This is a genomic window from Flavobacterium xinjiangense (genome assembly GCF_900142885.1).
GTDB classification, from domain to species: Bacteria; Bacteroidota; Bacteroidia; order Flavobacteriales; family Flavobacteriaceae; genus Flavobacterium; species Flavobacterium xinjiangense.
Map to the genome: position 1 here is coordinate 115,343 of NZ_FRCL01000006.1, position 57,671 is coordinate 173,013.

General features: G+C 33.1%; 62 protein-coding genes (2 of these 62 running past the window's edge). 24 read left to right on the forward strand and 38 right to left on the reverse strand.

Annotation, left to right across the window (positions count from 1 at the left end; genetic code table 11):
- The 16 genes from BUC23_RS09015 to BUC23_RS09090 all read left to right on the forward strand — a co-directional run.
- On the forward strand, positions 1-2,760 hold the 3' portion of the coding sequence (locus BUC23_RS09015) for a CusA/CzcA family heavy metal efflux RND transporter (protein ID WP_073208663.1). It extends 1,584 nt beyond the left edge of the window; 2,760 of the gene's 4,344 nt are visible here — the last part of the coding sequence; the start codon falls outside the window, past its left edge; its stop codon occupies positions 2,758-2,760.
- Complete coding sequence (locus BUC23_RS09020) at positions 2,761-3,888, forward strand: efflux RND transporter periplasmic adaptor subunit (RefSeq protein ID WP_073208665.1); 1,128 nt, start codon at positions 2,761-2,763, stop codon at positions 3,886-3,888.
- Positions 3,889-4,011: 123 nt separating this feature from the next.
- Entirely contained in the window at positions 4,012-5,130 is a 1,119-nt protein-coding gene (locus BUC23_RS09025) for a VIT1/CCC1 transporter family protein (RefSeq protein WP_073208667.1), read from the forward strand.
- A 75-nt stretch (positions 5,131-5,205) separates the two neighbouring features.
- Entirely contained in the window at positions 5,206-5,715 is a 510-nt protein-coding gene (locus BUC23_RS09030) for a DUF2231 domain-containing protein (RefSeq protein WP_073208669.1), read from the forward strand.
- A 280-nt stretch (positions 5,716-5,995) separates the two neighbouring features.
- The gene (hisG, locus tag BUC23_RS09035; protein ID WP_073208672.1) at positions 5,996-6,853 is read left to right on the forward strand and encodes an ATP phosphoribosyltransferase; all 858 of its coding nucleotides are present in this window, start codon (positions 5,996-5,998) and stop codon (positions 6,851-6,853) included.
- Between the two features lie 58 nt (positions 6,854-6,911).
- Complete coding sequence (gene hisD, locus BUC23_RS09040) at positions 6,912-8,204, forward strand: histidinol dehydrogenase (protein WP_073208674.1); 1,293 nt, start codon at positions 6,912-6,914, stop codon at positions 8,202-8,204.
- On the forward strand, positions 8,194-9,243 hold the full coding sequence (gene hisC, locus BUC23_RS09045) for a histidinol-phosphate transaminase (RefSeq protein WP_073208677.1): 1,050 nt from the start codon (positions 8,194-8,196) through the stop codon (positions 9,241-9,243). Before hisD ends, hisC begins: the two co-directional genes overlap by 11 nt.
- A 24-nt stretch (positions 9,244-9,267) precedes the next feature.
- On the forward strand, positions 9,268-10,404 hold the full coding sequence (gene hisB, locus BUC23_RS09050) for a bifunctional histidinol-phosphatase/imidazoleglycerol-phosphate dehydratase HisB (protein WP_073208679.1): 1,137 nt from the start codon (positions 9,268-9,270) through the stop codon (positions 10,402-10,404).
- A gap of 78 nt (positions 10,405-10,482) precedes the next feature.
- Positions 10,483-11,064, forward strand: a complete 582-nt coding sequence (gene hisH / locus BUC23_RS09055; RefSeq protein WP_073208681.1) for an imidazole glycerol phosphate synthase subunit HisH — start codon at positions 10,483-10,485, stop codon at positions 11,062-11,064.
- 47 nt (positions 11,065-11,111) lie between these two features.
- Positions 11,112-11,840 carry a 1-(5-phosphoribosyl)-5-[(5-phosphoribosylamino)methylideneamino]imidazole-4-carboxamide isomerase gene (hisA, locus tag BUC23_RS09060; RefSeq protein WP_073208683.1) on the forward strand — a complete coding sequence of 243 codons (729 nt, stop codon included), beginning with the start codon at positions 11,112-11,114 and terminating at the stop codon, positions 11,838-11,840.
- On the forward strand, positions 11,834-12,589 hold the full coding sequence (gene hisF, locus BUC23_RS09065; protein ID WP_073208685.1) for an imidazole glycerol phosphate synthase subunit HisF: 756 nt from the start codon (positions 11,834-11,836) through the stop codon (positions 12,587-12,589). Before hisA ends, hisF begins: the two co-directional genes overlap by 7 nt.
- 32 nt (positions 12,590-12,621) lie before the next feature.
- Positions 12,622-13,221: a bifunctional phosphoribosyl-AMP cyclohydrolase/phosphoribosyl-ATP diphosphatase HisIE gene (gene hisIE, locus BUC23_RS09070; protein ID WP_073208686.1), complete on the forward strand. Its 600-nt coding sequence runs from the start codon at positions 12,622-12,624 to the stop codon at positions 13,219-13,221.
- A gap of 140 nt (positions 13,222-13,361) precedes the next feature.
- A complete protein-coding gene (locus tag BUC23_RS09075) occupies positions 13,362-14,492 on the forward strand; it encodes an alpha/beta hydrolase (protein WP_073208901.1) in 1,131 nt (376 codons plus the stop codon).
- 86 nt (positions 14,493-14,578) lie between these two features.
- Positions 14,579-16,012, forward strand: coding sequence for a leucyl aminopeptidase family protein (locus BUC23_RS09080; RefSeq protein WP_073208688.1), 1,434 nt, complete (start codon positions 14,579-14,581; stop codon positions 16,010-16,012).
- A 3-nt stretch (positions 16,013-16,015) separates the two neighbouring features.
- A complete protein-coding gene (locus BUC23_RS09085; RefSeq protein WP_073208690.1) occupies positions 16,016-17,230 on the forward strand; it encodes an ATP-grasp domain-containing protein in 1,215 nt (404 codons plus the stop codon).
- Between the two features lie 44 nt (positions 17,231-17,274).
- Positions 17,275-18,930: a M1 family metallopeptidase gene (locus BUC23_RS09090; protein WP_073208691.1), complete on the forward strand. Its 1,656-nt coding sequence runs from the start codon at positions 17,275-17,277 to the stop codon at positions 18,928-18,930.
- A 47-nt stretch (positions 18,931-18,977) separates the two neighbouring features.
- On the opposite strand, the gene BUC23_RS09095 is transcribed toward BUC23_RS09090, so the two are convergent.
- Entirely contained in the window at positions 18,978-19,814 is an 837-nt protein-coding gene (locus BUC23_RS09095; RefSeq protein ID WP_073208693.1) for an AraC family transcriptional regulator, read from the reverse strand.
- Positions 19,815-19,971: 157 nt separating this feature from the next.
- Here BUC23_RS09095 and BUC23_RS09100 point away from each other — a divergent pair, with 157 nt between their 5' ends.
- On the forward strand, positions 19,972-20,955 hold the full coding sequence (locus BUC23_RS09100) for a phytanoyl-CoA dioxygenase family protein (protein WP_073208695.1): 984 nt from the start codon (positions 19,972-19,974) through the stop codon (positions 20,953-20,955).
- Between the two features lie 49 nt (positions 20,956-21,004).
- Here the strand turns inward: BUC23_RS09100 and BUC23_RS09105 are convergent, their stop codons facing one another.
- The 16 genes from BUC23_RS09105 to BUC23_RS09180 form a co-directional block, all read right to left on the reverse strand.
- Complete coding sequence (locus BUC23_RS09105) at positions 21,005-21,880, reverse strand: sugar phosphate isomerase/epimerase family protein (protein WP_073208698.1); 876 nt, start codon at positions 21,878-21,880, stop codon at positions 21,005-21,007.
- Positions 21,881-21,900: 20 nt separating this feature from the next.
- Positions 21,901-22,794 carry a hydroxypyruvate isomerase family protein gene (locus BUC23_RS09110; protein WP_073208700.1) on the reverse strand — a complete coding sequence of 298 codons (894 nt, stop codon included), beginning with the start codon at positions 22,792-22,794 and terminating at the stop codon, positions 21,901-21,903.
- Between the two features lie 8 nt (positions 22,795-22,802).
- Positions 22,803-24,041, reverse strand: a complete 1,239-nt coding sequence (locus BUC23_RS09115) for a nucleoside permease (RefSeq protein WP_073208702.1) — start codon at positions 24,039-24,041, stop codon at positions 22,803-22,805.
- A 57-nt stretch (positions 24,042-24,098) separates the two neighbouring features.
- Positions 24,099-24,830 carry a 3-keto-disaccharide hydrolase gene (locus BUC23_RS09120; RefSeq protein ID WP_073208704.1) on the reverse strand — a complete coding sequence of 244 codons (732 nt, stop codon included), beginning with the start codon at positions 24,828-24,830 and terminating at the stop codon, positions 24,099-24,101.
- Positions 24,831-24,854: 24 nt separating this feature from the next.
- A complete protein-coding gene (locus BUC23_RS09125) occupies positions 24,855-26,312 on the reverse strand; it encodes a Gfo/Idh/MocA family protein (RefSeq protein ID WP_073208706.1) in 1,458 nt (485 codons plus the stop codon).
- Between the two features lie 83 nt (positions 26,313-26,395).
- Complete coding sequence (locus BUC23_RS09130; protein WP_073208707.1) at positions 26,396-26,776, reverse strand: c-type cytochrome; 381 nt, start codon at positions 26,774-26,776, stop codon at positions 26,396-26,398.
- A gap of 17 nt (positions 26,777-26,793) precedes the next feature.
- The gene (locus tag BUC23_RS09135) at positions 26,794-27,846 is read right to left on the reverse strand and encodes a sugar phosphate isomerase/epimerase family protein (protein ID WP_073208709.1); all 1,053 of its coding nucleotides are present in this window, start codon (positions 27,844-27,846) and stop codon (positions 26,794-26,796) included.
- A 38-nt stretch (positions 27,847-27,884) separates the two neighbouring features.
- The gene (locus BUC23_RS09140; protein ID WP_208609314.1) at positions 27,885-29,030 is read right to left on the reverse strand and encodes a Gfo/Idh/MocA family protein; all 1,146 of its coding nucleotides are present in this window, start codon (positions 29,028-29,030) and stop codon (positions 27,885-27,887) included.
- A 28-nt stretch (positions 29,031-29,058) separates the two neighbouring features.
- The gene (locus BUC23_RS09145; RefSeq protein ID WP_073208713.1) at positions 29,059-30,762 is read right to left on the reverse strand and encodes a GMC oxidoreductase; all 1,704 of its coding nucleotides are present in this window, start codon (positions 30,760-30,762) and stop codon (positions 29,059-29,061) included.
- Between the two features lie 57 nt (positions 30,763-30,819).
- Positions 30,820-31,383, reverse strand: coding sequence for a gluconate 2-dehydrogenase subunit 3 family protein (locus BUC23_RS09150; RefSeq protein WP_073208715.1), 564 nt, complete (start codon positions 31,381-31,383; stop codon positions 30,820-30,822).
- A 503-nt stretch (positions 31,384-31,886) separates the two neighbouring features.
- Entirely contained in the window at positions 31,887-33,077 is a 1,191-nt protein-coding gene (locus tag BUC23_RS09155; protein WP_073208717.1) for a hypothetical protein, read from the reverse strand.
- Between the two features lie 13 nt (positions 33,078-33,090).
- Positions 33,091-33,921, reverse strand: a complete 831-nt coding sequence (locus tag BUC23_RS09160) for a type 1 glutamine amidotransferase (protein WP_073208718.1) — start codon at positions 33,919-33,921, stop codon at positions 33,091-33,093.
- Positions 33,922-33,963: 42 nt separating this feature from the next.
- Positions 33,964-35,073 (reverse strand): carboxylate-amine ligase, encoded by a 1,110-nt coding sequence (locus BUC23_RS09165; RefSeq protein WP_073208720.1) that lies wholly within the window; start codon positions 35,071-35,073, stop codon positions 33,964-33,966.
- A gap of 68 nt (positions 35,074-35,141) precedes the next feature.
- Positions 35,142-36,083, reverse strand: coding sequence for an ATP-grasp domain-containing protein (locus tag BUC23_RS09170; protein WP_073208722.1), 942 nt, complete (start codon positions 36,081-36,083; stop codon positions 35,142-35,144).
- A gap of 48 nt (positions 36,084-36,131) precedes the next feature.
- Positions 36,132-36,845: an esterase family protein gene (locus tag BUC23_RS09175; RefSeq protein WP_073208723.1), complete on the reverse strand. Its 714-nt coding sequence runs from the start codon at positions 36,843-36,845 to the stop codon at positions 36,132-36,134.
- Between the two features lie 296 nt (positions 36,846-37,141).
- Positions 37,142-37,546, reverse strand: coding sequence for a glyoxalase (locus BUC23_RS09180; protein ID WP_073208725.1), 405 nt, complete (start codon positions 37,544-37,546; stop codon positions 37,142-37,144).
- Positions 37,547-37,615: 69 nt separating this feature from the next.
- On the opposite strand from BUC23_RS09180, the gene BUC23_RS09185 reads away from it, so the two are divergent.
- On the forward strand, positions 37,616-37,999 hold the full coding sequence (locus BUC23_RS09185) for an acyl-CoA thioesterase (RefSeq protein WP_073208727.1): 384 nt from the start codon (positions 37,616-37,618) through the stop codon (positions 37,997-37,999).
- 120 nt (positions 38,000-38,119) lie between these two features.
- On the opposite strand, the gene BUC23_RS09190 is transcribed toward BUC23_RS09185, so the two are convergent.
- The 3 genes from BUC23_RS09190 to BUC23_RS09200 are packed head-to-tail and all read right to left on the reverse strand — an operon-like array spanning position 38,120 to position 39,965.
- Positions 38,120-38,410: an ACT domain-containing protein gene (locus BUC23_RS09190; protein ID WP_244153792.1), complete on the reverse strand. Its 291-nt coding sequence runs from the start codon at positions 38,408-38,410 to the stop codon at positions 38,120-38,122.
- 15 nt (positions 38,411-38,425) lie between these two features.
- Positions 38,426-39,688 (reverse strand): mechanosensitive ion channel family protein, encoded by a 1,263-nt coding sequence (locus BUC23_RS09195; protein ID WP_073208729.1) that lies wholly within the window; start codon positions 39,686-39,688, stop codon positions 38,426-38,428.
- Positions 39,681-39,965, reverse strand: coding sequence for a DUF3817 domain-containing protein (locus BUC23_RS09200; protein ID WP_073208731.1), 285 nt, complete (start codon positions 39,963-39,965; stop codon positions 39,681-39,683). Before BUC23_RS09200 ends, BUC23_RS09195 begins: the two co-directional genes overlap by 8 nt.
- 104 nt (positions 39,966-40,069) lie before the next feature.
- On the opposite strand from BUC23_RS09200, the gene BUC23_RS09205 reads away from it, so the two are divergent.
- The 4 genes from BUC23_RS09205 to BUC23_RS09220 all read left to right on the forward strand — a co-directional run bounded on the left by BUC23_RS09205 (position 40,070) and on the right by BUC23_RS09220 (position 45,097).
- Positions 40,070-40,597: a DUF6155 family protein gene (locus BUC23_RS09205; RefSeq protein ID WP_073208733.1), complete on the forward strand. Its 528-nt coding sequence runs from the start codon at positions 40,070-40,072 to the stop codon at positions 40,595-40,597.
- 107 nt (positions 40,598-40,704) lie between these two features.
- Entirely contained in the window at positions 40,705-42,249 is a 1,545-nt protein-coding gene (locus BUC23_RS09210; RefSeq protein ID WP_073208735.1) for a DEAD/DEAH box helicase, read from the forward strand.
- A gap of 140 nt (positions 42,250-42,389) precedes the next feature.
- Positions 42,390-43,727 (forward strand): DEAD/DEAH box helicase, encoded by a 1,338-nt coding sequence (locus tag BUC23_RS09215; RefSeq protein ID WP_073208737.1) that lies wholly within the window; start codon positions 42,390-42,392, stop codon positions 43,725-43,727.
- A 95-nt stretch (positions 43,728-43,822) separates the two neighbouring features.
- The gene (locus tag BUC23_RS09220) at positions 43,823-45,097 is read left to right on the forward strand and encodes an NAD(P)/FAD-dependent oxidoreductase (RefSeq protein ID WP_073208739.1); all 1,275 of its coding nucleotides are present in this window, start codon (positions 43,823-43,825) and stop codon (positions 45,095-45,097) included.
- Between the two features lie 19 nt (positions 45,098-45,116).
- Here BUC23_RS09220 and BUC23_RS09225 read toward each other — a convergent pair whose 3' ends face one another.
- From BUC23_RS09225 to BUC23_RS09280, 15 genes are all read right to left on the reverse strand, one after another.
- Positions 45,117-46,346, reverse strand: a complete 1,230-nt coding sequence (locus tag BUC23_RS09225; protein ID WP_073208903.1) for a multidrug effflux MFS transporter — start codon at positions 46,344-46,346, stop codon at positions 45,117-45,119.
- Positions 46,347-46,793: 447 nt separating this feature from the next.
- Positions 46,794-47,054 (reverse strand): hypothetical protein, encoded by a 261-nt coding sequence (locus tag BUC23_RS09230; RefSeq protein ID WP_073208741.1) that lies wholly within the window; start codon positions 47,052-47,054, stop codon positions 46,794-46,796.
- Positions 47,055-47,269: 215 nt separating this feature from the next.
- Positions 47,270-47,941: a hypothetical protein gene (locus BUC23_RS09235; RefSeq protein WP_073208742.1), complete on the reverse strand. Its 672-nt coding sequence runs from the start codon at positions 47,939-47,941 to the stop codon at positions 47,270-47,272.
- 2 nt (positions 47,942-47,943) lie between these two features.
- A complete protein-coding gene (locus BUC23_RS09240; protein ID WP_073208744.1) occupies positions 47,944-48,480 on the reverse strand; it encodes a hypothetical protein in 537 nt (178 codons plus the stop codon).
- Between the two features lie 234 nt (positions 48,481-48,714).
- Positions 48,715-49,269 (reverse strand): structural protein, encoded by a 555-nt coding sequence (locus BUC23_RS09245; protein ID WP_139259809.1) that lies wholly within the window; start codon positions 49,267-49,269, stop codon positions 48,715-48,717.
- The gene (locus BUC23_RS17485) at positions 49,262-49,414 is read right to left on the reverse strand and encodes a hypothetical protein (RefSeq protein ID WP_167365568.1); all 153 of its coding nucleotides are present in this window, start codon (positions 49,412-49,414) and stop codon (positions 49,262-49,264) included. Before BUC23_RS17485 ends, BUC23_RS09245 begins: the two co-directional genes overlap by 8 nt.
- Positions 49,415-49,508: 94 nt before the next feature.
- Positions 49,509-49,727 (reverse strand): hypothetical protein, encoded by a 219-nt coding sequence (locus BUC23_RS09250; RefSeq protein WP_073208747.1) that lies wholly within the window; start codon positions 49,725-49,727, stop codon positions 49,509-49,511.
- 11 nt (positions 49,728-49,738) lie between these two features.
- On the reverse strand, positions 49,739-49,924 hold the full coding sequence (locus tag BUC23_RS09255; RefSeq protein ID WP_073208749.1) for a hypothetical protein: 186 nt from the start codon (positions 49,922-49,924) through the stop codon (positions 49,739-49,741).
- Entirely contained in the window at positions 49,924-50,487 is a 564-nt protein-coding gene (locus BUC23_RS09260; protein ID WP_073208751.1) for a hypothetical protein, read from the reverse strand. The genes BUC23_RS09255 and BUC23_RS09260 overlap by 1 nt, the downstream gene beginning before the upstream one ends.
- Positions 50,488-50,491: 4 nt before the next feature.
- Entirely contained in the window at positions 50,492-51,211 is a 720-nt protein-coding gene (locus BUC23_RS09265) for a hypothetical protein (protein WP_073208753.1), read from the reverse strand.
- A 112-nt stretch (positions 51,212-51,323) separates the two neighbouring features.
- Positions 51,324-51,530, reverse strand: a complete 207-nt coding sequence (locus tag BUC23_RS17330; RefSeq protein WP_139259811.1) for a hypothetical protein — start codon at positions 51,528-51,530, stop codon at positions 51,324-51,326.
- A gap of 51 nt (positions 51,531-51,581) precedes the next feature.
- Positions 51,582-51,755, reverse strand: coding sequence for a hypothetical protein (locus BUC23_RS17490; RefSeq protein ID WP_167365569.1), 174 nt, complete (start codon positions 51,753-51,755; stop codon positions 51,582-51,584).
- A gap of 58 nt (positions 51,756-51,813) precedes the next feature.
- Entirely contained in the window at positions 51,814-52,026 is a 213-nt protein-coding gene (locus BUC23_RS09270) for a hypothetical protein (RefSeq protein WP_073208755.1), read from the reverse strand.
- On the reverse strand, positions 52,023-53,192 hold the full coding sequence (locus BUC23_RS09275) for a hypothetical protein (protein WP_073208768.1): 1,170 nt from the start codon (positions 53,190-53,192) through the stop codon (positions 52,023-52,025). The genes BUC23_RS09270 and BUC23_RS09275 overlap by 4 nt, the downstream gene beginning before the upstream one ends.
- Positions 53,193-53,303: 111 nt before the next feature.
- Positions 53,304-53,807: a DUF2911 domain-containing protein gene (locus tag BUC23_RS09280; RefSeq protein WP_073208770.1), complete on the reverse strand. Its 504-nt coding sequence runs from the start codon at positions 53,805-53,807 to the stop codon at positions 53,304-53,306.
- 185 nt (positions 53,808-53,992) lie between these two features.
- Here BUC23_RS09280 and BUC23_RS09285 point away from each other — a divergent pair, with 185 nt between their 5' ends.
- On the forward strand, positions 53,993-55,909 hold the full coding sequence (locus BUC23_RS09285; protein WP_073208772.1) for a DUF294 nucleotidyltransferase-like domain-containing protein: 1,917 nt from the start codon (positions 53,993-53,995) through the stop codon (positions 55,907-55,909).
- A gap of 3 nt (positions 55,910-55,912) precedes the next feature.
- A complete protein-coding gene (locus BUC23_RS09290) occupies positions 55,913-56,509 on the forward strand; it encodes a 3'-5' exonuclease (RefSeq protein ID WP_073208774.1) in 597 nt (198 codons plus the stop codon).
- Positions 56,510-56,526: 17 nt separating this feature from the next.
- Here the strand turns inward: BUC23_RS09290 and BUC23_RS09295 are convergent, their stop codons facing one another.
- The 3 genes from BUC23_RS09295 to BUC23_RS09305 form a co-directional block, all read right to left on the reverse strand.
- Positions 56,527-57,012: a 4'-phosphopantetheinyl transferase family protein gene (locus BUC23_RS09295; protein ID WP_073208776.1), complete on the reverse strand. Its 486-nt coding sequence runs from the start codon at positions 57,010-57,012 to the stop codon at positions 56,527-56,529.
- 25 nt (positions 57,013-57,037) lie between these two features.
- Positions 57,038-57,295: an acyl carrier protein gene (locus BUC23_RS09300; protein ID WP_073208778.1), complete on the reverse strand. Its 258-nt coding sequence runs from the start codon at positions 57,293-57,295 to the stop codon at positions 57,038-57,040.
- 98 nt (positions 57,296-57,393) lie between these two features.
- Positions 57,394-57,671, reverse strand: the 3' portion of a protein-coding gene (locus tag BUC23_RS09305) for a beta-ketoacyl-[acyl-carrier-protein] synthase family protein (protein WP_073208780.1). The gene runs 997 nt beyond the window's last position; 278 of the gene's 1,275 nt are visible here — the last part of the coding sequence; its start codon lies off the right edge, out of view; the stop codon is at positions 57,394-57,396.

Below are 57,671 nucleotides of genomic sequence, written 5' to 3' on the forward strand. Positions count from 1 at the left end.
TACCAACCACTTCTGAACAAAGCATTAGGAATTCCAAATACAATTATCGCTACAACTTTGGGATTATTTGTTTTAGCTCTAATTACACTTTCGTTTATGGGCGGCGAATTTATGCCCTCATTAGAAGAAGGCGATTTTGCTGTAGAAACAAGGGTTTTGCCGGGAAGTAATTTACAAACTTCAATGACAGCCATTTCACAAGGGGCAAAAATACTAATAGAAAAATTTCCCGAAGTAGAGAAAATTGTAGGTAAAACAGGAAGCAGCGAAGTGCCAACCGATCCAATGCCTATAGATGCCAGCGATATGATGATCATTTTAAAGGACAAAAGCGAATGGACATCTACCAAAACTTTTGACGAATTATCAGAAAAAATGGCAAAAGAATTAGAAGCCGTTCCAGGTGTTTCTTACGGTTTTCAATATCCAGTACAAATGCGTTTTAATGAATTAATGACTGGTGCAAGACAAGATGTAGTATGTAAAATATTTGGAGAAAATTTAGATACACTAGCTTTATATGCCAATAAATTAGGTAAAATTGCAAATACAGTCGAGGGTACTTCTGATCTTTATGTAGAAACAGTTACTGGAATGCCACAAGTAGTAATCGACTACAACCGAGCCTCTATTGCGCAATACGGATTGAATATTCAGGATATTAATCGAATAATAAACACCGCATTTGCAGGACAGAGCACAGGGGTTGTTTACGAAGGTGAAAAACGATTTGATTTAGTTGTTCGTTTAACAGGCGAAAAACGTCAGGATTTGGCAGATGTTCAAAATTTATTAATTCCAACGGCTACTGGTTTGCAAATTCCTTTATCTCAATTGGCGAAAGTTGAAATTACTGAAGGCCCAAATCAAATACAAAGAGAAGATGCCAAACGTAGGATTGTAGTTGGTTTTAATGTTAGAGGTCGTGATGTGCAAAGTATCGTAAAAGAATTGCAAGGTAAAGTCGAAGCCCAAATTAAATTTCCTGCGGGTTACTATCCTACTTATGGTGGTGCTTTTGAAAACTTAAACGAAGCCAAAAACCGATTGATGATTGCGGTTCCGGTTTCATTACTATTAATATTTATTCTACTCTATTTTGCATTCAATTCCGTAAAACAAGGGTTATTGATTTATTCTGCTATTCCACTTTCTGCAATTGGAGGTATTTTCTTTTTAGCGTTGCGGGGCTTGCCTTTTAGCATCAGTGCAGGAGTTGGCTTTATAGCCTTATTTGGTGTCGCGGTTCTGAATGGATTGGTATTAATTGCAGAATTCAATAGCATTCGAAAATCTGGCGAAACCGATTTAAAGACTATTGTTTTACAAGGAACTAAGATACGTTTACGTCCTGTTTTAATGACCGCATTTGTTGCATCTTTAGGATTCTTACCGATGGCATTAAGCAACGGTTCCGGAGCCGAAGTACAGAAACCATTAGCAACTGTTGTGATTGGAGGATTATTGGTTGCCACATTCTTAACATTATTTGTTTTACCAATTCTATACATTATGTTTGAAAAAGGAATTAATTTAAAACCAAAAAAGATGAAATCAATTACAACAATAATTGTATTGGGACTGTTTTTTTCTTTTCAAAATGCAAATGCACAAGAAAAAATTTCACTTGAAAAAGCCATTGAAACCGCATTGCAGAATAATATAAAAATAAAAAACGGAAAACTAAATTCTGAATATTTACAGAAAATGACCAAGACGGGGTATGACATCTCCAACACAGGAATTTTGGGCGAGTACGGTCAGTTTAACAGCAATGTTAATGATATAAAAATTGGTATTTCACAAACTATTAAATTCCCAACAGTTTACAAAATACAGAAGCAATTGTTAATTGAAGAAGCCAAAACTGGCGAATGGAACGAAGCATTACAGAAAAAAGAATTAACCAGACAAGTAACAACTGTGTTTTACGAGATGATTTATCTCAAAGAAAAGGAAAAATTATTGCTAAAAAGTGATAGTATTTATACTGAATTTTTAAGAAAATCAACACTTCGTTTTGACAAAGGAGAAAGCAATATATTAGAAAAAGCAACTGCCGAAAATCAATCAGGACAAATAAAAATACAACTTCGGGAGTTACAAAGTGATTATAAAATAATACAATCGCAATTCAAGTATCTACTTAATTCCGACAAAGATTTCATCCCGGTATCAGATAAATTCAAAATGGATTTGGCCGAAAATTTAGATAAAAATGCTATTGACAATCAACCCAGTATAAAATTACTTGAGCAAGAATTAAATAGTAACAAAGCGCAAATTTCACTTGAAAAATCTAAAAAACTACCGGAATTAATAGGCGGTGTTTATTGGCAAACATTCAAAACAAATACGGCGTTTCAAGATGGCTATAATGGAGTTTTTGGGCAATTTGGAGTGTCGCTGCCACTTTTCAATTCAAACATAAAAAACAGACAAAAAGCATTAGAAATCAATAGTCAAATTGCAGAAAATAATTTGACTAATGAAAAAATAAAGTTGCAAAGTCAGTATAATGAATTAATTCAAGAATCGAAAAAACACCAAGAAACTATTGCTTATTATGAAAGTCAGGCGTTAAAGAATGTGGATTTGGTAACTAAAGCTGCTAATGATAAATTCATCAATGGTGACATCAATTATCTGGAATGGGTAATGTTGATAAATCAAAATACAGAAATTCAAAGTAACTACATTGAAACAGTTAGAAAATTCAATGAAACAATTCTTAAATTAGGAAATTTAATATCAAAATAAATGAAAAATATAGTCATTATAATTGCAGCTTTAATCTTCCTTTCTTCTTGTGGAGACAAGAAAACGGAAAGCGAAACAGAAGCCACTCCAACTATCGAAAACACAACAACACTTACCAATGCACAAATAAAAAATGCAGGTATTGTAACGGGTAAAATCGAGCAAAAAGAGATCTCATCAATATTAAAATTAAATGGAAAAATAGATGTACCACCTCAAAATTTAGTTTCCATAAGTGTGCCGATGGGTGGATATTTAAAACATACCAAACTTTTAGAAGGAATGTATGTTACCAAAGGACAAGTTTTATGCGTTGTTGAAGACCAACAATACATTCAGTTGCAGGAAGATTACCTTTTAGCAAAAGCAAAAATTGGGTATGCAAAATCTGAATACGAGAGACAAAAAGAACTTAACCGAAGCAAAGCTAGCAGCGATAAAGTGTATCAACAGGCACAATCAGAATACAATTCACTATCGGTAATGGTGCAATCGTATGGAGAGAAATTAAAATTCGCAGGAATAAATCCAAGTAATGTATCTGCAAAAAACATTTCAAAGAGCATCAATATTTATTCGCCAATAAGCGGCTATGTGTCTAAAGTGAATGTAAATACAGGAAAATATGTAGCTCCTAGCGACATTTTATTCGAGATTGTAAATCCTTCTGATATTCATTTAGCACTAACCGTATTCGAAAAAGACATTAACAAAATGGCAATTGGTCAGTCAGTTATAGCTTATAATAACACTAATCCAGAAAAAAAATATCACTGCGAAATTATTTTAATAGGAAAAGATTTTTCTGAAGACCGAAGTACAGAAATGCATTGCCATTTTGCTAACTACGATAAAACATTATTACCGGGAATGTATATGAATGCCGAAATAAAATTAAAAAGTCAGCAATCCAATGTTTTGCCATCAGAGGCTATTGTAAATTATGAAAACAAAAATTATATCTTTATAGAAAAGGGAAACAAGCTCTTTGAAATGAAAGAAGTATCAACCGGAACATCAGAAAATGGATATGTAGAAATTATTTCCAATGAAGATTTAAAAGACGTAAATATTGTTATAAAAGGGTCTTATTCGCTTTTGATGAAAATGAAAAATTTAGAGGAATAAAAGGTTAGATTTATAATCTAAACGGAATATTTTTTAAAATTAAAATCTTTAAATTAGTGTAGTGAATAGTGCAAAAAATACTGATACATGAAATTATTAATTTAGAAAAGTAAACAAGAAATTATGGATTTAAATAAACTAAAAGATCAATTACAAACAGAAGTAGATACTGCTTTTTTGTATGATAGTATTGCGGCAATTCAATCTGATGATAATCTCACAAGGGTTTTACGGAGTCTTGGTGAAATAGAAAAAGGTCATGCAAAACACATGTTTGATAAAGTATTGACTTTCGAACCTAATTATAAAATGCCATTGCCTTCAGGAAGAGCAAAATTCCAACTGAAACTGGGTAAGATTTTTGGTTACACTTCTATAATTAGCAGCCTTTCCAATATTGAAAAACAATTTGCAGTTAATTCAATAAAAAATAAACTAGAAAGCGGAGAGAAACCTACAGGTTTTGAACACAATCATCTTAATATTATTGAAGCTGTGAATAATAATGCGGCGCTAAATGTTTCTGGAGGTTTTTTATCTAAATTTGAAAGTCGACATAAATCCGTTGGAGGGAATGCATTAAGAGCTGCGGTTTTAGGATCTAACGATGGTTTGGTTTCTAACATGAGTTTGGTGATGGGAGTTGCCGGTGCCGCAGTTTCTAATAATACTATCTTATTGACCGGAATAGCAGGACTTTTGGCTGGAGCAATTTCAATGGCTTTAGGCGAGTGGCTTTCGGTACAAAGTTCGAGAGAATTAAACCAAAGACAAATTGATTTGGAGACCGAAGAACTGGAAGCTTCTCCCGAAGAAGAAAAAAAAGAATTGGTTTTATTGTATCAAGCCAAAGGAATGAATATCGTTGAAGCTCAAAAACTGGCTGACAAAGCATTTGAAAATCCTGAAACGGCAATTGATGCTATTATTACGGAGGAACTGGGAATTGATAAAGAAGAATTAGGCGGTTCAGCATGGGAAGCGGCCATCGCTTCTTTTGTATTATTTTCAATCGGAGCCATTATTCCTTTATATCCTTTCATGTTTTTAGATGGAAAAAATGCCATTTTATTGAGTGTAGGAAGCAGTGTAATTGGCCTTTTTGGAATAGGTGCAGCAATAACCTTATTAACAGGAAAAAGTATTATGTTCTCCGGACTTAGACAAGTATCTTTTGGTTTAGCAGCTGCAGCAGTAACATATGGAATTGGCTCACTAATTGGAGTTTCTTTAGCTGGATAAAAATAACAACAGTCTCAAATAGGAATCCATTTTATTTTTCAAATTTAAATTTTTAAACCTTAAACAAATTATATTATGAATGATGCTCACTTACACATGGTAGTTAACCATTTTCCAATTATTGGTACAATTTTAGGACTTGGTATTTTAATAACTGGGATGATTTTAAAGAATAATTCGGTTAAAAACACCGCTTATGTTTTATTTATTGTTGCAGCGGTTTTTGCGGCATTTAGCATGGGAACTGGCGAAGGAGCAGAAGAAATGGTTGAAGACATGCCTAACATCGGCAAACAAATAATTCATGAACATGAAGAAATAGCCGAAAAACTAGCTCTTATATTATATTTATTGGCAGCCGTTTCACTGACGGGTTTAATACTTAATCTAAAAAATCATTCTAAAGCTAAACTTATCTCTTTCATAGCTGCTATTGTTGCAATGGGAGCAGTTTTCATAGCAACTTTAGTAGGTACATCAGGAGGTGAAATCAGACATACAGAAATTAGAAATGAGAATACCGTTTCTAATAGTCCCAATGAGAATTCAGCTGTTCAAAAAGAATCTAAAGAGGATAATGAGTAATATTAATTTAACAAAAATATAAGTTTAAGTTAAAATAAATATTGCTTTTTAATTAATTAATCTCTTATATTTGCAAAAGAATTTAAAATAAAGAACACAAAAAATGTTTACAAATCAATTACATCATCATCATTTTCATTATTGCTCTCAAGCGATGTGTTAATGGTATGTGTGTAAATCATCATATTCTAAAAACCCGTTTGAGTACATCAAACGGGTTTTTTATTACCCAATATTTGTACTCAATCAAAATATTTTAAACAAAAACAAAAAAGACAAAATGAGTACATTAAAAATTGCAATTCAAAAATCAGGACGTTTAAACGAAGACAGCATTCAAATTCTAAAAGATGCAGGTATTTCAATAGATAACGGTATCGACCAATTAAAAGCCGAAGCATCAAATTTTCCTCTAGAGGTTTTATATTTAAGAAATTCGGATATTCCTCAATATCTTATTGATGGAGTGGTGGATATTGCTATTGTTGGCGATAACTTATTAGTCGAAAAAGGCGGTGATATTGAGGTAATTCAAAAATTAGGTTTTTCCAAATGTAAAGTATCTGTTGCTGTACCAAAAGCATTTGATTATAAATCCGTTCAGGATTTAGAAGGTATGCGAATTGCAACTTCTTACCCTAAAACAGTTCTTGATTTTTTTAGTTCTAAAGGCGTAACAGTTGATATTCACCAGATTTCAGGTTCGGTAGAAATAGCTCCAAACATTGGTCTAGCAGATGCTATTGTTGATATTGTTTCGAGCGGGAGTACTTTGTTTAAAAACAATCTAAAAGAGGTTGAAGTTATTTTTAAAAGTGAAGCAGTTTTAGCTGTTTCTCCAAAAGTAAGTCCTGAATCTCAAAAAATAATCGACACTTTAAAATTCAGAATCGAATCCGTTTTGAGAGCTAGAAAATCGAAGTATATTTTGATGAATATTCCAAATGACAAAATTGATGCTGTTGGAAAAATTCTTCCTGTACTAAGAAGTTTAACCGTTTTGCCACTGGCACAAGAAGGATGGAGCAGTGTACACTCTGTAATCGATAAAGATACTTTCTGGGATGTGATTGATCAGTTGAAAGAAGTTGGAGCCGAAGGGATTTTGGTTTGTCCAATTGAAAAGATGGTACTTTAAGAATTATGAGTTTAAAAACGGAATAATTCTATTATTTAATCTTTGAATAAAATTAAAAATGAATAAAATATACAATCCAAAAGCAGAATCTTGGCGCTCAATTTTAGAGCGTCCTACCAAAACTATTGACGACATTGAAGCCACTGTAAAAGAAATTTTCAATGAAGTTCAAAAGAAAGGTGATACTGCTGTTGCAAAATATACGTCGCTTTTTGATGGTGCAAAAATCGATACCATTGAAGTTTCAAAAGCTGAAATTGATTTGGCAATTGCTTCCGTTTCTCCAGAGTTAAAAGAAGCTATCGAATTAGCCAAATCTAATATTTCAAAATTTCACATTGCTCAAAAAACAGAAAGAGTTGCTGTTGAAACAATTGAAGGTGTAAATTGTTGGCAGGAAAAAAGACCTATTCAAAAAATTGGTTTGTACATTCCAGGTGGAACTGCACCATTATTTTCGACAGTGTTAATGCTTGCGGTTCCTGCAAAAATTGCAGGTTGTAATGAAATTGTTTTATGTTCCCCTCCGGATAAAAATGGAGCTATAAATCCAGCTATTTTATATGCAGCGAATTTATGTGGTGTGTCTAAAATTTTAAAAGTAGGAGGAATTCAAGCTATCGCAGGAATGACTTTTGGAACGGAAACGATTCCTAAAGTGTATAAAATTTTTGGTCCTGGAAATCAATTTGTGACGGTTGCAAAACAATTGGCTACACAATTTGGCGTTGCTATTGATATGCCAGCCGGGCCATCAGAATTATTGATTGTTGCAGATGATACCGCTGTGCCAGCTTTTGTAGCATCGGATTTATTGTCACAAGCGGAACACGGAGCGGACAGTCAGGTAATTTTAGTTTCAACATCAAAAAAATTAATTGATGCCGTTGAAAAAGAGATCCAATTACAGATGGATGCTCTGCCTAGAAAATCCATTGCTGAGAAAGCCATTGCCAATTCTAAATTAATTTTTGTTGAAAATGATAAAATTGCTTTGGACTTAATCAATGAATATGGACCGGAACACTTTATTATTTGTTCTGCATTTGATGATTTTTATAGCAACGGTATTCAAAATGCGGGTTCTGTATTTATAGGGAATTATACGCCAGAAAGTGCTGGAGATTATGCGTCAGGAACTAATCATACCCTGCCAACTAACGGTTACGCTAAGAATTATAGTGGTGTAAATCTGGATAGTTTTACTAAAGCGATGACTTTTCAAAAAATAACTAAAAAAGGAATACAAAACATCGGAAAAGCCATCGAAATAATGGCAGAAGCCGAAGGATTACAAGCACACAAAAATGCAGTTACATTACGATTAAAAGCGATTGAGGATGGAAAATAATTTCGACATAAATAATTTAGTCAGAGAAAACGTAAAGCAATTAAAACCCTATTCTTCGGCTCGTGATGAATTTGAGGATTTTGACACGGCTGATATGATTTTTTTGGATGCCAATGAAAATCCGTTTGAAAATGGCGTGAACAGGTATCCGGATCCACAACAAATTAGTGTAAAGGAGGTTTTGGCAAAACAAAGAAATGTCAAAACGAATCAAATTTTATTGGGTAATGGAAGTGATGAAGTTTTGGATTTATTATTCAGAGCTTTTTGCGAACCAAAAACGGACAATGTAATCACTTTGCCGCCAACATACGGAATGTATGGCGTTTTGGCCAATATTAATGCATTAGAAAATAAAGAAGTATTGCTTTCAGAAGATTTTGAACCGCAAATTGATAAAATCATGGAAGCTGTTGATGAGAACACAAAAATTATCTTTTTGTGTTCTCCAAATAACCCAACCGGGAATTCATTTTCGGATGAAAGTGTTGCGTATCTTTTGCAAAATTTCAAAGGATTAGTGGTGATTGATGAAGCTTATATAGACTTTTCAAAAAAGGAAAGTTGGATCAATGAATTGGACGAATATCCAAATTTGGTTATTACCCAAACGCTATCAAAAGCATATGGTTTGGCAGGAATTAGATTGGGAATTTGTTATGCATCTGCGGAAGTAATTTCGGTTTTAAACAAAATAAAGCCACCTTATAATGTGAATGAATTGACTCAGAAAAGAGCTTTAGAAAGATTAGATAATCCAGAAAAAATAAAATCTGAAATTGAATCGATAATAATACAAAGAGAGGAATTACTTAAAGTCTTACTAAATGTAAATTTTGTAGAAAAAATATATCCTACTGAAGCCAATTTTATTTTGGTAAAAGTGGATGATGCCAATAAAAGATATGGTGAATTGATTGCAAAAGGAATTGTAATTCGGAACCGAACCACTCAACCGTTATGCGATAATTGTTTGCGTCTAACTGTTGGAACAGAAAAAGAAAACATGAAATTAATTGAGGTTTTAAAGCAACTTTAAACCTTAAACTTTAAACTTTTTTTAATGAAAAAAATACTTTTTATAGACCGTGACGGAACAATGGTTTTGGAACCAAATGATTATCAATTAGACAGTTTCGAAAAACTGGAATTTTATCCAAATGCATTTCAATATCTTGGTAAAATAGCTAAAGAATTAGATTTTGAACTCGTAATGGTCACAAATCAAGATGGTTTAGGAACTGATTCTCATCCTGAAATTAACTTTTGGCCTGTGCATAATTTAATTATGAAAGCGTTTGAAAATGAAGGAGTTATATTCAAAGAAGTGTTTATCGATAAGACTTTTCCTTGCCAAAATGCACCGACTCGCAAACCTGCGACTGGAATGCTGACACAATATATTGACAATCCTGAATATGATTTAGTAAATTCATTCGTAATAGGAGACAGAATAACTGATGTAGAATTGGCAAAAAATTTGGGCTCAAAAGCTATTTTTATCAACACGGATGAACAGTTGGGAGGTGATGAAATATCTTCAAAAAGAGAAGAACTGGATTCTGTTATTGCCCTGCAAACTACCGATTGGAAAACTATTTATGAGTTTTTGAAATTAGAAGAACGTTCTGCTTCAATTGAAAGAAAAACAAACGAAACGGATATTTACATCAACTTGAACCTAGACGGAACCGGAAAAAGTAAAATCGATACCGGAATTGCTTTTTTTGACCACATGCTCGACCAAATTGCGCGTCACGGACAAATGGATTTAGAAATTCTTGTAAAAGGAGATTTAGAAGTGGACGAACACCACACGATTGAAGATACAGCTATTGCACTTGGTGAAGTTTTTGCGAAAGCATTAGGGAATAAATTAGGAATAGAGCGTTACGGTTTTTGCCTGCCAATGGATGATTGTTTAGCGCAAGTAGCAATTGATTTTGGAGGTAGAAACTGGTTGGTTTGGGAAACCGAATTCAAGCGCGAAATGGTAGGAAAAATGCCAACAGAGATGTTCTTTCATTTCTTCAAATCATTCTCTGACGGGGCGAAAGCAAACATCAATATCAAAGCAGAAGGAACGAACGAACATCACAAGATTGAAGCCATTTTTAAAGCTTTCGCCAAAGCAATAAAAGTAGCAGTAAAACGGGATACGGAAAAAATGATTTTGCCTAGTACGAAGGGAATGCTTTAGAAAATTATGAATTATAAATTATGAATTATTAAGTGTTAAATCCTTAATAAAACTTAATTTTTTAATGGTTTAAAAGAAATGAAAATAGTAATCATAAATTACGGCGCAGGAAATATTCAAAGCATCATGTTTGCTATCGAAAGATTGGGATTCAAAGCGATTTTGAGCAACAATCCTGACGAAATTAAAGCAGCTGATAAAGTTATTTTTCCGGGTGTTGGTGAGGCCAGTTCAGCAATGAAAATGCTTTTAGAAAGTGGTTTGGAAACTTTGATTCCAACCTTGAAACAACCCGTTTTAGGAATTTGTTTGGGAATGCAGTTGATGTGCAACAAATCGGAAGAAGGAAATACAAAAGGACTTGGGATTTTTGATGTAGATGTGATTAAGTTCACGCCAAAAGTAAAAGTACCGCAAATGGGGTGGAACCAAATTTATAATTTGAAATCGCCGTTGTTTAATGGTATTAATGAAAACGAATACATGTATTTAGTTCATAGTTTTTACGCTCCTAGTTGTCCTGAAGCTATTGCAACAACAAATTATGAAGTTGAATATGCCTCAGCGTTACAAAAAGGCAATTTCTTCGGCACACAGTTTCATCCAGAAAAAAGCGGTGACATTGGAGAACAAATTTTGGCGAATTTTTTCAAACTTTAAGTTGAGTATTTAAGACTTTCGACTTTCAAATTTTAAGACTAATTACAATGAGAATAATACCTGCAATAGATATCATAGAAGGAAAATGTGTTCGTTTATCAAAAGGCGATTACAGTACCAAAATTATATACAATGAAAATCCACTTGAAGTGGCAAAATCATTTGAAGCACACGGAATTGAATATTTGCATCTGGTTGATTTAGACGGAGCAAAGTCAAGTCAGATTGTGAATTATAAGATCTTGGAGCAAATTGCTACACAAACCAAATTGAAAATTGATTTTGGTGGAGGATTAAAATCAGATTATGATTTACGAATCGCTTTTGAAAGTGGTGCCAATCAAATTACAGGAGGAAGTATTGCGGTTAAGAATAAGGAAGTTTTTGAAAGATGGCTTGAAGAATATGGTCCTGATAAAATCATTCTGGGAGCAGATGCTAATAATGAAAAAGTAGCGGTTTCAGGTTGGTTAGAAGATTCTAATGAAGATTTGATTCCATTTATTCAAGACTACCAAGGAAAAGGAATTCAGTATGTAATTTGTACGGATATCGCCAAAGACGGTATGCTGGAAGGGCCATCTTTTGATTTATATGCAAAAATTTTGGCGGAAGCCAACGGAATAAAATTAATTGCTTCGGGAGGAATTTCTACCTTTGACGAGTTGCCAAGACTTGCTGAATTAGGTTGTGAAGGAACAATAATTGGAAAAGCAATTTACGAAGGACGAATTTCATTGAAACAATTGGAAAATTATATTTTAGAAAAATGTTAACAAAAAGAATTATTCCCTGTCTCGATATAAAAAACGGAAGAACTGTAAAAGGTGTTAATTTTGTGGACTTGCGCGATGCAGGGGATCCTGTAGAATTAGCCAAAATATATTCGGATGAAGGTGCGGACGAATTGGTTTTTTTGGATATTTCGGCAACGGAAGAAAGAAGAAAAACCTTAGTTGATTTGGTTCGTAAAGTAGCTTCGACGATTAATATTCCGTTTACTGTTGGCGGTGGAATTTCATCAGTTAGTGATGTAGAAGTTTTATTGCAAAACGGAGCGGATAAGGTTTCTATTAATTCCTCGGCTGTAAAAAATCCGCAGTTGATTAATGATTTAGCACAAAAGTTCGGGAGTCAATGTGTAGTTGTCGCGATTGATGCCAAACAAATTGATGGCCAATGGATTGTTCATTTAGTGGGTGGAAAAGTGCCTACCGAATTGAATTTATTTGATTGGGCCAAAGAAGTGGAACAAAGAGGTGCAGGCGAAATCTTGTTTACCTCAATGGATAATGACGGAACTAAAAATGGGTTTGCTAATGAAGCTTTAGCTACACTTTCGGACTTAGTTAATATTCCCATTATTGCTTCTGGTGGTGCGGGAAACATACAACATTTTGTAGATACTTTTTTGGAAGGAAAAGCAGATGCAGCATTGGCGGCAAGTGTATTTCATTTTAAAGAAATTGAAATCAAAACATTAAAAAAAGAACTTAAAAACAACAATATCGAAGTACGAATTTAATTTTTCGACTTTAAAACTTTAGACTAAAATAAATGAATATAGATTTCTCAAAAAATACAGACGGATTAATTCCAGCCATAATTCAAGACAGCGAAACCAAAACGGTTTTGATGTTGGGTTTTATGAATGCCGAAGCGTATCAAAAAACGGTTGATACTAAGAAAGTAACATTTTATAGTCGCACAAAACAACGACTTTGGACAAAAGGTGAGGAAAGTGGCAATTTTCTGAATCTAATTGACATCAAAAACGACTGTGATAACGATACCTTGTTGATTCAGGTAAAACCAGAAGGACCAACCTGTCATAAAGGAACTGATACTTGCTGGGCAGACGAAAATAAAGCTGATTATGGCTTTATTTCGAATTTAGAAGATACAATCGAACTTCGAAGAGAAAATGCTGATTCAGAGAAAAGTTACGTGGCTTCTTTATTCAAATTAGGAATCAATAAAATTGCCCAAAAAGTAGGGGAGGAAGCGATTGAAGTGGTAATTGAAGCCAAAGATGATAACGATGATTTGTTTTTGAGTGAAAGTGCTGATTTGCTTTTTCACTACCTTATTTTATTGCAAGCCAAAGGTTTTAAGCTAAATGATGTTGTGGAAGTTTTAAAAAGTAGACAGAAATAAAAAAAAACAAATCGTTTTTCACCAATACAAACCCAATAGGAAATTCATTTGCTATTGGGTTTTCTTTTTTCTTTTATTTCAAATCGCAATCGACTATATTTACTATTTATTTTAAAATATAAGTAAGAATAATGCAAGTGATGAATACAGACAATACCACCTTTACACAAGAATTAGATAATCCAATAATAAATACTGGTTTGTATATAATCCTAACAACCGACGAAGATGATTCACGACCTGTTTATATTTCGGGAAATTTCAATAATTGGCGTACGCAGGATAAAGAGTTTATGATGGAGAAAATTGGCGTTGGTCAATATCATTATAAATTCACACACGATTTTGATTATCCTGTTGAGCTTTTATATAAATTTACAAAAGGGGATTGGAGTGAAGTAGAAATCGACAGCCATGGTAATCGTACCGAAAATCGTACAACGACAAATCATACAGGTGTTCAAAAGGAACATGTAGCAAGATGGAGAAAAAATTGGTTGCCATTTAAACAATCTTTTTTGCCGCAAATTCAGTTGATTTCAGATGAATTTGAAATCCCACAACTCAACAAAACAAGAAAGATTTGGGCTTTGTTACCTCATGATTATGACAATTCAAGTGAAAGTTATCCGGTCATGTATTTGCAGGATGCCCAAAATTTATTCAATGAATCAGCCGAATTTGGTAATTGGGAAATTGATAAAAAACTGGCAGTTATGTCAGAATATAAAATTGGAAAAATTATTATAATTGCTATAGAACATGCGGAAGAAGATCGTGTAAAAGAATACAATGTCGGTAAAACAGTATTAGGAAAAGGACAAGGCAAAAAATACATCCGTTTTGTAACTGATACATTAAAACCATACGTCGACCGTAATTTCAGGACCAAAAAAGAACGGGAATTTACCGGAATTGGAGGAAGTTCGATGGGTGGATTAATCAGTATTTTCAGTGGGTTGCGAAACCCTGAAGTTTATGGAAAATTAATGATTTTTTCGCCATCACTTTGGGTAGTTCCTGAACTAAAAATTAATCCAAAAAAGGCCTTCTCGGCAGATACAAAAGTATATTTGTATGCGGGTGGAGATGAAAGTGAAACCATGATCGAGCACGTGAAAAAGTTTGAAAATGATTTAATTTCAAGCGATTTTATTAAGGACAAATCAAAGATTAATTTAAGCATTAACATACAAGGGAAACATAGCGAAACCTATTGGAGTGATGAATTTCCAAAAGCTATAGAATGGTTGTTTTTTAATTCAAAGTAGAAATACGATTTATCGAGTCTAAAATAAATAAAGCATAATGCACTTATGCGTTTCAATCAAAAATTTTAAAAAAATTACTAGAACAAATGAAAATAAATACAGTAGCAAACTTAGATAATTTTTCAGGAACAATTTTAATTCCAGCTTTTGAAACGTACTCAAAAAGTATTGTTCCTATCAAATTTAATGGACTTGAAATTAGTTCGAAAGTTTTTTTTGGTAAAAAAGACACGCACTATTTAGCAGAGCAAAATGATAATACACATGTTTTTATAGGAGTAGGAAAAACGATAGATTATAAATCTTTGAAAACTGTTTTTCGTCGAATTTCGTACAAACAACAAGATAGTTTTAGTTCTAATGTTGCTTTAGTAATACTGGAACAATTTACTCAGGATCAAGTAGAAGCCATGATTTCAGGTTTGCTTTTAGGAACTTATGATTTAGGTCATTTTAAATCAGAGAAAAAAGAGCATCCTTTTTTAGATCCTGATTTTACTTTGAATTTGGTTTCTGAAAAGGATTATTTGGCTGCAGCCAAAAAAGGAATCAAAATTGCCAAAGCACAATTAGCAGCCTTTAATTTGGTCGATTTACCACCCAACACAATTAATCCAAAATACTTGGCTACTTGGGCGAAGGAAACAGGAGAAAAATATGGATTTGAAGTAGAAGTTCTCGGTTATGAAGCTTCAAAAATAGTTGGTCTTGGTGCATTTTTGGCCGTTGGAAAAGGAAGTGAAAATGAACCTCAATTTATCATTATGAATTACACTCCTACAGCCGAAGTGGAACACATAAAACATGTTGGATTGGTGGGAAAAGGAATAACCTTTGATACTGGAGGATTAAATATAAAAACGGCAGGAATGGTTCATATGAAGTGCGATATGGCTGGGGGTGCTGCTGTATTTGGAGCCATGCAATTGATTGCTGATTTGCAATTGCCAGTTAAAGTAACTGCGATTGTTCCCTGCGCAGAAAATTCAGTTGATGCTAAATCATTTGTACCTAGTGATGTGATTCATAGTTATAGCGGACATTCAATAGAAATAATTGACACTGACGCAGAAGGCCGACTCGTTTTAGCCGATGGATTATCTTATTTGATTAAAAATTTTAAACCAGAATATATTATAGATATTGCAACGCTTACCGGAAGCAGCGTTGGTACTTTTGGTTATGAATGTGGCGCTTTGTTTACTAATAGTGAAGAAATGGCCAAGAAATTGCAAGAAAACGGAGATGCGATTGGAGAGCGTTTGTGGCCTTTACCACTTTGGGATGTTTATAAATCAGACATTGAAAGCGACATAGCCGATGTAAAAAATTATAGCGGAAAACCAGTTGCAGGAGCAATAAGTGCAGCTAAATTTTTAGAATATTTTACCCAAGAACATAAAGCGTGGGCACATCTGGATGTTGCCGGTGTCACATTTAATGATGATGAATTTGCTAAAAGCAAACATGCAACGGCTTATGGAGTTCATTTATTAACTAAATTCATTGAAAATTTATAACGTATGGAAAACTCTAAAACCTTCCTTTGTATTTCAAATTATTTCAAAGGTGCCGATTTTTTAATTAATTTAAAAAAGCTGGGGAATAAAGTCTATTTAGTGACAAGCGAAAAACTGAGAGATAAACCATGGCCACATCCATACATTGATGAGATTTTTTATATGGAAGGTCAGGATGTCGATTGGAATTTAGAGCATTTATTATTGGGTGTTGGGAATTTTATGAAGTCCACAAAAATTGATGCTATTGTCGCTTTGGATGATTATGATGTTGAAAAAGCAACTTATCTCAGAGAAAATCTGCGAATTGATGGAATGGGACAAACCACAGGACGTTATTTTAGAGATAAGCTCGCGATGCGAATGAGAGCTAAGAGCTGTGGTATTCCAATTCCTGCTTTTTGTTCCTTATTTAATGATCATGACATCAATACTTTTGCTGAAACCATTGACGCTCCATGGGTATTAAAGCCTCGTTCTGAAGCTTCGGCCGCGGGGATTATAAAAGTGTATGATAAAGAGAGTTTGTGGATCCATATTAATGAAATGGGTAATAATAGATTTAAATATTTATTAGAACAATTCAAACCTGGCGATGTGTATCACTGTGATAGTTTGATCTCAAATAGTAAAGTTATCTTTAGTTTGGCATCGAAATATTTAGCTACGCCTATGGAAATTTCGCAAGGCGGAGGTGTTTTCCGTTCTGCCAATATTGTTTACAATTCTGAAGATGACAAAGCTATAAAAAAGATAAATGAGCAAGTATTAAAAGGCTTTGGTTTGAAACATGGTGCTGCCCATACCGAATTTATTAAAAGCAATGACAATGGACAAATCTATTTTCTAGAAACTTCATCTCGAGTAGGAGGAGCGCATCTCGCAGAAATGGTGGCCGAAGCTTCAAATATTAATTTATGGAAAGAATGGGCAGCTATTGAAGATGCATTGGTGAAGAAGACAAAATACATTTTACCAAAAGTAAAAAAAGGGTATGCAGGAATTGTTTTGACTTTGTCAAAATTCCAGCATCCGGATTTATCATCTTTTTCAGACCCTGAAGTATGCTTTAGAGTTCCACTGGAATTTCATGCAGGATTGATTGTAAAATCGGATAAGCAGCTAAGGATTTTAGAGTTGTTAGAAGATTATTGTAATCGTTTAGCCAATGATTTTACAGCTGTCGTAGAACAAAACTCAGTTTCTAAATTGCATTAATTCTATAAAAATTAATTTATATTTTATTTCAACATTTCAAATTTATGAAAAGATATTTAAGTCTCATTTGTTTTTCATTTTTCCTTTTTAATAGTGCTAGTGCGCAAGGGCTCCTTGGAATTAAAGAACAAGTATTTAATAGACAAGATTCTTTACGAGGAAGTATCACCAAAGAAAGAGCTTGGTGGGATGTCAAATATTATCATCTTGACATTAAAGTAAATCCTTTGGACAAAACTATTACTGGCTCTAACACCATACGATATCAGGTAGTACAAGAATACAACCGTATGCAAATTGATTTGCAAAATCCTATGGAAATCGATAAGGTTATTCAGGACGGAAAAGAACTAAAATACAAAAGAGAAGGAAATGTTTTTTTTATTGATTTGGTTGCTCCACAAAAAATTGGTTCAACAAAAGAGGTAATCGTATATTACGGAGGAAAACCCAAAGAGGCTGTTAATCCACCTTGGGATGGAGGAATCACTTGGAAAAAAGACAGTAATGGCAATCCCTTTATTGCTTCTTCATGTCAAGGACTGGGTGCAAGTATTTGGTGGCCAAATAAAGATCACATGTATGACGAGGTTGAGGGCATGCTAATAAGCGTGAATGTTCCAAAAGGTTTAATGGATGTATCGAACGGCCGTTTGCAAAGTGTAACCGAGTTGAAAGATGGTACCAAAACCTATAATTGGTTGGTATCAAATCCCATTAATAATTATGGAGTGAATATCAATATTGGCGATTACGTTACTTTTTCAGAAAAATTTAAAGGCGAAAAAGGAGATTTGGATTGCACGTATTATGTTTTGAGAAATAATCTTGACAAAGCAAAAAAACAATTTCAAGACGCGCCAAGAATGTTGAAAGCTTTTGAGCACTGGTTTGGACCTTATCCATTTTATGAAGACAGTTATAAATTAGTTGAAGCCCCATACTTAGGGATGGAACATCAAAGTAGCGTAACGTACGGCAATGGTTTTAAGAACGGATATTTAGGAAGAGATTTGAGCGGAACAGGTTGGGGTTTAAAATTTGATTACATTATTATTCATGAATCAGGTCATGAGTGGTTTGCTAATAATATCACCTACAAAGATATTGCTGACATGTGGATTCATGAAAGTTTTACAGACTATTCCGAGAGTCTTTTTCTTGAATATTATTACGGTAAAGAACCGGCTTACACTTACATTAGAGGCTTAAGAAAGAACATTCAAAATGACAAACCAATAATTGGAAAATATGATGTCAACAATGAAGGTTCCAGTGATATGTATTACAAGGGAGCAAATATGCTACATACTTTGCGCCAAATTGTCAACGATGATACAAAATGGAGAAAAATATTAAGAGGTTTGAACAGCACTTTTTATCATCAAACAGTTACTACAAAACAAATTGAAGATTACTTAAGTCAACAAGTTAGCCTAGATTTAAATCCATTCTTCAATCAATATTTACGAGACGTTAGAATTCCAACATTAGAATATTTTTTCAAAGATAACCTTCTTGGATATCGTTGGAGTAATTGTGTTCCTAATTTTAACATGGCAGTTAAAGTAACTTTGAATGGAAAAGATGAATTATTGAAGCCAGGAACAGAATGGAAAGGAATTCCGGCTAAGACTGAAAATTCAAAACTAGAAATAGACAAAAATTTCTACGTTGCAGGATTTAATATATCGGAATAATAACAAATAGGAGGATGTGTTTTTAGAAAATTAAGTAACACATCCTTTTATCTTTTTTTAAACTGAATTGGATTTTCACCTACTACTTTTTTGAAAATTCTATTAAAATAGGATAGACTTTCAAAACCGCATTCGTAACAAGTTTCAGTTACATTTTTATCACTTTTTAAAAGCCTTTTAGCTTGTTCAATTCGATACTGATTCAAAAATTCTGTAAATGTTAAGCGTGTCATTTTCTTAAAATAACGACAAAAAGCAGCTTTTGACAAATGGGTCAGTTTTGCCATTTCTTCAATGGAAACAAGTCTTTGGTAATTGTTTTCAATAAATTTATAGACTATTTTGAGTCGCAATTGCTCTTTATTGTTATATAAATTTTCAAATGGTTTATCATGTAAAAGAGTGATTTCATCTGATGTAGCCAAAATTTGAAATAAAGATAATACTTCTATAAATTGTTCGAAGTGTGATAATAAATGAATTTTTTGAAGTCTTTTGCCAATTTTTTCTTTTACAGTTCCATGAAAGCAAATCACATTTTTGGAGTTCTCGAATAATTGATAGATGGAAGCTAATTCAGGAGTTGTAACAAAATCGTTTTTAAAAAAATCTTCCTTTATCTGCAAAACAACTTTTTCATATTCGGTTTTAATTCCATAATCAAAATTCAAATGTGGAATATTAGAACCTATAAAAACCAAATCACTTCCTTCAAAACCTCCCACATGATTTCCCACACGTCTTGTTCCATTTGGAGCAACAATGAAAGTTAATTCAAATTCGGGATGGAAATGCCAATAGTAAAAATCATTCAGTTTTGGATTAACTAAGATTCTAAATGAACTGCCGGCTAATCTTTTTATATCTTCAAAAACTATTTTCATAACCCTATTAATACTTTAATTGCTCAAAAATATACATGCAAAGGATTAAAAGTACTAAAAAAAAGCAATATTGTACAAATAGCGGTAAATTTTGTGGAAGTTTTTAGTATTCTATTTTTCTAATTTTGAAATAGTAATAACACTAAATATCAGAAAAATGGAAAAGAATGATAAAATAATGACGCCAACAATGACACCAAATAACGCTCACAAAGATATTCCGGGGAATCCATCAACAGCAAAATCGAGCACATCCAAATTAAATGACCGGTCAAATGGCATGCCTTTACGTTTGCTTACAGAAGAAGATTGGAAATTTTGGATTGAGAATGGGTACATAGTTATAAAAAATGCAGTGCCAAAAGGAAATGCTAAAAAAATGGCTAATTTTTTATGGGAATTTGAAGAAAAAAATCAAAATGATCCCGAAACTTGGTATGCTCCGCCCAGAGCCGAAATGCAAATGAAAGAGCTTACTAATAGTGGTATGATAGAAGTATACAACCATCAATATCAATGGGATAACCGACAAATGCAAAAAGTATACGATGCTTTTGTTGATATTTGGGGAACCGAAAAATTATGGGTTACAATTGACAGAGCTAATCTCAATTTGCCAGTTAGACCTGGTTATGAGTTCAAAGGATTCATACATTGGGATTATGATCCGGAAACAAAACCGCAAAATGTGCAAGGAGTTCTTGCTTTGGCAGATCAAACCGATGAAAATATGGGTGGTTTTCAGTGCATTCCTGAGTTATATCGAAATTATGACACTTGGAAACTGACACAACCCGAAGATAGAAATCATTTTAAGCCTGATGTTACTGGACTGGAAGATAAACTTGTAAAAGTAAAAATGGAAGCAGGTGATTTACTAATTTTTAATAGCACTCAACCTCATGGTATACGTCCCAATATTACAAAAGACAAAGTAAGAATGGCACAATATATTTCTATGATGCCTGCAGAAGAGGATAATGAGGAATTACGTCAATGGCGCGTGAACTCATGGAAAAACAGAATCGCTCCAGAAGGATATGCGTTTCCTGGAGATCCTAGAAATTGGGAGCAAACGAAATATAAAACAGCAGAACTTAGTGAACTTGGAAAAAAATTATTGGGAGTAGAAAAGTGGTAAAAAAAAAGGGATATGTAAGTATCCCTTTTTTTATTATTTATCAAAATGTTTAGATTAGGTTTTTCTTAATGTAGTTAAAACTTTTTATAGCAGATTCTATTGGATTAGGTTTGTAGTTTGATTCGTGTTCCAAAAAGAAACGCTTCATTCCTGAAAGTTTAGCTTCTGCAAAAATCGATTTGAAATCGATTTTTCCCGTTCCTATTTCGGCATTCCAATCTGGATTAACTTTATCCATATCTTTCACATGCCACATTTTAAAACGTCCGGGATATTTTTTGAATAATTGCAACGGATCATTTCCAGAACGAATTACCCAGTACAAATCCATTTCAAAATCAACTAAGTTTTTATCCGTTTCATTCAATAAAATCTCATAACCGTTAGTAGGACCAAATTTAGTAAATTCGAAATCATGATTGTGGTACGCTAATTTTAAACCTCCTGTTTTACAAAGCTCTCCAAATTTATTTATTTGTAAAGCTAGTTTTTTGTAATCATCACCGCTTTTACCTCTCAATTCTGCAATAACATAAGGTACAGTAATATACTCACTTCCTAAATGGTTTGCTGTTTCTATGTACGATTTTAATAAATCAGTAGAACCATCTTTGATCATGGAATTAAAATCGAAATGATTACTAGTCGCTTTCAAACCATTATCATTAAGTATCGATTTAAAATCATGTACGGAAGTACCAAAAAAACCTTTGTCTACCGAATAACCAAAAGTTTCTACTTCTGAGAAACCAGCTTTTCCAACCTGGGCTAAAACCCCTTTTACATCTTTTGGTAAAGTATCTCGCAGGGTCCATAATTGAATTCCAATGGCTCTCTTTTTTGATTCAAAAGCAAATGAAGGAGCAATGGCTAATGCGCCTAAAGCTAAACCCGTATTAATTAAAAATTCTCTTCTTTTTATCATGAGTTATTTTTTAAATTAGTTTAAATATCACAAATTACAATGGCCTGCTTCAAAGAAACTAGTTTCTCTACGTTTTTAGGAATAAATTCCTGACCTACAAAACCTTTGTAACCAGTTTGCGCAATCGCTTTCATTATTGCCGGATAATTTAGTTCCTGAGTTTCGTCTATTTCATTTCTACCTGGAACTCCGGCTGTATGAAAATGTGCGATATAGTGATGGTTATCTCTAATGTTTCTGATTACATCACCTTCATCAATCTGCATATGGTAAATATCATAAAGCAATTTGAAATTTTCAGAATTCAAACGTTTAGCTAATTCTACTCCCCAGTATGTTCTATCGCATTGATAATCTTTATGGTCAATTTTACTGTTTAAAAGTTCCATTACCAATGTTACATTATATTTTTCTGCTAATGGAATCAGCTTTTGTAAACCTATTAGACAATTGGTCCAACCTTCTTCATCCGTTTTTCCTCGTCGGCTTCCGCTAAAGCAAATTAGATTTTTGTATCCTGCTTTTGCTACAAGCGGGATCATTTCTGTATAATTCTTAATGAGGACCTCATGGAATTTGATATCATTGAATCCGTCAACTAAATTAATTTCTGCTCCATTGCACATGGTGGAAACTAAATCATATTTCTTTAGTATAGGCCAATCTTTAGGTCCAACTAAATCAATACCAGTAATTCCCATTTTTTTTACTTCGATACAAAGATTTTCTAAATCAAAGTCGTCAAAACACCAACGCGCAACGGAATGATTTATGTTTCCCTTTAAAATAATAGGTGTCATGTCGGTTTTAACTTTTGGCATAGCCAAAGCAGAAAAACCAGTAGGAATTGTCATTGCAGCTGTTCCGGCAAGAATTCCTTTTATAGCAGACCTTCTATTTAAATTAGTATCCATATTTAATTTTATACAGCAGAAGTAGTTTCTTCTACTTTGTTTTTTTCATTAAATAGAAGTGCAAAAAGTACAAATACAGCAAAAGCAATTCCAGCAGGAATAATCCATACCATTTCCCAATTTATCGTACCTTCTACCGTTTTATAATTATCAGTTATCCAACCAGCAACGGCAAAACCAATTAACATTCCAACTCCGTAAGTCGCTAACGTGATTAAACCTTGCGCAGCGCTTTTATATTTTTCTCCCGCTTTAGAATTCGTATATATTTGACCCGAAACAAAGAAAAAATCATAACATATACCGTGTAATGCAATACCTAAAATAAGCATGAAACTTAAATCTCCGCCATTACCATAAGCAAACAAAACGTAACGTATGGCCCAAGCCAGCATACCAATCAAAATTGTTTTTTTAAATCCAAAACGACTAAAAAATACTGGAATTAATAATAAAAATAATGCTTCGGATATTTGACCAATTGCCATTTTTCCTGTAGGATTTGTGACTCCTGCTTCTGTTAAAAATGGATGCGCATTTTGATAATAAAAAGCGAGCGGAATACAAATAAGAATAGACGAGATGAAAAAGACAGCGAAGTTTTTATCCTTCAACAGTTTTAAAGCGTCAAGACCTATTATATCTCCTATTTTAATTTTTTCCTCACTTACTTTTGGAGGTGTAGCAGGCAATGTAAAACTAAAGATTCCTAAAACGAAAGCTGCTATTCCTGCCAAAAGGAATGTGTTTTTAAGCATTCCACCTGAAACAGCTGCAGCAGCATCCCAATGGAAAATAAAACTAATAGACAAACCAGCCAAAATCCAGCCGATCGTTCCCCAAACCCTGATACTTGCAAACTCTTTCTCCGGATCTTTCATTTGATTAAAAGAAACTGAATTTACTAATGCTAAAGTTGGCATATACAAAATCATATAGCTTAAAACATAGGTATAAAACATTCCAACCTCCTCTGACTGGTACATTTGATACATTAAAAAGGCACCTACTAAATGTAATATTCCTAAAATTTTCTCCGCATTAAAGTAACGATCTGCAATTAAACCAACTATAAAAGGAGCAACAATAGCACCCCATGATTGTGTCGAAAAAATAGCTGCAGTTTCTGAACCGGAAGCCTTCAGATTATTTCCCAGAAAAGTCCCAAGGGTTACAAACCAGGCTCCCCAGATGAAAAATTCCAGAAACATCATTATTGATAATTTAAGTCGGATAGTTGTATTCATATATTTTTTTGGTTTATTATTTTAATGGTTAGTAATTTGGTTATTTATTATTTACAACTACATACCGTTTTCGCATCCTGTAGTTATATTCATTGAATTCCATTCTTTAATCATGATGTTTCTGAACCAAACATTATTTCCGTGATCTTGTAATGCAATTTTACCTTTTTTGAAAGCCGCAAACCCAGGCCAAGTAGCAAATTTACTTCCTGAAACTAAAGATTTAAAATTATCATCCCAAAGTGTTGTCTCAACTACTTTTACCCCATTAAGCAACATGGTTAGTTTTCCAAATTTGCATACAATATCTACAGAATTCCATTCTCCTACAGCTTTTACAGGTTCCGAGGTACTTTTGATCAAATCATATAAGTCACCAGCACGATGTTTTGTTATTTTCCCATCAGGATGCCCATCATTATCCAATACCTGCATTTCCAACCCAGTTTCATAGGTATTTTTAAATTTTGTTAAATCCTCATTCACAAAGAAAATAATACCACTGTTAGCATTTGCAGCCACTTTCCATTCTAATTTTAAATGAAAATTTGCATATTCGATATCAGTAACTAGATCGCCGCCCTGACCGTTCTTAGCTTCTGTCGGGTCAAAATGTAGTACACCGTCTTCTACTTTCCAGGCGGAACCAGCGGTAGTTTTTCCATAAGAATGCCATCCTGTTGTAGATTGTCCGTCAAATATTGATTTAAATCCTTTCGGTACAGCTTGAGCATTTGTTGTTTGAATCATTATCATTAGAATTAATGAAGTACAAATATTTTTAATCATCTTTTGTATTTTTAATTTTTTAATTTACAGAGTCAGAGCTTTCCAACCCTGACGATACTCGCGTTTAATAAATTGATTGACATCATCAAAATTTGTAATTCTCATATTGGTATTATCCCATAATAATTTTGCAGAGCCTCCCGGATAAACATCTTCGCCAAGTTCTTCTTTTTTAATATCATAACCTCTAATTGCTAGATTTGCCATTAGTAAAGCTTCTGTTAATGGACCTGCAATATCAAAGGGAGAACTTAATTCTTTTTTCCCATAACCTTCAATAGAAGCTTCAATCCATTGTTTATAGTGACCATCAGAACCGTCTTTTACCCGAGCATATTTTTGAGCTACATTGATATTTTCATTTTTAGTAAGAGGAAGTAAACGAGGATTTAAACCATATGTATCACACATCATTTTTCCTTTTGTTCCTGTAAATAATGTTCCATTTCCGCCATCTCCAAAAATTTCATTTGGACCCAACTCAGAAGGTCTTTCTGGTTGAATTCCGCCATCCATCCAATGCACCGTGATGTCTCCAATTGTTTTTTCCGTTTTTGGAAAAGTAAGGGTTACATGACTTGAAGGTGGACAACTCTCAGGAAAATAGCCTCTTTTAAATTCATCAACATAAACAGAACCAACACTGCATTGTACATCCTTTGCATATTTTAAGTTTAATACACTAAAAGGAGCCTCAAGTAAGTGACAGCCCATATCACCTAAAGCGCCTGTTCCATAATCCCACCATCCGCGCCAATTGAACGGCACTAATTTATTTACATAGTCCTTTTTTGGAGCCGTACCCAACCACAAATCCCAGTCCAATTCTTTTGGAATTTCAGCTTTATTTGCTGACCAAGGAATACCTTGCGGCCAAACCGGACGGTCAGTCCAAGCGTGAATGGTGTGAACATCACCTATTAAACCTGCCTCATACCATTCTTTCATGATTCGAGTACCATCATTTGAAGAACCTTGATTCCCCATTTGTGTAACCACTTTGTATTTTTTAGCTGCTTGAGTTAAAATGCGAGCTTCGTAAATATCATGCGCCATAGGTTTTTGAACATACACATGTTTTCCTAACTGCATGGCTGCAAGAGCTTGGATCGCATGGTTGTGATCCGGAGTGGACACAGAAACGGCATCGAAGTTTTTGTGTTCTTTATCCAACATTTCACGCCAATCTTTGTAAAATTTGGCTTTTGGAAATGCTTTTACACTTTCGGCAGCTCTTCGAGTGTCGACATCACATAAAAATGAAATGTCGGCTTTTCCGCTTTTGGCAAACATAGCTACATCAGATTTCCCTTTTCCGCCAACTCCTATACTAGCAATTGATAAGCGATCGCTCGGCGCCACAAATCCTCTACCTAAAACATGGCGAGGAACAATCATAAATGCAGCTGCGGCAATAGCCGTTGTTTTTATAAAATCACGACGGTTATTCGTAATTTTATCGACTTCTTCTTTTTCTTTCATCTATTTTAATACGGTTATTTAGTGGTAGTAAAATGAATTAGTTGACTAGGCGTTATTTTATACGGCAACCTATCATTATACGTTTAGCTTGCTTTTTTTAGAGATAAAATGTAAATCGCCATTGATTTAGCATCATTTTTTTTTAATGAGGCATGCGCTGCCATTGGTATTGTTCCCCATACTCCAGCTCCACCTTTAATTATTTTTTCGGACAAATAATTGACATTTTTTTCATTAGAAGCATATTTTTTTGCAATATCTAAGTAGGAGGGACCTATCAGTTTCTTGTCTAATTTATGACAACCTACGCAATCAGATTTAGCAATTAATTTTTCACCATCTGGTGATTGAAGAATTGTATTCGATTTTTTAGTCGCTACACTATATTTTGTATCTAAGTTATCATTAGAAAATGAGGTCAAGCTTACTAAAGCTACCCCAAAAAATAAATATTTTAATTTCATTTGTATTGTATTTAAATTTATAATCCTAAGTTTTTTCTGTTAAATGCTCTATTCGTTTCTACAGCTGCAAAGTCATCGAATGCCTTATCTGTAACTTTTATAATGTGTTTTTTTATAAATTCAGCACCCTCTCGGGCTCCATCTTCCTGATTTTTAAGGCAGCATTCCCATTCCATTACTGCCCAACCTTTAAAATCATATTGTGCCAATTTGCTAAAAATCGTTTTAAAATCAATTTGGCCATCTCCAGGTGAACGATATCTTCCCGCGCGATTCACCCAACTTTGATACCCTCCAAAAGTTCCTTGCTTTCCAGTTGGATTAAATTCGGCATCCTTTACATGAAAGGCTTTAATTCGTTCGTGATAAAAATCGATGTATTGTATATAGTCTAACTGCTGTAATACAAAATGTGAGGGATCATATAAAATACAAGCTCTGGAGTGATTATTTACAGCTTTCAAGAACATTTCGTAGGTTTCTCCGTCAAATAAATCTTCTCCTGGGTGAATTTCGTAACAAAGATCAACACCATTTTGATCAAACTCATTTAAGATGGGTAGCCATCGTTTAGCTAATTCAGCAAAACCATCTTCGACCAAACCCGGTGGTCTTTGAGGCCAAGGGTGAAAATATTGCCAAAGTAAAGAACCACTAAATGTTGCATGTGCATTCAATCCTAAATTTTGAGATGCTTTAGCAGCAAATTTCAATTGCTGAACTGCCCATTCCTGTCGTGCTTTAGAATTCCCATGTACATTTTTTGGAGCAAATGCATCAAAAAAATCATCGTAAGCTGGATGAACTGCCACCAACTGACCTTGTAAATGTGTGGATAGTTCGGTTATTTCTAAACCGTAAGAAGCAATCTTACCTTTAAGTTCATCAGCGTAAGTTTTGCTTTCTGCTGCTTTTTGTAAATCGATGAATCGAGTGTCTAATGTTGGCATTTGTATACCTTTAAAACCTAAATCGGCTGCCCATTTGCAAATCCCATCTAAGGAATTGAAAGGAGCTTCATCACCAATAAACTGAGCTAAAAATACCGCGGGGCCTTGTATTGTTGTCATATTATTTTTGTCTAAAACTTTTATGAATTCCTATTTTATTACATAATATAAGGAGTCCATTTTTTATCAGATTGTGAAGATGTTACTACGTTATCTATAAATGCCATTCCTCTTAATCCATCTTCAACGGAAGGGAAATCTAACATTTCAGCAGTAGGCTCTGTACCATCTAATTTGCAACTTAGTGTTAATGCAAAATTACGATAGATATTAGCAAAAGCTTCTAAATATCCCTCAGGATGCCCTCCTGGAGTCCTGCAATTATGTGTAGCAAAAGAAGATAAATGGCTATAATTACTACCAGCTCGTAGAATTTGTGCAGGTTCATCTAACCATCTTACAATCAAAGTATTTGGATCATGTTGCAGCCATTCTATACCGCCTTTTTCACCATATACCCTTATTCTTAAAGCGTTTTCTTCGCCTGCAGCAACTTGCGATGCCATTAAAACCCCTTTAGCATCATTATCAAATTTTAGCATTACAGCACCATCATCATCCATTACCCGTCCTTCGACTAAGGTATTTAATTCTGCACATACATCAGTAATCTTCGCTCCCGTAATATATTCAGCTAAATGTGCAGCATGAGTTCCAATGTCTCCCATTACAGAGCTTTTTCCAGCCTTTGTAGGGTCTGTTCTCCAAGCTGCTTGTGCATTTCCTTCTCTTTCGGATAATTTACTCAACCATCCTTGAGGGTATTCAACCCAAACTTTTCTAATTTTTCCCAGTTTTCCTTCCCGTACCATAGCTTTAGCTTGTTTCACCATTGGGTAGCCAGAGTAGGTGTGTGTTAAACAGAGTATCAAACCTGTTTCTTCAACTTTCTGTTTTAATAATTTTGCTTCTTCAAGTGAAAAAGTAATTGGTTTTTCTATCACTACATTAAATCCATAATCCAAAGCCATCATCGCTGGTGCAAAGTGTGCGAAATTTGGTGTAACAATGGTCACAAAATCCATCCGTTCATTAACTGGTAGTGCAGCCTCGGCTTTAAACATTTCTTCGTAAGTTAGATAGGTTCTTGATTCGGCCAAAAACAAGGCCTTACCAGATGCTACCGCCGTTACCGGATTAATACTTAACGCACCACAAGTTATTTCTATAAGGCCATCCATATTAGCAGCTAAGCGGTGAATGGCGCCTATAAATGCATCTTGGCCACCACCGACCATACCCATTTTTAATTTTCTATTCATCTTCTTTTTACTAAATATTGCCTTTTTTTAATTCCTTTACAGCATAATCGCACGCGCGTGCCGTCAATGCCATAAATGTAAGTGATGGATTTTGACAAGCTATAGAAGGCATGCAAGAACCATCGGTAACAAAAACATTACTTACTTCGTGCATTTGATTCCATTTATTTAACACAGAATTTTTAGGATCATTACCCATTCTGGCAGTACCCATTTCGTGTATAGCCATACCAGGATAGCAATCATTATCATACGTTTTTACATTTTTGATTCCAGATGCTTCAAGCATTTCGGCTGCATCATTCATCATATCTTCCCGCATTTTTGCTTCGTTCTCCTTATACTCACAATCGATTGCTAAAACAGGTTGTCCCCATTTATCTTTTTTGTTGTGATCGATATATACTTTATTTTCGTAATATGGTAACATTTCGCCAAAACCACCTAAGCCCATACTCCAAGAATCAGCAGGAAGTGACATACTATCTTTGAAATCACCCCCAAAAGCTAATTCAGCAACTTCTTTATGCCATAATCCTCTGCTTGCTCCTCCTTGATATCCAAAACCTCTTAAATAATCTCTTTTATCATTTCCTACGTTTTGGTATCTTGGAATATAAATTCCGTTAGCTCTCCTACCGTAAGTGTACTTATCTTCAAATCCTTCCGCTGTACCCTCTGCTCCGCAACGGAAATGGTGGTCCATCAAATTATGTCCTAATTGTCCGCTCGCATTTCCCATTCCATTAGGATGCGCATCGGAAGTTGAATTCAACAAAATGAAAGTTGATCCTAAAGTAGAACCATTTACAAAAACAATTTTGGCATAAAACTCCATGGTTTCATTTGTTTCTGCATCAATTACCATTACACCTTTTGCCTTTTTGGTATCTTTATCATAAATTATATGATTGACAATAGAGTAGGGCCTTACCGTTAATCTTTTGGTTGCCATCGCCGCTGGTAATGTAGCTGATTGCGTGCTGAAATATGCGCCAAACGGACAGCCGCGACTGCATAAATTTCTATATTGGCAACTACCACGACCGTTGTGAGGTACGGTTAAATTTGCTGTACGCCCAATGGTCATAATTCTTGACTTATTGTAGTGTTTCTCAATTCTTTCTTTTACTGATTTTTCTACACAGTTCATATCCATTGGCGGCAGAAAATGACCATCTGGCAATAAAGGCCAATTTTCATTTTGACCACTAATACCGGCAAATTTCTCTGCGTAATCATACCATGGAGATATATCTTTATAACGGATAGGCCAGTCATTACCGTGACCATCTTTTGCGTTATCTTCAAAATTATGATCACTAAAACGATAACTTTGACGACCCCACATTAAAGATTTTCCACCGACGTGAAATCCTCTGTACCAGTCAAAACGCTTGTCTTCGGTATAAGGACATTCAATATCATTTACCCACCATTTTTCAGTAGCTTCATTGTATGGATAATCTCTAGTTTGAACCGGATGCGTTGCTTTTTGCTCCTCGGTAAGTTTACCTGCATGCTGAAATTCCCATGGATCCTTCATGGCCGATTCATAATCCTTAACATGCTCGATGTTCATTCCGCGTTCCAACATCAAAACTCTTAATCCTTTTTCGGTAAGCTCTTTTGCAGCCCAACCACCGCTAATACCAGATCCTACAACAATAGCATCATATGTATTTTGTTTTTTTAAATCAGTATTTATATTCACTTGTAGTATTTTTTTTGATTTCTAAAATATTTTAAGATAGCCGCTATCAATATGAAATTAGTTTGTTGCCCAAGCTTTTTGACCTGGTTTGTATTCCGCACTTCCATCATATCTACCAGGAACTGGAAGGTATTCTCGTGCTTGCGTACAACCTATTTCTGATGAAAAATAACCTAGGATAGTTAAATCACGCGCAATCAAAAAGAAAGAAGGAGCTTTATCATTGGCAATAGTCTCATTTTTTAAGTCAGTCATAATCTTCTGACGTTCTTCAATCGACATCGACAAGAAATCTTTATTAAAGTTTTTCAAACATTTTGCATGCATGTCTTTCATCCCCAAAGCAAAAATTTCTTGCATTTTTGCTGGATAGCAATCTCTAATCATCATAGGAATAAAAGCCCCGAGTCCCGCAGCTTTTGCTCCAGCTGACGATGCTGTAGTAGGAATAATGATATCAGCAAATTCAGCGAGCAACTCTTCATCTTTGGCAGAAAATGAAACATGATTCTTTTCTATTTCAGGTAAAGTAAAACTTTCAAATAAAACGCCCATCGAGGTTACTGAGATTGCGCTTCCCATCAAAAACGCAACATTTTTAAGTGCTTCTCTTCTATTCATTTGTCAAATTGTTAGATATGTCTATTATTTTAAATTAAATATGTAATTATTACAACCTTTCAATATTACTAAATTTACTATTATAATCGTAAATTTTTATATGGAAGTATGCAATTATTATCAAATAATTATTATTTTTTGATAATTTAATCTATATGTTTACGATTTTTGATTGTATACAATTTTAAATTGCTATTTATGCAACCAAATAAAAATATTTTAGTTATTAACATCGTACAAAAGAGCTTCTCAGTTCAAATTTAATAAGATAATTCTTGTTAAATAAATTATAAATTTAAAAAAATAGATTTCATTGCTTAAAAATGAAACAATAAGAATAGTGTTTTATGCAAATAAAGCAGTGTAAGAAAAACCAATTAAAGTTTTAGATAAAAAATATTTTACATGAAACGAAAATATTAAAAAAAATAGAAGATTTAAAGAATATGAAAAAGGGGATCTGTAATACAAAATGACAGCGCTATTCGAGACAAAAAAAACCTTTATCGCTCTAACAATCCTATAGTCCCACCAACCCAGTCCTTATCCTTATTGAATTTCACGCCTATCATTTCGCCGCGACTCAATCGAACTAAATTACAAAGTAGAGTAGGAGAGCTGTCTTCTTTTTTCCATACGCAAAGTACACGCACTTCGGCTTTTACTTTTCCGTCCGGAGATTGGACAATGGGTAGATAGTTTACTTTTTTCTGAAGAATATAAAGATCTTTTTCAACAACTGCCTCAATATCTTCTTTTTTTACATGAAAAATAACACCTGTCCCTGAGAATGAAAATAAGGGTTTTAGCACATAATTTTCTAAATCTTCCGGAATTTCTGTTAGATCACTCAACAAAGTAGTTTCTATGAAATATTTCCCTTTTAAGAAAGGTAAAATAAATTTACTGATTCTAAAAAACCAATTGGGATGCCCTGCCCATTCTACATCTAAGTTATCTGAAAAATGGAAGTTTAGTTTTAAATCGGTACGTAAATCTAATTCATCAAAAATAACGCGATTGTAAATTCGTTTTACGAGAATTTCATCGCCCTCTGCATTTTTATAGAACAATTGCTTTCCTTTTTTGATTAGTTCTGTCACGCAAATTATTGCAATCCCAATATCTCTGTGGCAATAATAAAAGTCAATTTTTGTATTTTGCCTTTCGGGTTCAATTTCAAGCAGAATTATATTCTCCTTAGGATGATTGTTGCAAATAACTTCTTCAAGAATAGAGAGATATTCCTGTGGTTCGATTCCGTTAAAGAACGGCGTCAATTCATTAAGAAAAGGATAATGATTTTTGAATTTCTCATATAAATTAAATTGGTAATTATATAAAGAAGGAAAGCCTTGTACTTCAATTAATTTAGGAATAATTATTCCATCTTCTTCACAAATTCCAAAATCAATAGCTAAAAAGGTAGTATGTTCGTCCTCATTTGAAACTTTTTGATTTAACTCTAATGCTTTATCAGTAAGACCTTTAAAGTCGTCTTGTTTAATTAAAGCTATAACTTCATTACATCCTTCAACTAGCTGTGCTTTTAATTCATTTGAAATAAAAAATGGCGTTTCGGCTACTCGAAAAGTGGGCATATAATCAAAATCGGAAGCAATATCATCTTTAAATTCTTGATATTTTTTATCTGTAAATTGAGTATTAAATAACTCCCGATATTTTAAAATCATAGATTATATTTTACTAATTAGATAACATCTTCTTTGTTTTCATTAAATCATTTATGGCAATTCTAAGGAAATTTGGAATTAAAGTTTCGTTAGTTCTGTAGATTTTATCGTCATCCAATAAATCTTCCAGCATGTTTCTAAACTTCTTTTTTCCTTTCATGCTTTTGATTTTTTCTTTTGCTTCTTTATTTCTTAAATGGGAAACAAAACTTATTGGATCCGCTTCTGGATGAAATTGTGTACCTACAAAATAATCCGTAAAACGGACTGCCATAATAGCTCGCTCATATTGTACATGATCTCTGATTTTTTCTAAGGAAATAATTTTAGCGCCTTTTTTAGCAAATGTGCTCAATTTAGGCTGTACCACTTGATAATCTCTGGAATCGATAGCGTAGAACGGATCTGCTAATCCTTCAAACAAAGGATCTGTACTTCCTTCTTTGGTTTTGTGAATAGTCATTACGCCAAAGGACGTGTCGTTTCTTTTAGTTATAGTGGCTAAACCAAAATGAAGACAAGCCATTTGAAACGAATGGCAAATAAACAATACATGCTTTTTCACTGTATTTTCATTATTCCACTTTGTCAAGGAATCAATAAATTCATAATATTTTTTATCCCATTCGCCATCGCCTACTAGGGGATTTCCGGGACCTCCTGTTGAAATATAAATATCAAACTTTTTAATCTCAGGCAATTCACATTTAACCCTGACATCAAATATTTCGAAACTCACCACAGGACTAAAGCGGGTGATGACATCAATAATACATCGCATTCCCTGATTCGGAATTCCGTTGTACATATCTAACAGGGCTATTTTTATAATTTTATTGGACATAGGTTCATTTAGAAAAATCGATCGGCAAAGGTAATTTTTATTTTATAATCCTTTAGTAAATTCGCTCGTTATAAAATCTACAACTCTGGAAAGATTACCTGTGTTTTCAAAAACTGCCAATTGCTTATCTGCCCCAGTTCCATTTTTCAAAATTTCATGCACGTAATTAATATCGTCACGGCTTCCCAATTCATCTACAACATCATCAACAAAATCAAGCAATTCCAGAATTAGCATTTTGGTTTCAACCTCTTTTTGCAATCCAAAATCAATCATATTATTATCAATTCCATATCGGGCAGCGCGAAATTTATTTTCTTTAATCAAGGCTAATCGGTAGATATTAAAACTAGTATTATTCATGTTAAGTTTATACAACTTGGCCACAATTGCCTGAATAATTGCCACAATACAAATCGTCTCATCGACTGTCAAACACATGTCACAGATTCTAAATTCAATAGTATTGTAAAACGGGTGCAAACGCAAATCCCACCAAATCTTTTTAGGATTATCGATACAATTGGTTTTAACAAGCGTGTCTAAATAATTTTGATACGCAGCGACCGAATCAAAGTATTCTGGTAATCCAGTCCTTGGAAACTTATCAAAAACTTTTGTTCTAAATGATTTGTAACCCGTTTGCCTTCCCTCCCAAAAAGGAGAGTTTGTCGATAAAGCAAATATATGAGGCAGGAAATAAGTTGCCTGATTCATCAATTGCAAACCAATTTCGCGATTCTCTATACCCACGTGGCAATGCATCCCAAAAATCAAATTGGAGCGTGCGGCATCCTGCAATTCATTGACAATATCATGATAACGGGGATCATCGGTAATAGGCTGGTCTTGCCATTTAGAAAATGGATGTGTTCCGGCACCACCAACAATTAAATTTTGCTTATCGGCTAATTCTACAATTTTAGATCTCAGAAATTTAATTTCACACTTCGCTTCTGCGACGCTTTTACAAATATTGGTCCCAACTTCTACAACAGATTGATGCATTTCTGCCTTCACCTGTTCGTTCAATATTATTTTTGCACCATCCACAATTTTAGACAAGTGCGAACGCAAATCTCGTGTCTCAGGATCAATAATTTGATATTCTTCTTCAACACCAAGTGTGAAAACAGGTAATTTCTTTAACATAATAATTTTTTTATTGTTCAGTCGCAGTCGCAGTTTTCAGTCTGTTTACTGAATACTGTGACTGAAAACTATTTTACTGCATCTTTAATAAAAGTTCCCCAAGTAAGATTCATTTTACCCGGTTTTTGTTTTTTTGCGGCAGCGATGGCCATTTTTGCAGCTTCTTCAACAACCCATTCAAAGTTTTCCGCGCCAACCGACGTTAATTCAGCATCAGGAGCGGGATTCCCAAAATCTATAGCATACGGGATTCCGTCACGCACCGCAAATTCAACCGTATTAAAATCATATCCCAATCCTTTACATAAGCGTAAAGTATAGTCTTTTATGGTTGCTAATAATTTTTTATCTGTTGGCGGCCCATCAATTACATAGCGCAAATGATGCGGGTTTCTTGGCTCATACTGCATAATACGAACTGCTTTGCAGCCCAAACAATACACTCTAAAATATTCTGTAAAAACAATTTCTTCCTGTAACATCATCACTAATTGTCCCGTTTCCTGATGCTTTTCCCAAAATTCTTCTTTATTTTCAAGACGGTATACATTTTTCCAACCTCCACCGGCATACGGTTTCATATAAGCTGGAAAGCCTATGTAATCGAAAATTCCTTGCCAATCCATTGGGTATTTCAAATTTCTAAATGATTTGCCGGTAGTATCTGTAGGATGTTCCGCTGAGGGAAGAATTACGGTATTAGGTAATGGGACTCCTAATGTATCCGCTAAAGCATTATTAAAAAATTTATCATCGGCACTCCACCAAAAAGGATTATTAATCACATTAGTTCCTGTTAACGCAGCATTTTTTAAATAGGCACGATAGAACGGAACATCTTGCGAAATGCGATCAATAATCACTGCATATTCACCATCCTGATTTTGAACTACTTTATCAATAGCAACAGCTTCAGCTATTATGCCTTTCTCGTTTTTTGAATTAACTCTGTCTATAAATGCCTGCGGAAAGGTATCTTCCATTCCAAATAAGATTCCAATTTTTTTCATCTGTTACTTTTTAATTTCTTGATACTTGATTCTCGCGATTTTATAATTTTAAAAAAACTTAATTCTTGATAAATAATGAGGAAACATTTCTTTCCAGATTGGCCAGTCATGCTTTTTATCTTGACGAATATCCAGCCAGTGATGAATATTTCGTTCACTTAAAACCTTACTCAATTTTAGATTGGCGTCAAAGCAAATATCCCAATTTGAAGTTCCTAAAACGATATCCATCTTCCATAATTCCGGATCGTTTAAGCCATACAAATAATCCTCCGGACTGTTGTAAAAAACATCATCATTATGAAAACCATCCAAAAAACTTTTGATATTAAAGGCACCACTCATAGAAAAAAGGTGACTCACATAGCCTGGATGACGAAAAGCAAAATTTGCAGCATGATATCCACCAAAACTGCAACCGGCCATAGCCACTTTTCCTGATGAAGTGTTATTTTTTACTTTCTCGACAATTTCATGACAAATCATTTTGTCGTATTTTACGTGATTTTCTATGCGATGTATGGGATGGATGTTTTTATTGTAAAAACTATCTTTGTCAATACTATCCGGGCAAAAAATTTGAATTAATCCTTGCTCGATATACCATCTTGCTGATTCAATTAATCCCATATCTTTATTTTCATGAAAACTCCCCATTGAAGTTGGGAATAGAATAACAGGATAGCCCGCATGTCCAAAAACTAACATTTCTATATCTCTATTTAGATGGGGCGAATACCATTTGAAATATTCTTCCTTCATAACTTTATTTTTAACAATTATAATAAAAAAAATCGATTAAAAAACATAAATAATTAAGCTTAACTAATAATTATCACAAAAAACGATAAAGATTATTAAATAGTAATGAAATTGTGATTCTTGTATAATTTAGTATTCCTTTTTTGAATTATAAGCAAAAAACAAGTAATTTTTACTAGATTGGTTTTGTGATTTAACGATCAAAATAGAGTACATACATATATTTTTCCACAAATCTCATCTGCGGTTACAAGGCTTAGAGATAAATCGTTAATCCATAATTTAAATGCAAAGAGTTATAAAGTAGTAGATACTTCAAATAATTGTATTTGACTTTTTAATCTCTCGATAAGCATACCCATCATTCTTTTGTTGAGACTCGAAGAATTATTTATATATTTTGCGTACTCATCGATGGTGAACAATCCGATAATCATGCCTTTTAAGGCGTTTCTAAATTTGATATCTTTCATGATTGAATTTTCAATTATCGATAATTTTTTTTCAACGGAAAGAGAATAAAAATCAGTTTTGTTCTTTACAATATAATTGATAAAAACAGCGATAAACAAATCGTTTTGCAATTTCAAAATAGGCCTAAGCACTTCATTTTGAAAAGATTCATCCGATGAAGATTGAGCATTGACACTACCAATTGTTTGTCCTCTAAAATTTTTTAAAAAAGTATCGCGATCGTTCATAGTTTTTTCTTTAAAAATAAAAAAAAATAGAATATGAAAATGCTATTTTTGCTTTTATAAATTAACAATATGAGATTTCACACCAGAAAATGGGTAAAACCCGAAGACTTGAACCCAAATGGTACTTTATTTGGTGGCAAATTACTAGCTTGGATTGATGAAGAATTAGCTTTATATACTATTATTCAATTAGAAAACACAAGAATTGTAACCAAGCACATGTCGGAAATTAACTTTAGAAGTTCCGCAAGACAAGGCGATATTATAGAAATAGGTATTGATGTTGTAAAATTTGGAAACACATCACTTACACTAAAATGCGAAGCCAGAAATATGATGACTCGAGAAACAATCATATCAATTGATCATACTACAATGGTAAGTTTAGGCGCTGATGAAAAACCAAAAGCACACGGAAAAACCGAAATCGAATTTATAAAAGATCGTTTGTAGTTAAGCTGATTTTAGTTTTTAATTTAAAAATTGGTTAAGAATTGCCATTGCTTTTTCCGTGTCTCTTTTATCTACAAAAATGTGATCGTGATAAAAAGCTGCTACCACATTGCAACTTATTCATTCGATTGAAAGTGCTTGCGAAAAAGCTGCAGTTAAGCCCACGGCATCAAGCGAAGAATGAACCGTTAAAGTAATCCACGAAGCGATAAAAGAATATTCTAGTTTCAAAAAATCAGCTAATTGCTTTTTTACTATAATTGTGGTTGCTTCCCGCTCTCTGAATGTCATAACAATATCATTCAAATTAAGGTTCTTTAAATCTTGCACTACACAAAATACATATTCTCCTTGAATATGTTCTGGTTTCAGTGTTTTAAGTAACTTTTCTAAGTTTTTTTCGCCTGTCATTTTAATAATTAAAAATTACTCATCAGCTATAATTTTACCGTGAGAGGGTAATTCAAAGATTTCTAAATCAAAATACGGTACAGCTGCAATAATATGATCAAAAATATCTGACATTATATATTCATAATTTTCAAAACGCTTGTCATGAGAAAATGCATATACCTCTAGAGGAATTCCCTGAGAAGTAGATTGCAATTGACGACAAAGCATAAGCATATCTTGATTTAATCCGGGATAATTGAATAAATATTCTGTTATATACTTTCGAAACAAACCTAAATTTGTCAGATTTCGTCCGTTAAGAGCTAATGATTTATCAACTTTATTAATAAAATTATAGTTATCTATTTCTAATTTTCGAGTGTCAATATACTCTGATATAAGATGAATTTTTTTCAAATCATTCAATTCTGCTTCTTCTAAGAAACGAATACTGCTTGCTTTAATAAGGATATGTCTTTTTATTCTTCGCCCATCAGAATTAAGCATTCCGCGCCAGTTTTGGAAAGAATCAGAACTTAAGCTGTAGGTTGGAATTGTAGTAGTGGTATTGTCAAAATTTCGAACTTTTACTGTTGCCAAATTGATTTCAATGACATCTCCATCAGCACCAAATTTATCCATTGTAATCCAATCGCCAATTCGGACCATGTCATTTATAGAAACTTGAACGCTGGATACAAAACCTAAAATAGTGTCTCTGAAAATCAAAATTATCACCGCAGAGACAGCTCCTAAAATGGTTAAAAGTTCTTTTTGGTCAATGTCAAATAATTTAGAGATAATCACTGTAATTCCAACCATCCAAAGGACAATCATAACCACCTGAATAAAGCTGTCAATAGGTTTATCGCTATATCTTGGTTTCAGTTTTAAATAATCCCTTAAAGCATTAAAAATGGTACGAATAATCCATAAAACCAAAATGACAATGTAGATTCCTACGAGTTTCCCAAAAACACCTTCCCAATATTCATAGCGTTCTAAAATTATAGGGACTGATTTATATATGAATAATAACGGGATTAAATGGGCAATGTATTTTGCCGTTTTATTAGTTACTAGTAAATCGTCAAATTTAGTTTTGGTTTTCTGCGCTATAACCATCATGACCGTTACTAATACAAGTCTGAATACGATATAAATGGCATAAGCTAATAAGCAGAGTATGGCAATATTTAGGAGTAAACTCAGATAAGAGGCAAAACTGCTTCCTAATCCCCATTTTCTAAATATTGGATATAAAAAAGTGAATAATTTCTCTATTATTTTATACATTTTTAAGGTATTTTTTATCTACATAAAAAGTGCCTAAAGGAATTAAAGAGGCAATTAAAATTAGGCTAAAGGTCTTGAAGTTCCATTTTTGAGATTTTTTTAATAAAATTGCCAGTATTATATAAGCTATAAATAATATTCCATGGCTCATTCCTATAGGGTAAAGTAATGTTTTATAAAGTAAAAAATTTGTTGGCTTGATAAAAAGCATATTCGAAAATAAAACCAAGTATGATATTCCTTCCAGAATTGCTGTAATCTTGAAAATCTTAAGCATTTACAATATATTTTGATTGATATTTGACAAAAATAAGTATTATCATTGATTTTTAATCTATTGATTCCTAAAGTAATTTACTTTTGTATTCTTAAACTTTGATAATGAGCAAACGCGATTTAAAAAAATATTTAGCTGAATTGAATAAAGAACAACTCGAAGAACAAATTATCGAATTGTATGAGAAATTCAGTGCTGTAAAAGTCTATTATAATTTTGTTTTTAATCCAAAGGAAGAAACTCTTTTGCAGGAATGCAAACGGAAAATCTCACATGAATATTATCCTGTAAAAAAACCAGGAAGAAGAAGCAAACCAAAAATGAGACGGTCCGTCGCTCAAAAATACATCAAGCATTTTATCGTTTTGGGAGTTGACCCTTTTATAATTGCCGATGTAATGCTCTACAATATTGAAATTGCACAAACTTTCTCCTCCGAACATCTTGTAAAGCCCGAATTATTTTTCAAAAGTATGTTTAATTCCTATGAACAAGCGGTAGTATTTTTGATTGCAAACGGAATTATAAATGATTTTAAGTCTAGATTGTTAGCGATTCATAATCAAACTGTTAAGCAAAAATGGTACAATGAAACCGAATTTAATGCCATAATAGAGCGATTGGACTACTAAGGTGCTGTATAATTCTATTTTATTTAATGACTCCTCTTTTTTTTTAATTAAAATTGACAATAAAACTGTTTTTTAGGCGTATTTTTGCAAAAATCCAACAATAAGCAATGTCCCAAAACACTTTAGAAATCGAAATCGAAGACAAAAAAGAACTTTATGCCTACCAAAAAGGAGACATAGATGCTATCTTTGAACGTATCGACAATGGACCTCGTCAACATCATTTGTTATACCAACTGCCTACTGGTGGAGGAAAGACAGTAGTTTTTTCTGAAATCGTGCGCCGCTATTTGTCAAAGCATGACAAAAAAGTAGTTGTTTTAACGCATAGAATAGAACTTTGCAAACAAACTTCAAAAATGTTGAAGGGTTTTGATGTAAAAAACAAAATCATCAACAGTAAAGTAAAAGAACTTCCAGACCAAAACGATTATTCTTGTTTTGTTGCCATGGTAGAGACATTAAAAAACCGAATCAATGATGAAAAATTACATTTGGACAATATTGGTCTAGTAATTATTGATGAAGCGCATTACAATTCCTTCAGAAAATTACTAAGCTCTTTTAAAAATGCTTTCATATTAGGAGTAACTGCAACACCGTTGAGTTCTAATATTAAATTGCCAATGCACGAAAGTTATGATGAATTAATTGTTGGAGACACAATTAGTTCATTGATTGACAAAGGCTTTTTGGCAAAAGCAATTACCTATAGTTATGATGTAGGATTGACCTCATTGAAAGTAGGAATAAATGGAGATTATACCGTAAAATCATCGGATGATTTATACACCAATATGGCCATGCAGGAAAAATTATTGCATGCTTATACAGAGAAATCTTTAGGTAAGAAAACCTTGATTTTCAATAATGGTATCAATACCTCTTTATATGTATATGAAACTTTCAGAGAAGCCGGTTATGAAATTCGCCATCTTGACAATACCAGCAATAACGAGGAACGAAAAGATATTTTACATTGGTTCAAGAATACACCTGATGCTATTTTAACATCTGTTGGAATCCTTACCACAGGTTTTGATGAACCTACAGTAGAGACTATTATTTTGAATCGTGCAACAAAATCCTTAACCCTTTACTATCAAATGATTGGTCGTGGTTCTAGAAAACTGCCTAACAAAGATGTGTTTAATGTTATCGATTTAGGAAATAATGCAGCCCGATTCGGGTTGTGGAGTGAGCCGGTAAACTGGCAACATATTTTTAAATCACCAGAGTTTTATTTAGAAAATTTACGTGATGATACAGAAATCGAATTGTATTTCAAATATTCGATGCCTCCGGAATTGCGCGCTAAATTCAGTAAGACAGAAGTGGTAACTTTTGATGTCGATGAAGAACACAAACTGATCATCGCACAAAATTTACGTTCAAAAGAAGTGCTTGAAAAATCGCTTGAACAGCACGCTGCCATGTGTGTTGACAATTCGGAGACTTTACAAGAAGCTAAAGCATTAGGAAAACTGCTAGAAGACGATATTGATTGTCGTATTAAACGCTATTCTAAATGTTTGAGCCAATGCAGTAAAAATTACCGCGAATGGCTTGTTGACGATTACAAATTGAAGTTAATCCTGTTAACTGGTAAAAAATATCGTGAGAAAATCATGAACGAACCGGACGAAGATTAATATTTCTTTTTCAAGGAGCTAATCCCGCTGTACACTATATCTGCCATGGCGAACACCGCCACAACAGGATGCCGTTTCCATCGGGGCTAAAAACTAGGTTTACAAAACAACTATTTTTATAAAAATATAAAATTAAAAAAATGTCAAAACAATTCTCTGATTTAGGAATTTCTACTCCCATATTGAATGCACTTTCTGATTTGAAGATTGTTGTGCCAACAGAAATACAGCAAAAAACAATTCCGTTACTATTATCAAATACAACTGATTTGGTAGGTCTTGCCAAAACTGGAACTGGAAAAACAGCGGCATTTGGATTACCATTATTGCAATTAATCGATACTAATTTAACTGTGATTCAAGCAGTAATTTTGGTACCTACGCGAGAATTAGGGCAACAGATTTTTAGAAATTTAGAATCTTTCGCAAAATACTTACCGGAAGTTTCTATTGCGGCAACTTGCGGAGGAATCCCTATCAAACCACAAATAGAAAGACTGGCATTGCCAACACATATTGTTGTAGCAACTCCTGGACGTTTGATTGATTTGATTCAACGCAAAGCAATTAATTTAAAAGAAACCAAATTCCTTGTGCTTGATGAAGCAGATGAAATGGTTACAATCTTAAAGGAAGGTTTAGACGAAATTATTGCCGAATTACCTTCCTCTCATAAAACTTTTTTGTTTTCAGCCACTATGCCTGGAACCATTAAGCAACTAATTCAAAATTACCTGAATAAAAATGTGGTACAGGTTAGTGCTAACATGGAAACAGTAGGAAATCAAGGTATTGATCACGAATATATTGTAGTTGATCCTATTGAGAAACTGGATGTTTTGATGCATTTTCTAAATTCAAAAGAAGGCGAACGCGGTATTATCTTTTGTAAAACAAAAGCCGCTGTCAATAAATTAGCTAAAAATCTGGCAATCAACCGCTTTTCTTCCGGAGCATTGCATGGCAGTTTATCACAAGGAATTAGAGACAGAATCATGGAGCAGTTCCGTGAAGGACATATCAATATATTAGTAGCGACCGATCTTGCCGCAAGAGGAATTGACGTAAAGGAAATCTCTTATGTAGTGAATTACCATTTACCGGATGTTTATGAAACTTACGTTCACCGAAGCGGAAGAACTGCAAGAGCAGGAGCAAAGGGACTTTCTTTAACAGTTTTACAACCAGAAGAAGAAAAAGAAATTTCCTATTTCGAAAAAGAATTAGGAATAAAATTTACCAAATTTAAAAAGCCAACCGTTGCCAGCATCGAAGAAAACAATACGCTTTTATGGGCAAAGCAAATTTTCAAGACAAAACCCAATCACGAAGTTGATGTGGAGCTGAAGAATAAAATTAAAACTGTTTTCCATCATTTGACTAAAGATGAATTAATAGAAAAGTTATTGGCCAATTATTTGTTGCAAAACAAAAATGAGCCAGCAGAGAAACCCGTGAAAAGACAAAAAATGAACTAAATTTTATAAGTTTTTTAATACTTGTTATATTTAATTGCATCCATAAATAGAGTATATTTATGGATGTTTTTTTTATGAATCATAAATAACACGATATGGAGATTGTAATAATTGGAGGTGGATTTGCAGGATTGAACCTTGCTAAAGAACTTTTAAATCAAAAAGGAATTCAAGTTACACTAGTTGATAAAAACAATTATAATTTCTTTCCGCCTCTTATTTATCAAGTTGCCACTGCTTTTTTAGAGCCTTCAAGTATCAGTTATCCTTTTAGAAAGTTTTTTGCCGGTAAAAAAAATCTAAAATTCCGTATGGGAAACTTACTAAAAGTAAATCCTGCAGAAAATAAAATTATTCTCAATAATGGTGAATTAAAATACGATTATTTGGTTTTTGCAACCGGCGCTGAAACGAGTTACTTTGGAATGGAAAATGTAAAGAAAAATGCCATTCCAATGAAAACGTTGAATGACGCTATTGTAATGCGTAATACACTGCTTAAAAACTTAGAAAAAGCAGCCATTTGCAAAGACATTCGCGAGCGTAGAAAATTTTTAACTATTGTGGTTGCAGGCGGTGGTCCTACAGGCGTTGAAGTTTCGGGAATGTTTGCTGAGATGCGTAAAAATATTTTGCTGAAAGAATATCCGGAATTAAGTACCACGGCCAGTAATATTTATCTAGTTGATGGAGCTAATGCCGTATTATCCCCAATGAGCAAGGCTTCACAGGAAGATACACTGGAAGCGCTGACAAAATTAGGGGTTGTCGTGAAATTAAATACCACGGTGGTGGATTATATTGATGACACAGTTTATTTTGGAAACGGGGAAACCATTCAAACCAAAAATTTAATTTGGGCAGCGGGAGTTTCTGCAATGGTTTTCGAAGGAATTCCAGCTGAAAGTTATGGTCGCGGAAAAAGAATGGCTACTGATGCTTTCAATAAAGTTAACCGCATTGAAAACATTTTTGCGATAGGCGATACTTGTATTCAACTTACAGATGCAGATTTCCCAAATGGACATCCACAAGTTGCACAAGTTGCTATTCAACAAGGTTTAAATTTGGCCAATAACTTTAAATTAATGAATCAAAATAAGTCATTAAAACCCTTTAAATATAATGATAAAGGATCGATGGCAATCATTGGAAAAAACAAAGCTGTAGTAGATCTACCCAAACCAAAAATGCATTTCAAAGGATTTTTTGCTTGGATTATCTGGCTATTTATTCACCTTATTTCATTAATAACCTATCGCAACAGGATAAAAACATTCTTCAATTGGATGATTGCTTATTTTGCAAAAGATCAATCTTTACGCATGATCATCAGACCCGATAAAAAAATTAAAATAGAATCAAAATAAGACTAAATTAGATTCAATATTAATGAAGTATTGCAACACCTTCATCATGCGAAGTGGATATAGTTTTTTTTATGCTTCTTTTTCCAATAATTAAAATCAGTAGTGCAACAAGTGTTGTAACGGTCATAATTACTACCATAGGTACTAACGAATTTTTGACGAATATACCAACGGCGAATGATGCCAATGCACCTAATCCCAATTGAATAGCACCCATTAAAGCAGAAGCACTTCCTGCATTTCTTGAGAAAGGAGCAAGGGTAAGTCCTGCCGTATTAGGATTAGATATTCCCAAACAAGCCAGGAATAAGAACAACATAGTAATCGTTCCATACAAGCCTAAAAAGCCATTCACTGAAAGTATAAGAAACACGATTACAATAATGGATTGTGTAATTAAAGCACCAAAAATCATCTGTTCACTTTTAAATCTGTTCAACAAAACAGAATTCAGCTGGCTGGCACTGATAAAACTCAATGACATAAAAGCAAATATCCAACCGTAAACTTTGGCGTCCACTTTAAAAATATCCATAAATAAAATAGGAGAAGCTGCCACGTAAGTAAACAATCCGGAGAAAGCTACCGCTCCTGTAAAAGCATAGGTATAAAACTGAGGTTCTTTTACAATGCCGATAAAATTTGTAATAATAGGTTTTGGTTTTAATGAAATCGAAGTGTCCGGTTTATATGTATTTGGCAAACCAACTTGGGCCGCTAAAAGGATCAAAATCCCCATACACATTAATATAAAAAAGACAGTATGCCAACCATAATCAGTAGTAATATAACCTCCAATCGTAGGCGCTAACATTGGCGAAAGACCCACAACCAGCATTAATAATGAGAATACTTTAGGAATATCTTTCACAGGAAATAAATCCCGAACCATAGAAACCGAAGCAACCGTTGCAGCACAACTGCCCACAGCTTGAATGAATCGTAAACCAATAAATGTATCGATATCCTTAACAAAAACACAGCCTAAAGAGGCTAAGATATAAACTAACATTCCTATAAATAATGGTTTTTTTCTACCAAAACGATCTAATAATGGTCCGTAAAGTAATTGTCCCGCAGAAATTCCAATAAAATAACTCGACAAAGTCATGGAAACATTGGCAACAGAAGTATTCAAATCAGCAGCAATTCCAGCAAATCCAGGCAAATACATATCAATCGAAAATGGACCAAGTGCTGTTAATGATCCTAAAATTAGAATTAATTTTATATATTTTGTTTTAGTGATTGAGTTATCGGTCATTAGATTGCATTTTTAATTTTTTGCAAAGGTAAATGTTTAGATTTCTATTTCAGCAGTTTCTCAGGAAACAAAAATTAATGCTTATGTGGAAAAAACTAAAACTATTTCTTTTGACCAATACGAATTGATTGATTCTTATTTGGTTTTGCCAACTCCTTCAGATTGTTCTGAATATTCTATCTTGAATTATAACTTTGTTTAATGGCTATTTTTTTTAGGATTTATTAACTTACCGTTTGTGTAATAATCGTGTATCAAGATATTACATAAACAGTAAGTTAATAAACGAAAAAGAGTAACTAATAAATGAACTATAATTTATAGTATGTAAAGCGCTTGATATTTGAAAATTTGTTTATATTTGCCATAGATTTATTTCAATGAGAGGCGAGGTGCTTGTAACACCGTTTGAGCCTCTTTTTTTTGTTTATACTACCAACCTGTTTTTATTCTTCCTCTGATTTGAAAATCAGGCCTTGAATGTAGAAAATCTCCATTTTTATAATAACACAAAATTTTTCTAGTTCTTCTAACGTAAATTAAAATATAATCCCATGTTATATTTTGTTTGCTCATCCATTGAGAATAACTGTAAATTGAGTGCACGTATTCTGTAAATAATCTTCTTTCTTTACCTAAATAAACAGACACGGAATAATCATTTTTATCTTTCAATCCCTCGTAAATATTCATAGGGATAAGAGATAAAAAAATTCAGAATTGGGTAATGTTTGGATAAGAGATAAAAAAAATAGAACACCCCAAATATTAAGGAGTGCTCTATTATATAAATAGTTCTTTGTTTGCATGTGATTTGATTTATTTCAGCGAGAGGAATCTTGTAAATTCACACTAAGTCTCTTTGAAGTTTTGACAAATATACATATTTTTTTGAATTACGTAATTTTTTAATAAATTTTGTCATATTCCGCAATTTCAATCCATAAGCCATGCAATGGGAATGCACCTTGCAGATAAGAGTAGACAGTCAAAGAGAAACCATTTTCTGTCTTACTATTAATTTCATAACCTGCCATATTGCTAACGGGAGTAATAACCGAACAATCAATTAATAAACGATGTTTTAATATTTCCAAGGGTTTAGAAAAGACAAAATTCATAACAGAAGAATTAGCAACTTCCGTTACATTAATCATTAGTCCTAATGAATTTTCATAAATCTGTAAAGTTGGTACTGCTAACTCCGACACTTGTTTCATTACTGCAACATATCTCTTTTGAATAGCCACTAAATCAGGTACAGAAGATAGTTGTTTTATCTGCCCTAGTGGTATAATCTCGGTGTTTTCCTTTCTAAAATCACTTTCTTTTATTAGTTTTTGATCAAAAAACTCGGAGGAAATTAAATACTGCTCTACTTTTGAAAACAAAGAAAAAAGCTTTTTTTGTTCCAAATTCTGCGGGGTTAATACTCTTTGTCCTTCGATAAAAACAGCGGTAACTATACAAGCTTCATAAGTTGATAAAGAAAGTAACTTACCATCCAAACCCGTAATTAACTCGTTATATGTCAATATCCCTTTTTGATTGAAAGATACTAAAAATGTGTTGTTTTCCATAATTATATTTTTAAATATTTACGCAAATATTTTAATTCGCCAGCATCTAGATACTGTAAGATGTCTTTTCTCAAACTTCTACTATTGGTGTCAACTTCATAGTATAATTTTTCTAGTTTATCAAAGTAATTACGATATAAAACTAGGGTTTCTTTAATTGAGTTATCATTTTCCGAGTATCCTTTAGGATTCATAAAATCATACCAATTTCCATTGTCTGAATATCTTACTCCAAAATCTGTAGCCAATTTTGACGATGCAGCGTGCAAGTCTTTTGACTTAGTTATTGCTAATCTTTTTTTATTTTGAGTAAGGGGATTTTGATTTACCAAAAGTTTGGTTTCTTTTATAATAACAGAATCAGCCTTTTGACCCTCTAACCTTAAAGTTTGAGAAGCTTGTCTAGTCTGTTCCGATTGTTCAGCCATATAACGTCTTAAATAAGGGATTCCAACCAAAAGAGCCGTTATAAACAACCAATATCTTTTTATAAATTCTATTATCTGAGTGGGTGTGTCTACTTGTCTTTTATTTATCATCTTTGAATATTTTTGAAACGAAATATAATAATATTAAAAAGCCTAGTAGCGATAAAATTTTCATTTCACGCCACAAGGCTAGTAAGGGCAATAGCATTGGCATTTTAACGCTTTTGAGGGATGAAAACCTTATAAGCAACTACCAACAATCCCAATGTTAAGACTGCTAAGATTTGTACTTGATGTACAATTACGAATGTTTTAAATTTTTCCAATTTGAATGTTTTTTAGTTTTTAAAATATATTTTTGATAGCTAGTGAACAAAAAAAAACCACTACAAAAACGATTGCAGGTATAAAAGGTTTTATTTTACTTGGTGCAATCACTACTATTAACTGAGAAGTTGAAACGTCTCCTAATAGTTGTAATGCTTCATTAATATCGTTATCAGTTATCAATGTGTGTGAGTTTCCTAACTCGACCTTGCAAATTGCACGAACCAACATAATTAGGAAAGCACTGTTAATAGTTTTTATTTTTTCGTTTGGTTGAACTCCTAAGGTTTTGCAAACGTTTAAAATGTATGCTTTTGTATCATTTTCTACACTTGGTGCATATTCCATGATTAAAGCAGTAACCGTGTTTTTTCCTTTATTTATATCATGTATCAAATCTTTAAGCATGGCACGAATTCCGAATTTCAACTCTGTAAATTGTTCGAATTTTACATCTTTACTTTGAGGAAAAGGAATTTTACCTTGCCACGCTTGTGAAGTTCTGATAAGGTTTCCCGGGTTATTATTTCGCAACCCTCTTACTTTGTGATTATTTAAGAATGACTTACTCAACTGATTGAAGTTTTGCGGTTTCTTTTTTATCTATATCGGTTAAAGTTTCTATTGCGAATTCTACAATTTTAACTAATGCCATTAAATAAATACCGTATTTTAATACGAATTTTAAACCGTTTACTATTCCGTTTACTTTATTCATTTTTTTTGATTTAAATAAAGCCTTACAATAGCATTTACAGGATTCCTTTTACTCTTGTTAGACCTGTACGCTTAAAGTAAAGCTTTGTTAATTTTTACATGCTAGATGCCTGAGTCTGTTTTTTTACAGCTGTAATTTTGACCCAGAACATAACACCTTCTTTTGAAGCTTCGCTTGGTTCAACTTTGTAAAGTTTACCGCCTAATTCGACGTAACCAACTGCAAAACCTTTCCCTTTTTTGTCCTTACATCCTATTAATTGGTACGGATTTCCGAAACGATCGTTTGATATTCTCTTTTGAAATGTTGACATTTTTTAATGTTTTAAATTGTTGTGTTTTGATTAGAAATTACTTCTTTTGGTTTTTTGAACATGTGAATGATTGAAGCAATACCTATCACTACCTGTATTGCAATTTTAACGATTTCAGCCAATGGAAGTCCATTTGTTGGAATTAGGGCAGTACCTTGTACTAACCCTATCCCTGTAAGTCCTATTAATGATTTCATTATTTCCAACGGTTGTTACGAGCATTATTAGATGCATAATGTGCCCTTACAGAAGAAGAAGAACCTTTTTTATACATTCCTTTTGCTTTACTTTTGATAATCATGTAAACAGCTCCTATGCATGATAAAACTATTAATAAATGTTTCCAATGTTTTTTGAACCATTCCTTTATCGTAAAATCAATTACAGATGCACCAACCTGACCTGAAGCCTCTTTTACAGATTCAGAAGTTTGGGCAATTACTTCTTTAGTGGCTCCCTTTGTAAATGCATTTATAACACTTCCAGCTTGTTGTCCTACAATTGCTCCTGATTGTTGAGCTAATGCATTAGATTGAGCATGTAAAGCCTCTGCTTTTGCTAGATTTCCTTCCATTTCAGCGATACGAGCCTGTTTTTTAGCTTCCGCGGAAGCACTTATACCTTCGACTGTATTCTGTGCCAAACCTCCTACTACGGGTATCATTGAAAGAAGGGGAGTACCTATTTTAACAATGTTTTTAAGAGAGATTTGTTTTGCTCCCTGTTTAACCGATTTACCTATTTTAGTGAAAATACTCATAGGGTTATGCTTCTCTACGAACGATTAAATTAACTATAGACCCCTGAGCCTTACGAACCTCAATAGAATTAACTCCAAAAAGAGGCAATTGTATTTTGCTTGCAAAAGCACATTTTACACTTCCATCTTGACGTACATATGCTAGAGGGTCAATTGAACGAGACAATACTCTCAATTCGTGTAATGTGTATTTTACTACGACACCTCCCTCATAAGTGTAAGCTACCTCTATAATCGAATCTGCATTGTCTAAAATTGCAAGGTCACAATGTGCAACTTCAAAAGTTTTACTTTTATCATCTTGTGACATAGATTTATTTTCAAAAGACAATGTTTTTACGGAGGTTTGCGGTTCTTCAATTCCGTTAATTACGTAAGTTTCAGCCGTTTTTAAACCGATTAATTCGATTTTTATAACGTCTTTTTCTCCTAATTGGATAGCGCCATCTTCACAAATTTCACATTGAGCAGTAGTTTTGTAATTTACATCTGATGTAATCGCATCACCTTTGAAAGTAGTCAAGTAAATGAAGTCCTTTAGGTCCATATAACCTTTAGTTATTTCTTCATTTCCTGTTAACTTTTCAACCTCAATTTTTATTTGTTCGGTAGTTAATGCTTCTACATCGAGTGAAGAAGAAAAGATTACAGAACCAATAGCCTTGTTAAGTACTAGAACACCTGACTTAGTTATGTTCTTTCCTTGTGAGTTAAAAATTTCCATTTATATATTGATTTATTTAATAATGGCAAATTTGTTAAATAAAAAAACCCTCGTTTGAGGGTTTTAGGATATCAGGGGATATTAAGGGATTTTTACCGCTTTTTACTTGTTATTAGTTTTTTGGCACAATTTCTGTAATCTTAAAATAATGTTTAAAATGAGAAAATAAGACTATAGATATTTGAAACTCTTTTTTGATGTCTCTCAAATATTGCTGGGCAGTTTTTTCGGAAACTGACACTAATAGTAATTCTATATCTTTGTAAGATATTTTTTGATAATCTGTATAAATCTTTGGGGCACTTGTGGTATTTCTCATGATTTGGGTTATTAATAGGGGAGTGGTAGGACACTCCCTTTTTTTGATTAGTTATAATAAAGAATATTGATTAGTGATTTTTGGATTATCAAATGAAAATGACGTATCTTTTTGACGTATTGCATCGTTAAAAGATTCTATTTTGAGAATTAATACCTCTTTGGAATTTCGAAGCGGATAGGCTTTTGTTTTGACCTCTTTTTTTGTAAGAATTTGTGTTTCCATTTTGTAAGATTAAATTAACATATTTGATAAGAATAGCCGACTATCATAAGTCGGCTTTTTACCTCATAGCATTACGGAATCGTTTGAATGAAATTTCTCTATTATATATCGTAGATTCTAAGGCGTCAATTAAACCAATTAACTCCTCAATTTGTCCGTAAAAACCTCTTTTATCTTGGAAGATTGTAAGAGATTCATAATGTGTAAACATTTGACGCTTTAACGAATAAGCTTCTTGCAATTCTGATTCTAATTGTTTTTTTTGTTTCATAATCTTAAATTTATAAAGTTTAAATATTCTAATACGTGCTTATTGTGATTGGATTCCGTCATTATTTTTACATCTTTGTGTATCAATAAATCAAATAAATCGGTTATTTTTTTCCGCATTCTCGACTGCGCAACTTGTGTAGTCTCCAACGATGAACCTTTGAAAGTTAAAACTATATTTAATAGCGTTTTATGGTCATAACCTTTCATTATACAGTTTTGGATTAACTCATATATTAAATGGTCTGTAGGACTTAAATTTGGCGCTTTTTGACGTGGTTTATTTTCTATATACGAATTAATAGAAAAGACAATGACGTTAAATAATTGTTTCTCGCTTAAATTCAAATATTCGTCCAGGGTTTTAAATTGCGGACAAATATTAAATTTCTTTAACCGTTCCTTGTGCGCATAGTTTTTTATTGTAACCTCGCATCTAGTAAGGTTTTTTATTGCTTTTGCGTAAGTTGGAAATAAGTAAAAATTATAGAAATCAACTGATTTACTTAATAATTCAAATTCTTTGTGATAAAATTTTATAAATGGTATGGAGGGTTTTGCAAAATCTCTTTTATTAAATGTTAGTCCAACATTCATTGATTCAGAAATTTTGTGCAAGTGTTTTGCTTTGTTTCCTGTTTGGGATATCAATACATTTAAAGCATCTTCGAAGCAAAGAGGTGAATTAGTATACCTATTAATACATATATCAACATCCGAAATATAGCCACTAAGGAAACAATCGAAAGAACACGTAAACACTTTAAATTGTATGAATTCATCATATAATAATTTTATATTTTTTCTGTTTATACCTTCAAAATACCTGTATTTGAGCAATTTAGCAGATACAGTCAAATTAATAAATTTTGTTTGATTTTTTTGTTTTGTTTCATTGTCAAATATTGGAATTTCACAAAGTCCAATCCTGATAGTAATACCATTGTTTTGTATTAAAATTGGTTTTGGTGGGTTCAATTCACAATCTACCAAATCGAGTGATTCGTAATATATACAGGTTTGACTTGTCAAGCGTTCATCTATTATAATACACTCATTAAAAAGCACTTTGAGACTAAACGAATCTGTTAAGGGAATATTTATAGGAATATCTAGCATAACTTTAACATTTTGATTATCAAAATGTTGCTCATGGTTTTGAACCATAATTTATATTATGTAAAATAGACTTTATAGTAAAATGAAAGTTATTACATATTCGACAAAATAAAAACAGCATCACCTATTGGCAATGCTGTTTTATAATTTAAAAGGATATTACTTTACTGAAATTGGTATGATCCAATTATCCCAACTTAAGGAAATTGCATTTTTATCAATTGTATAAACTAATTTCTCAGCCATTGTTTCTGCAAGTTTTTGCTTTACAGAAACTCTTAACTGATCTTGTTTTTCATTATATTTATAAGCTCCCCATTGTTTTGCCTCTTTATTAAAAATGACAATGCATTCCTTTTCCTTTGGGATGATAAAAAAAGAGTATTTACCGGCAGGTAATTTTGATCCCCCAATAGTAAGTTCTTTGTCTGTTTCAAAAGTCGTTGCCTCATCTGCACCAGCCCGCCATACTTCATTAAATGGAACTAAAGCACCCCAAATTTGCCTTCCTTTAACCGACGGACTGCTATAATTTATACTAATTGTTGCTCCATTTATTTTACCTGCGGCTACAGCTTCCGGGCTAGCTTTCCCTTGTGCATTTACAAAATTGACGAACAACAAAACGAAAGCTAAAAAAAGCATTTTTTTAAGTAAACCCATGATTTAAAGTATTTTAGTTAGATATACAAACTTAAAATAACTTTATCTAAATAATTGTAAATTCTTACTAATTTTAAGAAAAAAATAAGGATTGTATAAATTATTGTTTTTACTATTAAATTGACCGTATTGTAATTATTTAATTTGTTATTTTTACAATCAATACTATATTTATTTGTCGAACTATGAATTCAATTGCTGAGCACATTGCTGATTTCTTAAAGGAATATCCACCATTTAATCATTTGACTTTTCAAGAATTATCTGAAATTGCTACTAGCATTCGCGTTGTAAATTTAGAAAAGCACAAAATATTATTTCAAATTAATGATGCTTTGCACGATAGTTTTTATGTTGTGGCTTCTGGCGTCATCAATTTATCAGTTATAGCTGATGCTGAGGAGACATTATTGAACAAATGTCATGATGGCGATATTTTTGGTTTACGTCCGTTTTTTGCGAAAAACAATTACATGATGACTGCTAAAGCTAGAGAGGAAAGTATTGTTTATGCTATTCCTATCGCCACTTTTCGTCCTTTTGTAGCTAACAATTCAGAAGTTTTAAATTTTTTATTGGAGAGCTTTGCAACAAATACACCTAATCCAAAAGATAAAGAAAATTTAAGAGGTAAATTGATTTCAGATAATGTATATTATTCAGATCAACAGTCTGAAATGCAGTATTTTCAATCTCTAAATTATAACAATTCTCCTTTAAAGACAACAATCACAAGTACAGTTTTAGAAGTTGCGCAACTCATGACCGAAACAATAATGAATAATGTCATTGTTTGTGATAATAATATGCCAATAGGCATTGTTACCGATAGTGATATGCGTTCAAAAATTGCAACTGGTAGATTTCCCCTAACAGCATCCGTAGATAAAATAATGTCGTCTCCGGTGATAACCGTGCAAGAGAATGTTTCCTTAGCAGAAGCGCAATTACTTATGATAAAACACAATATGACTCATTTGTGTGTGACCCAGGATGGTACAAATAAATCTGCTGTAAAAGGAATAATTTCAGAAAGAGATTTAATCATTGCTCAAGCCAGTAATCCGGGTGTATTAATAAAAGAAATTAAACGTTCCCAAACTCCAAAAGATTTAAAACAAATACGAGAGCGATTAGCTGATCTTATTCAAAATTCGATTCATAAAAATATTCCTCTTTCTCATATAAATAATATTGCCAGCGAAATTAATATGGCACTTATTAAACGTTCAGTCGAATTATCAATTTTAGAATTAGGCTCCCCTCCTGCTCGTTTTGCTTGGTTAAGTATTGGTAGTCAAGGACGAAAAGAGCAGTTGCTACCAACGGATCAAGATAGTATTTTAATTTTTGAAGATGTAACACCTGATAAATATAGAGACGTAAAAGACTATTTTCTAAAATTAGGAAAAAAAACAACTGCAACTTTAGAGAAAATAGGTTATGAACTATGTCCAAATGGGCATATGGGAAGCAATATGCTTTGGTGTAAATCATTGACAGACTGGGTAAAACAGTACAACAGCTGGATGAATACCCCAGGTGAAAACAGTAACGATTTGAGCAGTATTTTCTTTGATTATGAAATTGCGTTTGGAGAACAAAAAATTGAGGAAGCCATAACTAATACCGTTTTCAAAAATGCTAAAAACAATACTTTGTTCTTTGACTTTTTAGGAAATGATGCCCTAAGAAAAAATGCTCCTTTGACTTTTTTCAAAAATTTCAATGTGGAAGAAGAAGGACCAAACAAAAATAAATTTGATATAAAAACACGTGCTTTAATGCCATTAATAGATGGCGCCCGTTTGTTTGCTTTAAATTATAATATCAAAGGAATCAATAATACTTACCAAAGATTCAAACAATTAGCAATTACCGATGTCAAAAATTCAGAAATTTATCTTAATTGTGCCGAAGCCTTTTTGGTTTTGTCAAAATTTAGAACAATAGAAGGTTTGAAGAATGATGATTCCGGTCAATTTATAAATTTGAATGAATTATCAAAAATTGATAGAGAAAAATTAAAAAGCGCACTAGCTCCAATGAAAGAATTAGAGGAATTAATAAAAAGTAAATTTCAACTTACGCAATTTTCATAAAGTATGATCGATTGGCTGAAAAATATAAATAAAGAGCATCCCGAATTTTGGAAGGAATATCTTTCTAAATTTGATAAAAAATCAAAACGATTCGTAATTTTATCGACTGAAACTTCTGGTTTAAATCCGGTAAAAGACGTTATTCTATCTATTGGCTCATTTGCGGTAATCGATAACAGTGTTGTTATTGGGGATAGTTTTGAAGCCGTTTTGCTGCAATATAAATTTCTTCACGATAATGGACTTTCAAACGAATTTATCGTAGAGAGTAAAATGAAAAAATTAGGTGAACTTGAGGCTATTAAATCACTGATTGAATTCCTTGGAAATGCTGTATTGGTGGGACATCATATTGATTTTGATGTAGAAATGATTAATGCCGCACTGGAAAGACTAGATTGCGGGCGCCTAAAAAATGAAGCTTTAGATATTGATGTAATGTATCGTAAACTCCAAGATATCAACAATAGGCAATTTTCATTAGACGAATTAAGTACCATATACAACTTACCCAAAAGTGATCGTAATTCTTCCTCCGAAGACGCTTATAGAATTGCTTTACTTTTCTTAAAATTAAAGTCCAGATTGGGAATTAAATAACAATTTTATCTATAAAATCAAAGGGTAATACCTTTCCAAAAACTCCCGTGATGTGAAATCGAAACGGGCTTTTTTATTTCACTAAAATCATCAATTATATATGGAATTCCGTTTGTTTTACAGATTTTAGCATCTACTTTTATCTCCTTAATTTGACTAAAATAATTTTCTTCCGTAACCGCAATTGTATAAATATTGTCTTCTGAAATTTTGGTTTTTGTATGATAGATATTCCCATTACAGAGAACCGTTCCTGAAGTTTCGCTTTCGTATAAACATACAAGTTGCAAAGGGAAATACATTCTAATATTCGTCTGCCTATTATAGATTTTATAAGCAGCTTCTTTTCTGGTCCATAAGTTCCAAACCATTACTTCCGGACTCTCGGCACTAGTAATAAGCAGCTGTTCCTGTTGCGTAAAAATTTTATCCAAAAAACCTTTCCGCTTCCAGTTGCTTTCTTTTTTGGCTAAAGCCAAATCTACTATATCGTTTCCAATCACCTTATTTATCTATTTTGAATACCACTTATTCTTTTTCTGATAATTTAGCGTCAATAATTTCCATTGCTGCTTTTACGTTGATCATTCGTTCCATCGATTCATTATCAATTACAATGTTGTATTTTTCTTCTATATCTAAAATAACATCAACTAAATTAGCAGAGTTAATTTTCAAGTCATTGATGAAATCAGTTTCTTCCGTCAATGTGTCAAATGCTTCCTGATTTGCAATGTACGGTTTAACAATACTTTTTAATTCTTCAATTGTTTGTTCTTTATTCATATTTAATTTTTTAGCCAACAAAGGCAATAAGTTGAGACGTTTATTTATTAGTTCTAATTAGATATTTATTTTTGATTCTGCTTTTTCCCTGAATTATACTAGGATTTGAATTTCTTAAAAATTACACAACCATTCACATCTCCAAAACCAAAACTCGCTTTTGCTATGATATTTAATTTTGTTTCAATTACTTTTCTTGGGATTCTAGAATCATCAATAAGCGTAGTAATCTCAGGGTGTAAATCTTCACAATTAATATTTGGAAAAACAAATCCCTTATGCAATTGCAATATCGAAGCTACACTTTCAATGCTACCTGCGCCAGATAAACAATGACCCACCATTGATTTTAAAGAATTTATATACGGAAAATCAA

Coding starts and splice junctions, on each gene's coding strand:
- BUC23_RS09020 (WP_073208665.1), top strand. CDS start 2,761: ATGAAAAATATAGTCATTATAATTGCAGCTTTAATCTTCCTTTCTTCT.
- BUC23_RS09025 (WP_073208667.1), top strand. CDS start 4,012: ATGGATTTAAATAAACTAAAAGATCAATTACAAACAGAAGTAGATACT.
- BUC23_RS09030 (WP_073208669.1), top strand. CDS start 5,206: ATGAATGATGCTCACTTACACATGGTAGTTAACCATTTTCCAATTATT.
- hisG (WP_073208672.1), top strand. CDS start 5,996: ATGAGTACATTAAAAATTGCAATTCAAAAATCAGGACGTTTAAACGAA.
- hisD (WP_073208674.1), top strand. CDS start 6,912: ATGAATAAAATATACAATCCAAAAGCAGAATCTTGGCGCTCAATTTTA.
- hisC (WP_073208677.1), top strand. CDS start 8,194: ATGGAAAATAATTTCGACATAAATAATTTAGTCAGAGAAAACGTAAAG.
- hisB (WP_073208679.1), top strand. CDS start 9,268: ATGAAAAAAATACTTTTTATAGACCGTGACGGAACAATGGTTTTGGAA.
- hisH (WP_073208681.1), top strand. CDS start 10,483: ATGAAAATAGTAATCATAAATTACGGCGCAGGAAATATTCAAAGCATC.
- hisA (WP_073208683.1), top strand. CDS start 11,112: ATGAGAATAATACCTGCAATAGATATCATAGAAGGAAAATGTGTTCGT.
- hisF (WP_073208685.1), top strand. CDS start 11,834: ATGTTAACAAAAAGAATTATTCCCTGTCTCGATATAAAAAACGGAAGA.
- hisIE (WP_073208686.1), top strand. CDS start 12,622: ATGAATATAGATTTCTCAAAAAATACAGACGGATTAATTCCAGCCATA.
- BUC23_RS09075 (WP_073208901.1), top strand. CDS start 13,362: ATGAATACAGACAATACCACCTTTACACAAGAATTAGATAATCCAATA.
- BUC23_RS09080 (WP_073208688.1), top strand. CDS start 14,579: ATGAAAATAAATACAGTAGCAAACTTAGATAATTTTTCAGGAACAATT.
- BUC23_RS09085 (WP_073208690.1), top strand. CDS start 16,016: ATGGAAAACTCTAAAACCTTCCTTTGTATTTCAAATTATTTCAAAGGT.
- BUC23_RS09090 (WP_073208691.1), top strand. CDS start 17,275: ATGAAAAGATATTTAAGTCTCATTTGTTTTTCATTTTTCCTTTTTAAT.
- BUC23_RS09095 (WP_073208693.1), bottom strand. CDS start 19,814: ATGAAAATAGTTTTTGAAGATATAAAAAGATTAGCCGGCAGTTCATTT.
- BUC23_RS09100 (WP_073208695.1), top strand. CDS start 19,972: ATGGAAAAGAATGATAAAATAATGACGCCAACAATGACACCAAATAAC.
- BUC23_RS09105 (WP_073208698.1), bottom strand. CDS start 21,880: ATGATAAAAAGAAGAGAATTTTTAATTAATACGGGTTTAGCTTTAGGC.
- BUC23_RS09110 (WP_073208700.1), bottom strand. CDS start 22,794: ATGGATACTAATTTAAATAGAAGGTCTGCTATAAAAGGAATTCTTGCC.
- BUC23_RS09115 (WP_073208702.1), bottom strand. CDS start 24,041: ATGAATACAACTATCCGACTTAAATTATCAATAATGATGTTTCTGGAA.
- BUC23_RS09120 (WP_073208704.1), bottom strand. CDS start 24,830: ATGATTAAAAATATTTGTACTTCATTAATTCTAATGATAATGATTCAA.
- BUC23_RS09125 (WP_073208706.1), bottom strand. CDS start 26,312: ATGAAAGAAAAAGAAGAAGTCGATAAAATTACGAATAACCGTCGTGAT.
- BUC23_RS09130 (WP_073208707.1), bottom strand. CDS start 26,776: ATGAAATTAAAATATTTATTTTTTGGGGTAGCTTTAGTAAGCTTGACC.
- BUC23_RS09135 (WP_073208709.1), bottom strand. CDS start 27,846: ATGACAACAATACAAGGCCCCGCGGTATTTTTAGCTCAGTTTATTGGT.
- BUC23_RS09140 (WP_208609314.1), bottom strand. CDS start 29,030: ATGGGTATGGTCGGTGGTGGCCAAGATGCATTTATAGGCGCCATTCAC.
- BUC23_RS09150 (WP_073208715.1), bottom strand. CDS start 31,383: ATGAATAGAAGAGAAGCACTTAAAAATGTTGCGTTTTTGATGGGAAGC.
- BUC23_RS09155 (WP_073208717.1), bottom strand. CDS start 33,077: ATGATTTTAAAATATCGGGAGTTATTTAATACTCAATTTACAGATAAA.
- BUC23_RS09160 (WP_073208718.1), bottom strand. CDS start 33,921: ATGTCCAATAAAATTATAAAAATAGCCCTGTTAGATATGTACAACGGA.
- BUC23_RS09165 (WP_073208720.1), bottom strand. CDS start 35,073: ATGTTAAAGAAATTACCTGTTTTCACACTTGGTGTTGAAGAAGAATAT.
- BUC23_RS09170 (WP_073208722.1), bottom strand. CDS start 36,083: ATGAAAAAAATTGGAATCTTATTTGGAATGGAAGATACCTTTCCGCAG.
- BUC23_RS09175 (WP_073208723.1), bottom strand. CDS start 36,845: ATGAAGGAAGAATATTTCAAATGGTATTCGCCCCATCTAAATAGAGAT.
- BUC23_RS09180 (WP_073208725.1), bottom strand. CDS start 37,546: ATGAACGATCGCGATACTTTTTTAAAAAATTTTAGAGGACAAACAATT.
- BUC23_RS09185 (WP_073208727.1), top strand. CDS start 37,616: ATGAGATTTCACACCAGAAAATGGGTAAAACCCGAAGACTTGAACCCA.
- BUC23_RS09190 (WP_244153792.1), bottom strand. CDS start 38,410: ATGACAGGCGAAAAAAACTTAGAAAAGTTACTTAAAACACTGAAACCA.
- BUC23_RS09195 (WP_073208729.1), bottom strand. CDS start 39,688: ATGTATAAAATAATAGAGAAATTATTCACTTTTTTATATCCAATATTT.
- BUC23_RS09200 (WP_073208731.1), bottom strand. CDS start 39,965: ATGCTTAAGATTTTCAAGATTACAGCAATTCTGGAAGGAATATCATAC.
- BUC23_RS09205 (WP_073208733.1), top strand. CDS start 40,070: ATGAGCAAACGCGATTTAAAAAAATATTTAGCTGAATTGAATAAAGAA.
- BUC23_RS09210 (WP_073208735.1), top strand. CDS start 40,705: ATGTCCCAAAACACTTTAGAAATCGAAATCGAAGACAAAAAAGAACTT.
- BUC23_RS09215 (WP_073208737.1), top strand. CDS start 42,390: ATGTCAAAACAATTCTCTGATTTAGGAATTTCTACTCCCATATTGAAT.
- BUC23_RS09220 (WP_073208739.1), top strand. CDS start 43,823: ATGGAGATTGTAATAATTGGAGGTGGATTTGCAGGATTGAACCTTGCT.
- BUC23_RS09230 (WP_073208741.1), bottom strand. CDS start 47,054: ATGAATATTTACGAGGGATTGAAAGATAAAAATGATTATTCCGTGTCT.
- BUC23_RS09235 (WP_073208742.1), bottom strand. CDS start 47,941: ATGGAAAACAACACATTTTTAGTATCTTTCAATCAAAAAGGGATATTG.
- BUC23_RS09240 (WP_073208744.1), bottom strand. CDS start 48,480: ATGATAAATAAAAGACAAGTAGACACACCCACTCAGATAATAGAATTT.
- BUC23_RS17485 (WP_167365568.1), bottom strand. CDS start 49,414: ATGAATAAAGTAAACGGAATAGTAAACGGTTTAAAATTCGTATTAAAA.
- BUC23_RS09250 (WP_073208747.1), bottom strand. CDS start 49,727: ATGTCAACATTTCAAAAGAGAATATCAAACGATCGTTTCGGAAATCCG.
- BUC23_RS09255 (WP_073208749.1), bottom strand. CDS start 49,924: ATGAAATCATTAATAGGACTTACAGGGATAGGGTTAGTACAAGGTACT.
- BUC23_RS09260 (WP_073208751.1), bottom strand. CDS start 50,487: ATGAGTATTTTCACTAAAATAGGTAAATCGGTTAAACAGGGAGCAAAA.
- BUC23_RS09265 (WP_073208753.1), bottom strand. CDS start 51,211: ATGGAAATTTTTAACTCACAAGGAAAGAACATAACTAAGTCAGGTGTT.
- BUC23_RS17330 (WP_139259811.1), bottom strand. CDS start 51,530: ATGAGAAATACCACAAGTGCCCCAAAGATTTATACAGATTATCAAAAA.
- BUC23_RS17490 (WP_167365569.1), bottom strand. CDS start 51,755: ATGGAAACACAAATTCTTACAAAAAAAGAGGTCAAAACAAAAGCCTAT.
- BUC23_RS09270 (WP_073208755.1), bottom strand. CDS start 52,026: ATGAAACAAAAAAAACAATTAGAATCAGAATTGCAAGAAGCTTATTCG.
- BUC23_RS09275 (WP_073208768.1), bottom strand. CDS start 53,192: ATGGTTCAAAACCATGAGCAACATTTTGATAATCAAAATGTTAAAGTT.
- BUC23_RS09280 (WP_073208770.1), bottom strand. CDS start 53,807: ATGGGTTTACTTAAAAAAATGCTTTTTTTAGCTTTCGTTTTGTTGTTC.
- BUC23_RS09285 (WP_073208772.1), top strand. CDS start 53,993: ATGAATTCAATTGCTGAGCACATTGCTGATTTCTTAAAGGAATATCCA.
- BUC23_RS09290 (WP_073208774.1), top strand. CDS start 55,913: ATGATCGATTGGCTGAAAAATATAAATAAAGAGCATCCCGAATTTTGG.
- BUC23_RS09300 (WP_073208778.1), bottom strand. CDS start 57,295: ATGAATAAAGAACAAACAATTGAAGAATTAAAAAGTATTGTTAAACCG.